Source organism: Citrobacter sp. MGH105 (assembly GCF_001037485.2).
In the GTDB taxonomy this organism is placed as follows: domain Bacteria; phylum Pseudomonadota; class Gammaproteobacteria; order Enterobacterales; family Enterobacteriaceae; genus Citrobacter; species Citrobacter portucalensis.
Map to the genome: position 1 here is coordinate 3,902,358 of NZ_CP073048.1, position 57,671 is coordinate 3,960,028.

Genomic DNA, 57,671 nt, shown 5'->3' on the forward strand with positions numbered 1-57,671 from the left:
CAAAAAGGGATCGCCGCCAGCGATCCCATCGTGCCTGGAACAATTGGGCTCAGCCCGCTGCCAAAACCGGTGGCTAACAGGTGCCACGGATTGCGCATACTCAGGCGGCTTTTGGCGACATCTTTTTTAAGGCGCGGCAAAATGGTCATATCCTTTCCAGTCAAACGTGACGGGTTTTCCATCGCGCGTAAAGTGAATGCCTTCCACGTCCGCGCTCATCTGCCCAATGCAGGTAAACGCTGCGCCGAGATTTCCCAGCGCCACTTCCAGCGCACCACGATTAATTTCCGGTACGGTAAAGCATAACTCATAATCTTCACCTCCCGAGAGCGCCCAGCGCAGGGCCTGTTCCGGCTCAACGTGCTGTGACAATGCCGTGGAGTATGGCAGCACATCAACGTTAACCCGTGCGCCACAGCCGCTAGCATTAACGATGTGTCCCAAATCGGAAATCAGGCCATCGGAGAGATCGATAGCCGCACTGGCCAGATCGCGCAGGGCTTGTCCCTGCAAAATACGCGGCGTGGGACGCAGATGGCGTTGCAGCAGATAGTCCGCGTCTGTTGCATCTGCAACCTGCAATCGGTTCTGCAAAATCGCCAGCCCGGCCGCACTGTCGCCCGGCGTGCCGGTAACATAAATCCAGTCACCCGGTTTCGCGCCGGAACGTTTTAAGGCCCGCCCAACGGGGACGTAGCCATGGATACCCAGCGTCATCGACAGCGGCCCACGCGTGGTGTCACCACCAATCAGCTGCATATCATAGTAATTGAGGAGTTCAAACAGGCCATCGCTGAAGGCTTCCAGCCAGGCTTCATCGACGTCAGGTAACGTGAGCGCCAGCGTCAGCCACGCAGGATCCGCCCCCATCGCCGCCAGATCGCTCAAATTCACCGCCAGCGCTTTCCAGGCGAGATCGGTCGGATCAATGTCGGGGAGGAAGTGGTTGCCTGCCACCAGCGTATCGGTACTGATCGCCAGCGTTTGTTTTTCAGGGATGTTCAGAAGTGCGCAGTCGTCACCAATACCGGTTTCGACATCAAGACGAGAAGTTCTTACGCGGTCAAAATAACGGGCAATCAGGGAAAACTCGCCACATGCCATACGTTATGCCTCAGCAGAAAAAAAAGAAAAAGCCGGGGACAGCGGAAACAGGTTCCACCATCCAGCCGGCCTCGGGATTACTTTTTGTTGGGGCGAATCACAGGTGCTGCTTTATCCAGTACGCCGTTCACGAATTTGTGGCTATCTTCAGCGCCGAAGGTTTTTGCCAGTTCAATCGCTTCGTTGATGGCCACTTTGTACGGCACATCACTACGTTTAGACAATTCAAACAGCGCAATACGCAGTACGGCTTTTTCTACCTGACCCAGCTCTTCCAACAGACGAGACAGGTAAGGCTTCATTAATCCATCCAGGTACGCGCTGTTAGTCGCCACCCCGGACAGCAGTTCACGGAAATACAGAACGTCGACATCTTTAACGTCCTGTTCCGCCAGGAACTGGTATTCAACATCAGCGATGTCGTTCTGGGACAACTGCCAGGAGTAGAGCGCCTGGACGGCACACTCACGGGCGCGGCGACGAGCAGCAGGTTTCACGGATTTCCCCTTACAAAAATCAGGCCTTGATGGCTTTCAATACATTAATCATTTCAAGCGCAGTCAGTGCAGCTTCTGCGCCTTTGTTACCGGCTTTAGTGCCAGCACGTTCGATGGCTTGTTCAATACTTTCGGTGGTCAGAACACCGAAGGCTACCGGAATGCCACTGTCCTGAGCGACATGCGCCAGGCCATTGCTTGCACCGCCAGCCACATATTCGAAGTGCGCGGTACCGCCACGGATCACCGTACCGAGCGCAATCACCGCGTCGTATTTACCGGTTTTTGCCAGTGCGTCAGCGGCCAGTGGCAGCTCATATGCACCTGGAACCCAAACAACGGTAATGTTTTCATCTTTAACCTGGCCAATACGTTTCAGGGCGTCGATAGCACCTTCCAGCAGGCTGTCATTGATAAAGTTGTTGAAACGCGCAATGGTGATGGCGACGCGAGCGTCCGGGGTAGCAACGTTAGCTTCAATAATGTTCATATTCTTCCTTCGGGTTCGATTTATGGCCCCGTAAGGGGGGCGGATTTTATCATAATATTCTGTGCGCTGCTTCCTCTAAATCAGAAAGCCTCACGCAGTCGTTAAATGCAGGCAAACGTCCGGGCCCACCTGGCGTATCTCATTGAATTTGAAATGGGGTGCGTCAGCCAGTTTCTCAAGGCCTGGAAGCACACATAATCCTCTCGCATCGCTGCCTAACAGTTTAGGCGCAACATACACGATTAGCTCATCGACCAAACCGGCCTGTAATAATGCCCCGGCGAGCGTTGGGCCAGCTTCAACCCAAATGCTGTTAATTTGCTGTTTGCCCAGTTGCATCATTAGCACCACCAGATCCAGATGTCCGTTATGTTCCGGCACCTTCAGGCTGCGCACCGTCTCCGGCCAGCTACGAGGGTCGTCTTCAGTCCGGACAATCCAGGTTTCTCCAGGCTGTTGCACAATTCGGTGCGCCGGTGTGACCTGATTCTGGCTATCAAGAACAATGCGGATTGGCTGACGCAGCTCTTCCTGCGGGTAACTCGCCTGAGTTGACTCCCCAAGCTCCGACCAACGCACGGTAAGCTGAGGGTCGTCTGCCAGCACCGTCGCACTGCTGGTTAAAATGGCATGACTTTGTGCGCGCAAGCGTTGCACATCGCGGCGCGCCTGTGGCGAGGTAATCCACTGGCTTTCACCGCTGGCCATCGCTGTACGGCCATCAAGCGACGCGCCAAGCTTAAGCTGAAGATATGGGAATCCCGTACGCATGCGCTTGAGGAAGCCTTTATTCAATTGCTCAACTTCGCTCATCATCAGCCCGTGGCTGACGTCGATACCCGCCTGCTGCAAACGGTAGAGCCCACGTCCTGCGACCTGCGGATTGGGATCCTGCATCGCCGCAACCACACGCGACACCCCCGCCGCAATCAGCGCATCGCAACACGGCGGCGTGCGACCATGATGACTACAGGGTTCAAGCGTCACGTAGGCAGTTGCCCCCTGCGCTTTTTCTCCAGCCATCCGCAGAGCATGAACTTCGGCATGCGGTTCGCCCGCGCGGTGATGATATCCTTCACCGACGATCTCCCCATCTTTCACAATCACGCAGCCCACGTTGGGGTTGGGGTGAGTGGTAAAACGTCCGCGCGCAGCAAGCTTTAGCGCGCGCGCCATGTACAATTCATCCTGCATGGCTTAGTCCTGTAGGCGAGCAATCTCTTCGCCAAATTCTTTGATATCTTCGAAACTCCGGTAGACAGAGGCAAAGCGGATGTAGGCGACTTTATCGAGCTTTTTCAACTGCTCCATCACCAGGTTGCCAATCATCTTGCTCGGCACCTCACGCTCACCCGTCGCACGCAGCTGTGATTTGATATGGTTTAACGCCATTTCGACGTCATCTGCGCTGACAGGCCGTTTCTCAAGCGCTCTGAGCATGCCGCTGCGCAGCTTTTCTTCATTAAAGGGTTCACGCACATCGTTGCTTTTCACAACGCGCGGCATGACAAGTTCAGCCACTTCAAAAGTGGTGAAACGTTCGTTACAGACCAGACACTGCCGACGGCGGCGTACCGAGGAGCCCTCGCCTACAAGACGAGAGTCAATTACCTTAGTGTCTACGGCGAAACAGAATGGGCAATGCATACGGCGTCCTGTACCTCAGTGGTTAACAGAATCTATTTTACCCTGAACTGCCGTGACAACAAAGGCGCTGCGCTTTTGAGACAAAGGATCGATGCCTTCGTGCTCAGTGCACACTACCATTATGCTATCGCGACAATGAAGGAAGTAATCACAATGACAAGACGTTACCTAAGAATTCTCCTGGTGGGAAGTCTCTTTAGTCTTAGTGCCTGCGCACAGCAAAGCGAAGTACGCCAGATGCATCAAAGCGTTAGCACGTTGAATAAAGAGATGACGCAGCTTAATCAGGAAACGGTAAAAATTACGCAACAAAATATGTTGAATGCAAAATCAACCAGCGGCGCCTATCTGCTGCCGGGCTCCAAAACCCCGGCACGACTGGACAGCCAGATTGGCACCTTACGCATGTCGCTGGTGAACATTGCGCCGAACGCCGATGGTACGCGCCTGACGCTACGAATTCAGGGTGAATCCAACACGCCTTTACCCGCCTTTAGCGCCACCGTCGAATACGGGCAAATTCAGGGCACCACGGACAACTATCAGGAAGTGAACGTTCATAACCAATTGGTCAACGCTCCGGCGAGTATTCTTGCTCCCAGCGACGTAGACATTCCGTTACAGATAAATGGCCTCACTCCAGATCAGTTAGGATTTGTGCGCATCCACGATGTCCAGCCTGTTAGCCAATAAACTTTTTTGCGGAACGTTTTGTGCGTTCCGCAACATCACTCTGCTTCTTTTTGTTACTCCCCTGACATAACCGATATTTCTGGTAAAACTTGGCAACATTCATGGGAGCCAGTACAATTCGCCGCCTAAAGTACGCAAACGTGAACGCAATCGATTACGTAAATGATAGAACTGTGAAACAAGACATATTTTTGTGAACAATGATTTTTATAATAGGCTCCGAAGAATTACGAAATATTTAGAAACGCAAATTGCGCATTTTTCACTCCCGAAAGGGATTTCAAACAGTGGCATACATATGAAAAAAACATTACTTGCAGCCGGTGCAGTGCTGGCGCTCTCCTCGTCTTTTACTGCCAACGCAGCAGAAAATGACAAACCGCAATATCTGTCCGACTGGTGGCACCAGAGTGTCAACGTGGTGGGTAGCTATCACACCCGTTTCTCCCCGAAACTGAACAACGACGTGTATCTGGAATACGAAGCGTTTGCCAAAAAAGACTGGTTTGACTTCTATGGCTACATCGATATTCCGAAAACCTTCGACTGGGGTAACGGCAACGATAAAGGTATCTGGTCTGACGGTTCCCCGCTGTTTATGGAAATCGAACCGCGTTTCTCCATCGACAAACTGACCGGTGCTGACCTGAGCTTTGGTCCGTTCAAAGAATGGTATTTCGCCAACAACTACATCTACGATATGGGTGATAACAAAGCCAGCCGCCAGAGCACCTGGTACATGGGTCTGGGTACCGATATCGATACCGGTCTGCCGATGGGTCTGTCCCTGAACGTGTATGCTAAATACCAGTGGCAGAACTATGGCGCATCCAACGAAAACGAGTGGGATGGCTACCGTTTCAAAGTTAAATACTTTGTGCCGATCACCCAGGTTTGGGGCGGCCAGTTGACCTACATCGGCTTCACCAACTTCGACTGGGGCTCAGATTTGGGTGATGATCCGAACCGCACCAGCAACTCTATCGCATCCAGCCACGTCCTGGCGCTGAACTACGATCACTGGCACTACTCCGTCGTAGCGCGTTACTTCCATAACGGCGGCCAGTGGAAAGGTGGAGATACCCTGAACTGGGGCGAAGGCGACTTCAGCGCGAAATCTACCGGTTGGGGTGGTTACCTGGTCGTAGGTTACAACTTCTAATCCAGACAATGTTTCGCAGACAAGCCAGCTTAACCGCTGGCTTTTTTATGGCTGGTCTTCACAGCGTACTTTACGCAAAAAGTCACTTAGCGAGCGATCTGCCGATTCGCGAAAATGCCTGTCGAGTGGCGTAATCTTCAGACATCGATCAACGCGAAAGCAACGATAATCGTCACGCTTCTCGCACCAGCCAACCAGCAGCCAGTGCTCGCCCCAGAAAAATAATCCCAGCGGCTGAACGTCGCGCCAGGAGAGATTCCCGGGCTCATCACGATAATGCAGCGCCAGCACCTGCTGTGCTGAAACCGCGCGATGTATGAGATCGAAGGCACTACGTGAATGCGGCTGATTACCAAAATCTGGCGCGAAAATCCGCGTTTGCTCGGCTCTGCGCCGACTCTCTGGCGGCAATATCGCCAACACTTTTTCCTGCGCGGATTCCAACGCCTGTGAGAGTGAATCCCCACCCCATGTTTTCAGCAATCGAATCGCTACCATCAATGCTTCTGATTCGTGATGCGTTAACATCAACGGCGGTAGATCAAACCCGGCCATTAAGCGGTATCCGCTGCCCACTTCGCCTTCAATAGGCACACCGGATAAAGAGAGATCGCGGATATCGCGATAAATCGTCCGTTCAGAAACCTCAAGACGCTCTGCCAGCAGCGCCGCCGTTGTCACTCGCCTGCCACGCAGGATTTGCACAATCTGAAACAAGCGGTCGGCGCGTCTGCTCATTTTAATCCTCAGTGCTGAAAATATTACGCGGGTTGATGTAAACCAACACGATTGCCTTCGCTGTCAGTAAATAGCGCAATCGTACCAATGTCCTGCCCCAGTTCGAGTGGGCCAAACACACACTGACCGCCAGCAGTGGCGACGCGTTCAAGCGTTGCAGCCAAATCGTCCGTATGCAGATAAATAATAGCGCCCTGCGCTGAAGGCGTAATACCGTCAAATTTAGCCAGCGCCCCGCCGGGAGCGGGATCCTGATGCGGAAATACGGCGAGCTCAGCGCAGTCCATGTTCTCCCGGCGCAAAGAAACCTGCATTACTGGCTCATAAAAAGCGATGGCGCGATCCATTTGTACCACGGGGATTTCAAACCAATTAATTACATTGCTCATACTTCCTCCTGCCTGTGTGGGTAATCTCAGGAGGACTATATGACAGGGCTACTGACAGCATACTGTCAGTAGTGTGGCGACAGGAAAAGATAATTACCTGTCGCTAATTCACAGGCAAAAAAAATCCCGACCTTGCGATCGGGATTCCACTATCTTCACTCTTAATGGGTTAAGGCAGAATTGACGGCTGATCCGCCCCTTCTTTCTCGACCTTCTGCTGCAGCATGTGCTCACGCTTCATACCCAGCTTCAGCGCCAGCGCCGATGCTACGTAGATAGAAGAAGCAGTACCGATGGAAACACCGATAAGCATGGTCAGCGAGAAGCCTTCCAGTACCGGACCACCGAACAAGAACAGCATCAGAATAACCATCAACGTCGTACCGGAGGTAATCAACGTACGGTGCAGCGTCTGAGTCAATGACACGTTAAAGATTTCGTAAGGCGTACCGCGACGAATTTTGCGGAAGTTTTCACGAATACGGTCAGAGACGACGATACTGTCGTTCAGCGAGTAACCGATTACCGACATCAGTGATGCGACGATAGTCAGGTCAATCTCGATATGGAACAACGACAGGATCCCAAGTGTGATAATCACGTCGTGCGCCAGCGCGATAACTACCCCTGCCGCCAGTCGCCATTCAAAGCGGAAACCGACGTACACCAGGATGGAGATCAACGCCGCCATCAGCGCCATCGCACCGGTTTGCGCCAGGTCTGCACCCACGCTCGGACCCACGAATTCAATTCGCTTCACCGCGGCGTTTTGGTTGGTGGATTCGTTAATCACACTCAACACTTTGCTACCCAGCACCTGACCGCCGTCTGCACCTTCAGTTGGCGGCATACGTACCATAATGTCGTGGCTGCTGCCGAAGTTCTGCAGAAGCGGATCAACGAAGCCCGCTTTCTCCAGCGCATCGCGCATCACGTCCATATCGGCCGGTTTTTCCAGCGTGATTTCAATAACCGTACCACCGGTGAAATCGAGACCCCAGTTAAACCCGCGTACGCCCATCACCACGATGGCCGCAATCAGCAGGAAACCTGAAATGCCGAAAGCCCAGTAGTCCCAGCGCATAAAGTCCCAGACTTTACGGCCGTGGTTCAATTGTTCAACAGTATATTCCTGTGCCACTTCGCACTCCTCAGATTGACAGCTTTTTGACGCGCTTGCCGCCATACAACAGGTTTACGATGGCACGTGTACCGACAATCGCGGTAAACATCGACGTCGCCACACCAATACCGGTAGTAATCGCGAACCCTTTAATTGCCCCGGTGCCAACTGCGTACAGGATGATGACCTTGATCAGCGTGGTAATGTTCGCATCAAAGATGGAGCTAAATGCGCCCGCATAACCTTCATTGATGGCCTGCTGCACCGAGCGCCCGTTACTCAACTCTTCTTTGATACGTTCGTTGATCAGTACGTTCGCATCGACCGCGACGGCAAGGGTCAAGACGATCCCCGCAATCCCCGGCATACTCAGCGTAGCCCCCGGCAGCAACGACATAATACCGACAATCAGCACCAGGTTAGCAATCAGTGCACTGGTCGCAATCAGACCGAACTTCTTATAGAAGAAGATCATGAACAGGATAGACACCACCAGACCGGCCAGACATGCTTCCAGACCCTGTTTGATGTTCTGCATACCCAGGGTTGGGCCGATGGTACGTTCTTCAACAATCTGAATCGGCGCAATCAACGCACCGGCACGTAACAGCAGGGAAAGCTGGCGTGCTTCGTTCGGGTTGTTGATACCGGTGATACGGAAGCTGTTACCCAGGCGAGACTGGATATTGGCGATGTTAATCACCTCTTCCTGTTTCACCAGTACTGCACGACCGTTGGCATCTTTCTTACCGCTGTCTTTGTACTCCACGAACAGGGTCGCCATCGGCTTACCGATGTTGTCCTTGGTGAAGTTGGACATGATGTTACCACCTGCGCTATCCAGCGAGATGTTAACCTGCGGCTGATTGTATTCGTCCTGGCTGGAAGTGGAGTCGGTGATATGGTCACCGGTCAGGATCACGCGCTTGTACAGCACAACCGGCTGACCTTCACGAGATTGTTTCACTTCCGAGTCACCCGGTACACGCCCGGATGCCGCAGCAGACTGGTCAACGTTGGTATTTACCAGACGGAATTCCAGCGTCGCGGTTGCGCCCAGAATTTCTTTCGCACGCGCGGTATCCTGAATACCCGGCAGTTCGACCACAATGCGGTCAGCACCCTGACGTTGTACCACGGGCTCAGCAACACCCAGTTGGTTAACACGATTACGCAGAATGTTGATGTTCTGCTGTACTGCGTATTCACGGGCTTCGCTCAGGCGCGCATCGGTCATTACCGCACGCAGAGCATTGCTGCCCTGGCTGGAAATAACCAGATCCTGGTGACGTTTGCTCAGGTAAGAGATAGCTTCATCACGGGCGCTGCTATCACGGAAAGTGATGCTCAGACCGTAGTTATCTTCTTTGCGAACGGTAGTATAAGGAATGCCTTTTTCACGCAGATCGCTGCGCAGGCTATCGATATTTTGTTCCTGCAACTTACTCAGCGCGGTGTCCATATCCACTTCCATCAGGAAGTGAACGCCGCCACGCAGGTCAAGACCGAGTTTCATCGGTTCTGCGTGAATGGCAGCCAGCCAGCGTGGGGTTGCCGGAGCAAGGTTAAGCGCCACGACGTACTGATCGCCCAGTACGCCCATTAATACTTCACGTGCGCGCAGTTGGGTATCAGTGGAGTCGAAGCGCGCGAGAATAGCACCCTCTTCCAGAGCCACAGACTTAGGTGTGATTTTATCTTCTTGTAACGTTTTCTGGACCTGGATCAGCGTTTGCTCACTGGCGGCGGCACCGCGCACGCCAGTGATTTGAACAGCCGGATCCTCACCATACAGGTTGGGAAGCGCATAGAGCAGACCGACGACAATAACGACGATCAGCATGACATACTTCCACAAAGGATAACGGTTTAACACGGCAGTTCCCTTTGGGAAAACAATAAATTACAGCGCCTTCATGGTGCCTTTCGGCAGAACGGCAGCTACGAAATCACGTTTGATAACCACTTCAGTGGTGTCGTTCAGCGCGATAGCGATGTAGCCAGATTCTGCTACTTTAGTCACGCGACCCACCAGACCACCGTTAGTCAGTACTTCATCGCCTTTCGCAATGGAGTTCATCAGGTTCTTGTGTTCTTTGGTACGCTTTTGCTGTGGGCGCAGGATCATGAAATAGAAAATCAGACCAAACACCACCAGCATCAGAATCAGAGACATCGGGCTGCCCTGCGCCGGAGCACCTGTTGCCGCTACCGCATCAGAAATAAAAAAGCTCATTCAAATTCCCTCATTATTAAAATTAATCAACGTTCACAGGTGGAACTGGTCTACCCTGACGTTGGTAAAAATCGGTCACGAAGCTCTCTAATTTACCCTCTTCAATAGCCTTGCGTAAACCCGCCATCAAACGCTGGTAGTAGCGAAGGTTATGAATCGTGTTGAGTCGCGCGCCCAATATTTCGTTGCAACGGTCGAGATGATGCAAGTAAGCGCGCGAATAATTGCGACAGGTGTAACAATCACACTCAGCATCGAGCGGACTGGTGTCGCTTTTATGTTTCGCGTTACGAATTTTTACCACGCCGTCAGTCACAAACAAATGACCATTACGGGCATTTCGCGTTGGCATCACGCAGTCAAACATATCGATACCGCGACGCACGCCTTCAACCAGATCTTCTGGTTTGCCGACGCCCATCAGGTAACGCGGTTTATCTGCCGGAATCTGCGGGCAAACATGTTCCAGAATGCGGTGCATATCTTCCTTCGGCTCACCGACAGCCAAACCGCCGACAGCGTAGCCATCAAAGCCGATATCTACCAGACCTTTGACGGAGATATCACGTAAATCTTCGTAAACACTGCCCTGAATGATGCCAAAAAGCGCATTTTTGTTGCCGAGGCTATCAAAACGGTCACGGCTGCGCTTCGCCCAACGCAAAGACATCTCCATTGAGCGTTTAGCATAGTCCCAGTCGGCCGGATACGGTGTACATTCGTCGAAGATCATCACGATATCGGAACCGAGATCGTATTGAATCTCCATCGACTTCTCGGGATCGAGGAAAATCGGATCGCCGTTGATCGGGTTACGGAAATGCACGCCCTGCTCGGTTATCTTACGGATATCGCCCAGGCTGAACACCTGGAAGCCGCCGGAGTCGGTGAGGATCGGCCCTTTCCACTGCATGAAATCGTGCAGATCGCCGTGCAGTTTCATGATTTCCTGACCCGGGCGCAGCCACAGGTGGAAAGTATTGCCGAGGATAATCTGTGCGCCGGTCGCTTCAACTTCTTCCGGCGTCATGCCTTTTACTGTGCCGTAAGTACCGACCGGCATAAAAGCAGGCGTTTCTACTACGCCACGATCAAAAACCAGGCGGCCGCGGCGCGCGCGACCGTCTGTGGTATCCAGTTCAAATTTCATTTTTTCTCCTGCATCAGAGAGACAGTCTGATGATTAAACTTTCCCCACGGAATCACTCCACGGAGTAAAAATATATTAACCCACTGGCGAAGGCGCAATCGGCGCAGCCAGTTTGGGGGCGACCAGCGCACAGCCACCGGAGCGTACACGCAGTACGTGAGGATGGCGAGCACTGCCCGACATCAAAATGGCAAGTGAGATAGCCTTCTCACGGTCGCTCAGAAATAGCCTGCGGATTGTACGTGATAAACATGGCATCCCCGTAACTAAAAAAGCGATATTCCGCTTTTACCGCTTCATGATAGGCGTGCATGGTGTTTTTATAACCAGCAAATGCGGAAACCAGCATAATCAGCGTCGATTCCGGCAGGTGGAAGTTGGTGACCAGAGCATCAATCACCTGATATTTATAGCCTGGATAAATAAAGATCTGTGTATCGCCGAAGAACGGCTCGATGAGATCGTTTTTGGCCGCCTGCGCCGCACTTTCCAGTGAGCGAACGGACGTTGTTCCCACGGCTATCACGCGATTACCGCGCGCTTTCGCCGCCAGCACCGCGTCCACCACATCCTGCGGCACTTCCGCATATTCAGAATGCATAATGTGGTCTTCGATGGTGTCTACGCGCACCGGCTGGAAAGTACCCGCTCCAACGTGCAGGGTGACGAACGCCATTTCAATGCCTTTATCGCGCAGTTTAGCCAGCAGCGGATCGTCAAAATGCAGACCCGCGGTCGGCGCAGCGACGGCACCCGGTTTTTCGCTGTATACGGTCTGGTACAGCTCGCGGTCGGCGTCTTCATCCGGACGGTCGATATACGGCGGCAACGGCATATGGCCGATGGCGTTGAGGATATCCAGCACGCTGCGTTCGTCGTTAAACTCAACTTCAAACAGCGCGTCATGGCGGGCGACCATCGTCGCTTTAATACTTTCGTCGTCGCCCAGCAGCAGCTCGGCACCCGGTTTCGGCGCTTTCGAGGCACGAATATGCGCCAGAATACGTTTGTCATCCAGCATACGCTCGACCAGCACTTCAATCTTGCCGCCGCTGGCTTTACGACCAAACAGACGCGCAGGAATGACGCGGGTGTTGTTAAAGACCAGCAAGTCTCCAGGGTTGAGCTTATCGAGCAAATCGGTGAAAGTACCGTGCGTCAGCGCGCCCGTCGGCCCGTCCAAAGACAGCAAGCGACAGCTACTGCGCTCAGCTTGCGGATAGTGGGCAATCAGGGATTCGGGTAGTTCAAAGGTGAAATCGGTAACGCGCATGACACTGACTCAGACTAAAATAAGAGGCGGGTAGTCTAGTGCCGGGGCGTTCTCCCTGCAACCTTTACCCCTCAAGTTAAGAGACATAATCTATACACAAAATCATTCAAGATGCATCGAGGCGGCAACTGAATGAGTCCCCGGGAGCTTACTCAAGTAAGTGACAGGGGTGAGTGAAGGCAGCCAACAAAGAGGCAGTTTGAAGGATGAAGTGGATATGAATTTTCTTGCGCACCTGCACTTAGCTCATCTTGCCGATAGCTCGCTTTCCGGCAATCTGCTGGCCGATTTTGTCCGGGGTAATCCGGAAACGCACTACTCGCCTGATGTGGTAGCAGGCATCTTCATGCATCGTCGTATCGACGTGATGACCGATAACTTACCGCAGGTGCGTGAAGCCAAAGAGTGGTTTCGTAGCGAAACACGCCGTGTCGCGCCGATTACGCTGGACGTTATGTGGGATCATTTTCTGTCGCGTCATTGGTCGGAAATCTCCCCTGACTTCCCGCTGACGGACTTTGTGCGCTATGCCCGTACCCAGGTAACCACTATTTTGCCGGAATCGCCGCCGCGCTTTATCAATCTGAACAACTATATATGGTCAGAGAAATGGCTTGAGCGTTATCGGGATATGGATTTTATCCAGAACGTCCTGAACGGCATGGCCAGCCGCCGTCCACGGCTCGATGCCCTACGCGACTCATGGTATGACCTCGATACGCATTACGATGCGTTAGAAGAACGATTCTGGCAGTTTTATCCGCAAATGATGGAACAGGCGCGATGTAAAACCCTTTGATCGCAGTCCGCATTCCCCGCCGGATAAGCTGTAGCCGCCGTCCGGCAAAAGATTGATAGACAAAACCTGTCTCATTGATTGCCAGCGCCTCTTTGTCTTATTCACGAACACTCTCTATACTGGCCCGCGTTGCGTTCCAAAAACCCCTTAACATTGCAGGAGAATTATATGGTACTGGTAACTCGTCAGGCTCCGGATTTCACAGCAGCTGCGGTACTGGGTAGCGGTGAGATCGTTGAAAACTTCAACTTCAAACAGCATACCAACGGTAAAACTACCGTTCTGTTCTTCTGGCCGATGGACTTCACCTTCGTTTGCCCGTCAGAATTGATCGCATTCGACAAACGTTACGAAGAATTCCAGAAGCGCGGCGTTGAAGTTGTTGGTGTTTCCTTCGACTCTGAATTTGTCCACAACGCATGGCGTAACACCCCTGTCGACAAAGGCGGCATCGGTGCAGTGAAATACGCAATGGTTGCTGACATCAAACGCGAAATCCAGAAAGCCTACGGCATCGAGCACCCGGAAGCGGGCGTTGCGCTGCGCGGTTCTTTCCTGATCGACGCTAACGGCGTTGTTCGCCACCAGGTGGTTAACGATCTGCCGCTGGGTCGTAACATCGACGAAATGCTGCGCATGGTTGACGCGCTGCAGTTCCACGAAGAGCACGGCGACGTTTGCCCGGCACAATGGGAAAAAGGTAAAGAAGGTATGAACGCGTCTCCGGACGGCGTGGCAAAATACCTGACCGAGAACGTTTCCAGCCTGTAATTGGCATGAATCGACAAAAGGCCCGCAAATGCGGGCCTTTTTTATTGTTAGCAGATCCGATAAGCGATTAAAACGCGAAGCAGGAACAGCCAAGCGCGCCCCAGAAAGCTCGGTCATCTGACACCGGGATCCCCGATTTCCGCGCAATATCATGCTGGTGACCGTGTACACCGCAGCTACCGCAGCACTGGTGCATCTGCACCATTGCGCCAATTTTCGCCGCAGCAGGTGGCGCTGAGCGATAGTGCCCCGGCACCTTCACCACTGGCGACCAGTCCGGCACAATCGGAATAGCAGGTGGTGCCAGCGGGGTGAAATGCCCGGCGGCGTAAACCACTTTGCCATCAACAACGGTCATCACCGACTCAATACCTTTGATCTCTTCTTCCGGCACGCTGAAGTAATCTTTAGACAGCACCACCAGGTCGGCCAGTTGATCTTTCTCGATGCGCCCTTTCTTACCCTGTTCGCTGGAAAACCAGGCGCTACCGGCCGTCCACAGTTCCAGCGCCACATCACGCGGCAGACGGTTGTTATCATCGTACATTGCCATCCCGCCAACGGTACGGCCCGAAACCAGCCAGTACAGCGCGGTCCACGGGTTGTAGCTGGCCACGCGGGTGGCGTCAGTCCCCAGCCCGACCGGAACGTCAGCCGCCAGCATTTTCGCCACCGGCGGCGTATGTTTAACCGCGTCTTTGCCGTAGCGATCGACAAAATACTCTCCCTGGAACGCCATACGGTGCTGGACCGCAATCCCGCAGCCCAGTGCTTTTACACGCTCGATGTTCCGTTCGGTAATTGTTTCGGCGTGATCGAAGAACCAGTGCAGGCCATTGAACGGGATATCACGATTAACTTTCTCAAATACGTCCAACATTCGGCTGATAGATTCATCGTAGGTGGCGTGCAGGCGGAACGGCCAGCGATGCTCCACCAGGTGACGAACCACGCGCTCCAGCTCATCTTCCATACCCTCCGGCAGATCCGGACGTGGCTGAAGGAAGTCTTCAAAATCCGCTGCAGAAAAGACCAGCATTTCCCCTGCCCCGTTGGCACGATAGAAGTCGGTTCCCTGCCCTGGCTTGAGCATATCGGTCCAGCGTTCAAAGTCTTCCAGTTCCTGCTTTGGACGCTGGGTAAACAGATTGTAGGCAATACGCACCGTCATCTGTTTGTTGGCGTGTAACTGCTCAATGATCTCGTAATCTTCCGGGTAGTTCTGGAAGCCGCCTCCCGCATCGATGGCGCTGGTCAGTCCCAGACGGTTCAGTTCACGCATAAACTGGCGGGTCGAATTAACCTGCATTTCCAGCGGCAGTTTTGGTCCCTTTGCCAGCGTCGAGTAAAGGATCATCGCGTTCGGTTTAGCGATCAGCATTCCGGTCGGGTTGCCGTTGCTATCACGCACAATCTCACCGCCCGCCGGATCCGGCGTCGCTTTGGTATAGCCAACCACTTTCAGCGCGGCGCGGTTGAGCAAAGCCCGGTCGTAGAGATGCAGAACAAAAACCGGAGTATCCGGAGCGGCTTCATTCAGTTCTTCGAGGGTTGGCATGCGACGTTCGGCAAACTGGAATTCACTCCAGCCGCCCACCACGCGTACCCATTGTGGCGACGGCGTTCTGTCAGCCTGGTCTTTGAGCATGCGTAGCGCGTCCGCCAGTGACGGCACGCCTTCCCAACGCAATTCCAGGTTGTAATTCAGTCCACCACGAATAAGGTGCAGGTGCGAATCGTTCAGGCCCGGAATCACCGTATGTCCTTGCAGATCGACAACCTGCGTCCCTTCGGCGGCAAAGCTCATTACCCGATCGTGGCTACCGGTCGCCAGGATCTTTCCGTTGGCGATCGCTACCGCCTCGACCTGCGGACTTTGCCTGTCGAGAGTATGAATTTTTCCGTGAGTCAGAATCAGTGTGGCAGTTTGAGACATAACAATCTCCTGAGATACCGGTCAGGCTTTTTTCAGCCATCCGGCAAACAGACGGGTTACGATGGGCATCCAGAACCAGACCACCAGCGCAACCACAAAGGCATCATTGATGAGATGCAGGAGTAACGAGCCCTTCATTGCAGGCAGCACAATGCCGGTCAACCACGGCACCAGATTGGTGCTGGGAAATATCACTAGCAGGGTTATCAGAAACTGTTTCCAGCGTTTGGGCTGGCGTACATGGGGCGCGGGCGGCGTAAACCAGAATGCTGCTTCGGTGCGAATTTCGGTTTTGTCACCTTCAGCCAGCAGTGGAGCAATCTCTTCGACCAACACGCGGCGCGTATCGGACTGGGTCCAGCTATACAGATGCTCAAGCGTGTCGAAGCGGATAATGATGTTCCACAGGTTGTTGCCATCTGCCGGGCGAATCACGTTCGCCCCGAGATGACCGGGAAATTCAGCCGCTACAGGCATGATTTTCCCCAGCCACTGCTCATACCTCTGCGCCTGCTCAGGTAGCAGAGTGTGAGTAATTACCAACGTCACATGTTTGTTCTGCGCCATGAAGGGTTCCTTGTTGAGAGGAAATAGGCCACTTAGGCCAAGAAAGCAATACACAAAATCATTCATGGTGCATCGAGGCGGCAAGGTTGTGGATCCCCGTGAGCTTACATAAGTAAGTGACCAGGGTACGCAAGCGAAGCCAACAAAGATGCAACATGAAGGATGACATGTATTTAAGCTTTACGTTCCGGCGCGCCATGCACCATGGTATAGGCATAATCCACGCCCATACCGTAGGCGCCGCTGTGCTCGCGTACCAGATCCATTACGGCGTCGTAGGTTTCTTTGCGGGACCAGTCGCGCTGGTACTCGAGAAGAACCTGTTGCCAGGTTACGGGTACGGCACCTGCCTGTACCATGCGGTCGATAGAACGCTCATGAGCATCTACGGACGTGCCGCCGGAGGTATCAGTTACCACATAAACTTCATAGCCTGCCTCCAGTGCCATTAGCGCCGGAAAAGTCAGGCATACTTCGGTCCACAGCGCGGAGATAATCAGTTTTTTACGCCCGGTCGCTTCCACCGCTTTCACAAACGCCGCATCTTCCCAGGAGTTCATTGAGGTGCGTTCAATGGGTTTGACATCAGGATGAACCGCTAACAATTCCGGCCAGATATATCCGCTAAAACTTTTGGTTTCTACAGAAGTATAAATCACCGGAACATTGAATATTTTCCCGGCTTTCGCTAATGCCACGGTATTATTTTTTAAAGTCTGGCGATCAATATTCGCCACACCGAATGACATTTGCGGCTGATGATCAATAAAAATAAGCGTAGAGTTTTGAGGGTCAATCAGTTCCCGAATAGACATAGCACACCTTCTTAATCAATAAGTTAAAAGGCAACGGTCTGTATCTGCCGTCAGCAGCAGGATCCTGAATCAGAAAGCTTGTTGAGTATAGCGGGAAATTTCTAACGAGTTATTAAAGAAAACTTACTATCCTGTGAAACTATTAATTTTGTGTTGCGATATATCCTAAACAACATCAAAAAAATGCGCATGACTCATCTAATTTATTCACTGGCATTGTTTTTCTTCATTCGGTACAACAGAAGGGTTTAAATTTCAGGATATTTTCTGCTTATGCGCATTAATCTGGATGTTTTGCTTATTCTCGACGCACTCGACAAACAGGGTTCATTTGCCGCAGCGGCCGAGTCGCTGTTTAAAACCCCTGCCGCACTCAGCTATATGATTCAGAAGCTGGAAAGCGATTTGAATATCGAGCTGCTTGACCGTTCCGGGCACCGGGCAAAATTTACCGATACCGGACAGATGATGCTGGAAAAAGGGCGTTTGCTGCTGAATGCGGCAAAAGATCTCGAAAAGCAGGCGGTACAGCTGAGTTCAGGCTGGGAAAAAGAGCTGGCAATTGCGCTGGACGACTCCTTCCCTTTCGCCGCGCTGTTGCCCATTATCGATGAATTTCATGCGCTGAATAAACAAACTCGCCTCAGTTTTACCCACCATACGCTGGCGGGCTCCTGGGAGGAGCTGACCCATAATGGAGCCGATATTATTCTGGGGGCAATTAATGAACCGCCAACGTCTGCAGCCTGGTCCTATAAAATGCTCGGCACGTTGGACAATGTGTTTGTCGTTGCGCCTGAGCATCCGCTGGCAGCAGCAGCAGACGGCCTGACCAACGAACAGTTATGCCTGCATCGGGCGATTGTTATCAGCGACAGCGCCCGCTTCTGCCATCCGTTACAAACCAATCTGATGGAGGAACAGGCGCAAATCCGCGTCGATGACTTCCACAGTAAGGTGATGCTACTACGAGCCGGTATGGGCTGCGGATTTCTCCCCCGCCATATTGCCAGCCCGTGGCTTACCACGGGCGAGCTGGTGGAAAAAACGGTTATCTCATTTCGCCAAAAAGACGTGGCTTATATGGCATGGCGCAATAACCGCGATGGGCTGGCACAGCGGTGGTGGCGGGAAACGCTGCTGGCAAGCCCGGAAATTGCGCGCTTATATCAATGACCTATCCATACTGAGGCGGAAATCGCCGGCAACGTCAGGATATCGTCGGCAAGCATGCCGTTGCCCTCTTTGTGCTGCCATTGACTCACGCTCAGTAATGGCGAGGCAGGCAGGACCACTTCACAAGCGTGGCCACGGTTAATCGCCACCAGTACGCGCTGTCGGTTTAGCACGCGAACAAACACTACCACGTTATCCTCGGCGTAAATCACCTGGCAACCACCGTGGCGCAGCGCCTGATTCTGGTGGCGTAATTTTGCCAACCGCTGATACAACGCCAGCAGAGCAGCGTCCTGTTTTTCAGGCTGCCACGGGAACGGTTTGCGACAAAACGGATCGTTGTTCCCGTCCAGCCCCACTTCGTCACCGTAGTAAATACAGGGCACGCCAGGCCAGGTAAACAGCCATACCACCGCTAGCGGTAACCGTGCGACGTCTTTACCGAGCAGAGATTTAAAGCGGGCGGTATCATGGCTGTCGAGCTGATTAAACATCCGCAGCTGTTGCTGATGCGACAACCCCGCGCGGTAGTTATCCATCCACGCCATACAGGTCTGGGCATCAATGGATTGCGGGTCGTATGAGATATCGGTATTGGCGAGGAATCCCCAGAGGGGGAAGGTAAAGCCGCGATAGTTCATGGCGGCATCTTCTGCATCAGCCTGCAACCACTGGCGCGCATCGCCAAAATGCTCACCCACCACATACGCCTCTGGCTGGGTTTCTTTTGCCGCCTGCGTAATTCCGGCCACATGTTGTAGGTTGTTACGTGCGCCTCCGGCCTCTCCCAGCATGTGCACCACATCAAGACGCCAGCCGTCCATACTCCACGGCGCTTTCAGCCAGTGGCGGACGATACTGTCTCCACCACGATAAATTTCATTCACCAGGCTTTCCGAGGAAAAGTCCAGCTTAGGTAAGCTGGAATATCCCAGCCAGTCGAGCGCAACGCCGTCGGCTGAAAAATGATACCAATCGCGCCAGGGGGATTCTGGGTTATGGCACGCCCCGTCTGTTCCCCGATTATGTCGGTCAAACCAGGCGTGCGAATCGCCGCTATGGTTAAAGACGCCGTCGAGAATCAGACGCATGCCCTGCTGTTGGGTGTTGTGCCGCAGACGCAGTAGTGCCCTGTCGCCGCCAAATTGCGGATCAACATGACGGTAATCTTCGGTATCGTATTTATGCACGCTCGGGGCGGTAAAAACAGGATTCAGGTACAGCGCCGTGACCCCTAACGTTTTCAGGTACGGTAGCTTTTCGCTGATGCCGTCCAAATCGCCGCCATAAAACGTAGAGCCACCGGCCTGAGCCGTAAGCGGTTCGTCCCATTCGCGCCGCACGATGTCGTGTCCGGCGGCGTGGTGGTAATAGACATTATCCTGTCCCGCTTCACGCGACTGGCTGCGGGCAAAACGGTCCGGGAAAATTTGATAGAAAATCTGATCGGCAACCCACTGCGGACCATTCTCCGGCACATCGACGGCAAACTGCTCCAGACGCGCAGGCGGAAAACGGCTGAATCCCTGTGGGGTGAACCACAGCTGACGATCGAGCCAAAGTAATTTAAAGCTATAGCGTCGACGAGGCTGCCCGCTGGAGAGATCAATCGCCGCTCGCCACGCAGTCACGCCCGGCTGCGGCTGGCTGCGCTGCTTGTGCATAGCCAGCGAAATCTCTTCGTTATCGTTTTCTGCGCGTAGCGTCACCCGCTGGGGTAGATTTTCCCCCGCCAACCATAATGTAATCGTCAGTTGATCTTTGTTTTGCTTAACAAATGGGGCAACCGGAAGGTGCCAGGCGTTCAACATCACGTATCCCCTTTGATGATAATGATGTCACCTTGCCATAGCGAAGTGCAGGATCACTCATCATCTTAACGTTTATTGGGGGAGGAGTTCGGGGGAGGAGAAAATTGCCGGGTAACGCAAAGCTACCCGGCAAAAATATTACTGTGCTTCAGCCAGTTGGCGCTCGCGACGGCGCTTGAATCCCCATCCGACCAGCAGCAGGACAATCCACGCAAAGCCGACGTACAGCGAAATACGGGTATCCGGATGATAGCCGATGAGCGCGATGATAAAGACCAGGAAAATCAGGCCAACAACGGTCGTCGTTACCCCACCCGGAACTTTAAATTTCAGCGCTTTGACCTCTTCCGGCGGCAGACGACGACGGAAAGCAATCTGCGACAACAGGATCATAATCCACACCCATACCGTGGCGAAGGTCGCCAAAGAGGCGATCACCAGGAAGACGTTTTCCGGCATGATGTAGTTAAGATACACCGCAAACAGCAGCGCGATAGTCATCACCATTACCGTCACCCACGGCACGCCACGACGCGACGTCTTGGCGAACATTTTCGGGGCACTGCCCTGCTCCGCCATGCCGTGCAGCATACGCCCCACACCGAAGACGTCAGAGTTAATAGCCGACAGCGACGCAGTCAGAACCACAAAGTTGAGGATCCCGGCAGCAAAGGTAATGCCCATATGCTGGAACGTCATAACGAACGGGCTACCGTCGGTACCCACCTGGTTCCATGGGTAGATAGACATAATGACGAACAGCGTCCCCACATAAAACACCAGGATACGCATTGGTACGGAATTGATGGCGCGCGGAATAGATTTTTCCGGGTCTTTGGCTTCGCCTGCGGTAATCCCGATAATCTCAATCCCGCCATAGGCAAACATCACCATTTGCAGCGACATCACCATGCCGAGCCAGCCGTTGCTGAAGAAGCCACCGTTGCTCCATAAGTTATGGATACCGGTAGGTTGCCCACCATTGCCAATCCCCCAAATGATGATACCGAAACCGGCGACAATCATGATGATAATGGTGGCGACTTTGAAGAACGAGAACCAGAACTCCAGCTCACCAAATACCTTCACGCTCATCAGGTTGATGGCGCAGATAATCAGCACCACGCTGAGTACCCAAATCCAGTGCGGTACCGCCGGGAACCAGACGCCCATGTATATGCCGAAGGCTGTCACGTCGGCAATGGCGACAATCAGGATTTCAAAACAGTAGGTCCAGCCGGTAATGTAGCCTGCCAGCGGTCCGAGGTTTTCCTGCGCGTAGCGCGAGAAGGAGCTGGCTGCCGGGTTATGAACAGACATTTCGCCCAGCGCACGCATAATAATGTACGCCGCGACACCGCCGATAATATAGGCCAGCAATACGCTTGGCCCCGCCATTTTGATAGCGTCGGCCGAGCCGTAAAACAACCCGGTACCAATTGCTGAACCTAATGCCATAAAGCGGATGTGCCGGGTGCTCAGCCCACGCTTTAGCTTGTTATTACTTTCCATCGATTCCTAACCTGTTAACACAATAAAAAAACCACGGGGCCATGTTAATAGCCCCGTGGTTAAAACTTATTGTCAGTGATATTAGTGTGCGCTGGAGGTCACTTGTCGACCCGCGGCGCGATCCCAGATAACTGCCAGGACCACCATCACGACTGTTGGCATCAACCACGCCAGCCCCTGCTCCGCCAGCGGTAAACGCTGGGTCCAGGCCGGTAACACGTCGCCAATTGCAGAAGCTTTAATGCCATCAAGGATACCAAAAATCAGGCTGATAAACATCGCAGGTGCAATGACGCGGGAAGAATTATGCCACCATGAGCGGGTAAAGCTTAATACAACCAGTGCGATACATGGCGGATAGATAGCCGTCAGCACCGGAATAGAGATCTGAATCAGATGGCTCAGACCCAGGTTGGAAACCACCATCGAGAAGCCGCCGAGGATAAATACCAGCGTACGATAAGACAGTGGAACGTACTGGGCAAAGAACTCTGCGCACGCACAGGTCAGGCCAACCGCGGTGACCAGACAGGCGATGAAAATCAGCGCCGCCAGCAGGAAGCTTCCTGCACCGCCAAAGGTGTGCTGAACATACGCATGCAGAATCGCCGCGCCGTTAGCAGACTGATCGACCAGAATCGCGCTATCTGAACCCAGACGGAACAGCGCGAGATACAGCAGCGTTAAGCCCACACCCGCCATTAAACCCGCCCAAACGGTGTAACGGGTCAGCAGACGCGCTTCAGTAACACCACGCGAGCGAGCGGCGTTAACGATAACAATACCAAACACCATCGCGCCCAGCGTATCCATGGTCAGATACCCGTTCACGAAGCCATTAGAAAACGCCGCAGTTTGATAGGCTTCCATCGCATTACTGATCGGGCCAGCTGGCCAGACGATTGCAGCGACAGACAGGACCACCAGTGCCAGAATTTTCAGCGGTGCCAGGAAATTGCCCACCGTATCCAGCAGTTTGCCCGGATAAAGCGAAACCAGAATGACAATCGCGAAATAGATAACGCTATAGATAAACAGCGGCAGCGCAGAGTCACCAGTCAGCGGTGCAATCCCGACTTCGAAAGAGACCGTCGCGGTACGCGGGGTAGCAAATAACGGCCCAACGGCCAGATAGCAAACGGTCGCCAGCAACAGACCGGCAACTTTACCGATAGGCGTGCTCAGTCGGTCCACACCACCGCCGACTTTCGCCAGCGCAACAACGGTAAGTACCGGCAGGCCAACGGCCGTAATCAAAAAGCCAAAAGCCGCAGTCCAGACGTGTTCACCTGCCTGCAAACCAACCATTGGGGGGAAGATGATGTTACCTGCACCAACGAACAGTGCAAATGTCATAAATCCCAAAGCGATAATATCGCGCGATTTTAACTGATGGGTCATAAAGTCTTACTGCCTGTGGATGTGGTGTTGAAAATAGTAAATTTTTGCCTTTCCCTGGGGGACAATACAGCGGCATTTTTGCTCAATTCCAGCGGGAAACACTCCCGACCTGGCGCGGCGAAGAATAGTTTTTCGATTTACCGCGTAAATGCAGTCGGTATGACAGCACCTGGAGCGCAATTTAAACGCTTATAACGTTTTAAAGCAAGGTGGGATCCAAAAACCAGAACAATATAGCGATATGAAAAATAGGGTTAGCACAAAACACCATTTCATGGAAAAAGGTATGGGTAATAGTTCGAACAAAAAACAATCAAACGTCGTGAAATTCAGGAGGCATCTATTGACCACATAAAAAAAACCAGCTTGCGCTGGCTTTTGGAAAGATTATCTTACGAATACGTCTTAGCCGTTACTTTTGGCAATGAAACGTTCCGGGATCATGAAACTAAATCGCGTCCCTTTGCCTGGTTCGCTTTCGATGTTCAAACGGCTGTCGTGATGATGCAGCGCATGTTTCACGATAGCCAGACCCAGCCCGCTACCGCCCGTTTGTCGCGATCTCGCCTTATCCACACGATAAAAACGTTCGGTCAAACGTGGAATATGCTCGGGGGCAATGCCCGGACCGTTGTCTTCCACGCAAAACTCCGCCCCCGACGCCACATGCTGCCAGCGTACGGTAATATGCGTTCCCGCTGGTGTGTGGTTCACCGCGTTGTACACGAGATTCGAGATAGCACTACGCAACTGCTCCTCGTTGCCTCGCACGTTCAGGCTGTTATCGACATCAAAGGTAAAGGTATGTTTATGCTGGCTCAGGGTTTGCGCTTCGTGCTCGATCACGCGCAGCATCATGGGCACATCGACTTTCTCATTCAGCTGCAACGTCGGCGCAGCTTCAATTTTTGACAGCGTCAGCAGCTGCTTCACCAGGCCTTCCATACGGTACGTTTGCTCACGCATGGTATGCAGTGCTTTTTCGCGCGTTGTCCCTTCCAGCGGGTGCTCCTGCATCATTTCCAGGTAGCCTTGCAACACCGTCAGCGGTGTGCGCAACTCATGGCTGGCGTTGGCGAAAAAGTTACGCCGTGAACCTTCCAGTTGGTGCATCTGGGTAACGTCGCGCGCCACCATCAACAATTGCTTATCGGTATAGGGCATCACGCGAATTTCCAGATGCCGTCCGGTATTGAGCACCAGATTGATTGGCCGGCTAAAATCGCGCGTTTTCAGATATTGTGTGAATTCCGGGTAGCGCAGCAGGTTAAGAATATTTTGCCCGCTATCGTCCGGCCAACGCAGTCCCAGAACCTGCTGAGCCAGTCCGTTACACCAGAAGATACCGCCTTCTTCGGTGGTCAACACCACCGCGTCGGGTAGTGATTCCGCCCCGCTGCGAAAACGTTTAATCAGGTTACCCAGTTCTCGACGGCGCTTTTTGTTGCGAAGCTGCATTTGATGCAGCCCATATAACAACGGCTCCCAACTGCCTCGCCCCGGTGGCGGCGTCATACTTCTGTCGACCCATAACCACCAGGATAAACGTAATAAATTCCAGAAATGCCAGATAAGCAGGCCCGTTACCGACGCCAGTAAAAACCAGGGCAGGTAACCGAAAAAAGCGCTAAGGATAAATGCCGGTATGCAGCACAGGATCAGCTCCAGTACCAACCTTTTCCATGACAATCGTTCTAGCAAACGTCTTACTCCATAAACGGCCTAATCCATCAGGCCCTGATTCTTGTCAGTCAAAAGCGGGTCGAAAAACGATATCCCGTCCCGCGAACTGTTTGCACCATACGATCGTGTCCGCTGTGCTCCAGCGCTTTACGTAAGCGGCGGATATGCACATCCACTGTCCGGTCTTCTACGTAGACATTGGTTCCCCAGACATGATTGAGGAGTTGTTCACGGCTGTAGACGCGCTCGGGGTGAGTCATAAAGAAGTGCAACAGTTTGAATTCGGTCGGCCCCATATCCAGCGGTTCTTCGCCGGTCATCACGCGATGCGAAGTGGGATCAAGACTCAGCCCCTGCATCTCAATAACCTCTTCCACCGCCATGGGGGAAATACGACGCAGCACAGCTTTAATACGCGCCACCAGCTCCTTGGGAGAAAACGGCTTGGTAATATAATCATCCGCACCGGTTTCCAGACCCCGGACGCGATCTTCCTCTTCTCCCCTCGCCGTCAGCATCATCACGGGGATGTCCCGCGTCATGGCTTCGCGCTTGAGATGCTTAATAAACTGTAGACCCGAGCCGCCGGGAAGCATCCAGTCAAGCAGGACGAGATCCGGCCAGGGTTCATTGAGTTGGTTCACAGCACTGTCATAGTCTTCGGCTTCTACGGGTTGAAAACCGTTTTGCTCGAGCACGAAGCAGACCATTTCACGAATTGGAGCTTCATCTTCTACGACCAGAATACGTCTCGCCATGATTTGCCCTGTTTATAATTAAATCGTTTGCCATCAATACGGTGCCATTATGCGTCAGTTTTATGACAGATTTATGAAAAGATAGTCCAGGTTTAACGCAGCCAGACGAATTATGACAGCCCGGAGACAAGATATTACCGTCCTTGAAAGGTTATAATCCCCGCCACTGTTTTATCGTCATGGAACTCTTATGCGCATCCTTCACACGTCTGACTGGCATCTGGGCCAAAATTTCTACAGCAAGAGCCGCGCCGCTGAACATCAGGCCTTTCTCGACTGGCTGCTGGAGACGGCACAATCCCAGCAGGTGGATGCCATTATTGTGGCGGGCGATATTTTCGATACCGGCTCACCGCCAAGCTACGCCCGTGAGCTGTATAACCGTTTTGTCGTCAATCTGCAGCAAACCGGTTGTCATCTGGTCGTGCTGGCAGGCAACCACGATTCCGTCGCCACGCTCAATGAATCCCGCGATATTCTGGCGTTTCTCAACACCACGGTCGTTGCCAGCGCCGGCCATGCACCGCAGGTGCTGCCGCAACGTGATGGCACGCCGGGAGCAATCCTGTGTCCGGTTCCTTTCTTACGACCACGTGACATCATTACCAGCCAGGCCGGGCTAACCGGACAAGAAAAACAGCAGCATCTGCTGGGGGCGATCACCAACTATTACCAGCAGCAGTATCAGGACGCCTGCACGCTGCGTGGCGATCGAAACCTGCCCATCATTGCTACCGGGCATTTGACCACCGTTGGCGCCAGTAAAAGTGACGCCGTACGTGACATTTATATCGGTACGCTGGACGCCTTTCCGGCGCAAAACTTTCCACCCGCAGACTACATCGCACTGGGGCATATTCACCGGGCGCAGGTTATTGGCGGGACGGACCATATTCGCTACTGCGGTTCACCGATTGCCCTCAGTTTTGACGAGTGCGGCAAAAGCAAATGTGTACATCTGGTGAGTTTCGAAGCGGGGAGACTCAGCGCCGTTGAAAATCTCACAGTACCGGTCACCCAGCCGCTTGCGGTACTGAAAGGCGATTTAGCCGCCATTACCGCCCAGCTTGAGCAGTGGCGTAACGTGCCACAAGAGCCGCCGATATGGCTGGATATTGAAATCACCACCGACGACTATCTGCATGACATGCAACGTAAGATCCAGGCCTTAACCGAAGATTTACCGGTCGAGGTGTTATTGGTGCGCCGCAGTCGAGAACAACGTGAACGTATTATGGCCAATGAACGACGCGAAACGTTAAGCGAGCTAAGCGTAACGGAAGTTTTTGACCGCCGCCTGGCGCTGGAAGAGCTCGAGGAGCCTCAGCGCAAGCGGTTGAATCAGCTGTTTAGCGCAACCTTACACACGCTTGCCGGGGAGAGTGAGGCATGAAAATTCTCAGCCTGCGCCTGAAGAACCTCAACTCCCTGAAGGGAGAATGGAAAGTCGATTTCACAGCAGAACCTTTTGCCAGCAACGGGTTGTTCGCCATCACCGGGCCAACGGGCGCGGGGAAAACCACCCTGCTGGACGCGATTTGCCTCGCCCTGTACCACGAAACGCCGCGCCTGAATACAGTGTCACAGTCGCAAAACGACCTGATGACCCGCGACACCGCGGAGTGTCTGGCCGAGGTCGAGTTTGAGGTGCGCGGCGAAGCCTACCGCGCATTCTGGAGCCAGAACCGGGCACGCAACCAACCTGAGGGCAATCTGCAGGTCCCACGCGTAGAGCTGGCCCGCTGCGCGGACGGTAAAATCCTCGCCGATAAAGTCAAAGACAAGCTGGAGATGACCGCCGAGCTTACCGGGCTGGATTACGGGCGTTTTACCCGTTCGATGCTGCTGTCTCAGGGCCAGTTTGCCGCCTTTCTTAATGCCAAACCGAAAGAGCGCGCCGAGCTTCTGGAAGAGTTAACTGGTACTGAGATCTACGGCCAAATCTCCGCCATGGTGTTTGAAAAGCACAAGTCAGCGCGTACGGAGCTGGAAAAACTGCAGGCCAAGGCCAGTGGCGTGGCGCTGTTAGCACCAGAGCAGGTGCAGTCCCTGACGGAAAGTTTGCAGGTACTTACTGACGAAGAAAAACAATACCTTACCAGCCAACAAACTCAGCAACAGCATCTCAACTGGCTTATTCGGCAAAATGAGCTTCAGACGGACATAAACCGCCACCAGCAGGCATTACAGGCAGCACTTCGGGCGCAAGAAGACGCGCAGCCACAGCTGGCAGCGCTGAGCCTGGCGCAACCGGCCAGAGCATTGCGCCCTCACTGGGAGCGAATCCAGGAACAAACGGCTACTATCGAGCGTACGCGCCAGAAGATTCAGGAAGTGAATGCTCGCTTACAAAGCAGCTTAGCGCTGCGCGGACGCATCCGTCAGCAGGCGCACACGCAGTCAGCCACTATGCTGGCCGAACAACAGACGTTAACCGACTGGCTGAACGAGCATGACCGCTTCCGCTTATGGAGTAGCGAACTGGCTGGCTGGAAAGCGCTGCTGGCGCAACAGTCCGACGCCAGCACCCAGCTACTCCAGTGGCAGCAGCTGCGGGAGAATGACACACGTAAGCTCGATGCACTGGCGCTTCCTGCACTGACCCTTTCGCCGCAGGAAGTGACAGAAGCGCTGGCGCAACATGTGCAGCTTCGTCCGCTACGCCAGCGGCTCAGTAATCTGCACGGGCAAATCGCCCCGAAGCAAAAGCAGCTGGCACAGTTACGCGCTACGCTTGTACAACGTCAGCAAGAACTGACCCAGCGCAACGCGGTACTCGCCGAGAAACGCCAGCGCTATAAAGATAAAAACCAGCAGCTTACCGATGTGAGACTCATTTGCGAGCAGGAAGCCCGCATCAAAGATCTGGAAAGCCATCGGGCATTACTGGAATCCGGCAAACCTTGTCCGCTTTGTGGCTCTACTACACATCCGGCTATCGAGCGTTACCAGACGCTTGAGCTGAGCGTAAATCAGGCACGACGTGAAGCGCTGGAAAAAGAGGTCAAAACGCTGGCCGATGAGGGCTCAACCCTGCGCGGGCAGCTTGAGGCGATAACGCAGCAACTTCAGCGCGATGAACATGAAGCACAGAGGCTTTCTCAGGAGGAGCAAGCACTTACTCAAGAGTGGCTGACCGTTACCGCCAGCCTCAACGTATCGCTACAACCGCAGGATGACATTGCCCCGTGGCTGGCCGCTCAGGAAGAGTACGAACAACAGCTTCACCAGTTAAGCTTGCGTCATACCCTGCAGGCGCAAATCGCCGCGCATACCGAACAGATTACTCAACTCCAACAGCATATTGACCAGCGCCAGGCGACGTTAACCTCAGAGCTGGACCGTCATGGCCTGGCCCTTCCGCCCGAGGATGAAGTCTCCTCATGGTTAAGCGAACGGGCGAACGAAGCGCAAATGTGGCAACAGCGCCAGAATGAACTGACTGAGTTACAGGCCCGGATTGCCCAGCTTGCGCCGCTGCTGGAAACGCTGCCAGAATCTGAGGTGCTTTCTGAAAACATTGAGGATCTGTCGCTGGAAAACTGGCGGCAGGTGCACGACGATTGCCTCTCTTTACAGGGACAGTGGCAAACCTTGCAGCAGCAAGAAGCACAGGACGTTCAGCACGCCGCAGAAATTCAGGCACAATTTGATGCCGCATTGCAGGCCAGCATCTTTGACAATCGTGACGCCTTTATCGCCGCCCTGCTGGATGAAGAGACCTTCAACCGTCTTGAGCAGTTGAAACAATCGCTGGAAGTCCAGCAACAACAGGCACAAACGCTGCTTAATCAGGCCCAGCAGGCGCTGGCGACTCATCAACAGCAGCAACCAACCGGGGTGGATCTCACGCTCACGGCACAACATCTTCGCGACACGCTGGCGCAGCTCACCCAACTGCTGCGGGATAACACCACTCGTCAGGGAGAAATTCGCCAGCAACTCAGGCAGGATGCTGAAAACCGCCAGCAACAGCAGGCGCTGATGCAGGAGATTGATAACGTCGCGCAACAGGTCGAAGACTGGGGCTATCTGAATGCGCTGATCGGCTCGAAAGAGGGAGATAAGTTCCGCAAATTTGCCCAGGGACTGACGCTGGATAACCTGGTCTGGCTTGCCAACAACCAGTTAACCCGTCTACACGGTCGCTATCTGTTGCAGCGCAAGGCCAGCGAAGCGCTGGAGCTGGAGGTGGTCGATACCTGGCAAGCCGATGCGGTGCGTGACACGCGTACGCTCTCCGGCGGCGAGAGCTTCCTGGTGAGTCTGGCGCTGGCGCTGGCATTGTCCGATCTGGTCAGCCACAAAACACGAATTGACTCCCTGTTCCTCGACGAAGGCTTCGGCACGCTGGACAGCGAAACGCTGGATACCGCTCTGGACGCGCTGGATGCGCTCAACGCTAGCGGTAAAACCATTGGCGTGATCAGCCACGTCGAAGCAATGAAAGAACGCATTCCGGTGCAGATCAAGGTGAAAAAAATCAACGGTCTGGGCTACAGCAAACTCGACAAAATGTTTGCGGTGGAGTAATCGGCCAGCGGATGTGGTGTCACAGGCCGGATAAGCGTCATCGCTATCCGGCACGCTATGTAGCACAATAATGCATACTCAGGGACGGATATGAAATGGCATTCCACTTCGCTTATCCGCAAGCTATCGCTATTGGCGGCGAACGTTCGCCGCTATGACGCACATCCTGCGTCTTTCTTGTTGGCAGGTGGTATGAAAAAAGTCATTTTCTCTTTAGCGCTGGGAACATTTGGGCTGGGCATGGCCGAGTTTGGCATCATGGGCGTTCTCACCGAATTGGCGCGGGACGTGGGAATTTCCATTCCTGCCGCTGGCCATATGATTTCGTTTTACGCCTTTGGCGTGGTGCTTGGCGCGCCCATTATTGCACTCTTTTCCAGCCGCTTTTCGCTCAAGCATATTCTGCTGTTTCTGGTCACACTGTGTGTGATTGGCAACGCCATTTTCACCCTCTCCTCCTCGTATTTTATGCTGGCGGTGGGCAGGCTGGTTTCAGGCTTCCCGCACGGCGCGTTTTTTGGCGTTGGCGCAATTATCCTGTCGAAGCTCGCCCGCCCGGGAAAAGTCACCGCCGCTGTCGCGGGCATGATTTCGGGGATGACCGTTGCCAATCTGGTTGGCATTCCCGTCGGCACCTGGCTGAGTCAGGAATTTAGCTGGCGCTATACGTTCCTGCTGATTGCCGTCTTTAATATCGCCGTGATGGTCTCGGTCGCTTTTTGGGTACCCAACATCAGCGATGAAGCAAAAGGAAACCTGCGCGAACAATTTCACTTTTTGAAAAGCCCCGCCCCGTGGCTCATTTTCTCCGCCACCATGTTTGGTAACGCCGGGGTTTTCGCCTGGTTCAGCTACGTCAAACCATACATGATGTTCATCTCCGGCTTTTCCGAAGCGCTGATGACCTTCATCATGATGCTGGTAGGATTAGGAATGGTGTTGGGAAATCTGCTGAGCGGTCGGCTGTCTGGTCGCTATACGCCGCTGCGCATTGCGGTGATAACCGACTTCGTGATTGTGCTGGCTCTGCTGTTGCTCTTTGCCTTTGGCGGGATCAAAGCCGCGTCGCTGACCTTCGCCTTTATTTGCTGCGCGGGCCTGTTTGCCCTGTCGGCACCGCTGCAAATTTTGCTGCTGCAAAATGCGAAAGGAGGGGAGCTGCTGGGTGCGGCTGGCGGGCAAATTGCCTTTAATCTCGGTAGCGCGATTGGCGCTTACTGCGGTGGCATGATGCTGACGCTGGGCTTTGCCTACAACTACGTGACGCTGCCGGCGGCACTGCTGTCGTTTTCTGCGATGTCGTCACTGCTGCTGTACGGTCGCCTGAAGCGCGCAGTCCCCCAGATGACACACGCTGCCGGATAGCATCTGCGCTACCCGGCTACGCGAACCTTACTCCTGCGGCCACAGCCAGGCCGCACCGCGTACACCGCTGGAATCCCCGTGTAGCGCCTTGCGTAGAGGTGTTTCGCACTCGCCACCAAAGACAAACTGCTTAATCAACGCCGGAACGTTTTGATACAGTCGGTCGACATTGCTCATTCCGCCACCCAGCACAATGACGTCCGGATCGAGAATATTCACCACATGTGCCAATGATTTCGCCAGACGACGCTCATAGCGGCTCAACGCTTGCTCCGCAAGAGCATCCTGCGCAGTAACAAGGCTGATAATTTCATTGCCTTTGAGCTGCTTACCGCTCAGACGCTGGTAGTCGGTGGCAAAGCCGGTCCCGGAAATGAAGGTTTCAATGCAGCCTTGTTTACCGCAATAACAGGGGACTTCCTGTCGGAACAGCAGCTCATCTTCGTCCATCCATGGCAGCGGATTATGCCCCCACTCGCCCGCGGTACCGTTACCACCCGTGTGCGCCCGACCATTCAGTGCCACGCCTGCGCCACATCCGGTGCCGATAATCACCGCAAACACGGTTTGCGCCCCGGCCGCCGCACCATCCACCGCTTCTGAAACCGCCAGACAGTTGGCATCATTTGCCAACCGCACTTCACGATTCAGACGCGAACTCAGGTCTTTGTCAAAAGGTTGTCCGTTAAGCCAGGTCGAGTTGGCATTCTTTACCACCCCGGTGTAAGGCGAGATTGAACCTGGAATGCCCATTCCCACGGTTCCCGTCTGCCCGGTGGCGTTTTCCGCCATCTCCACCAGCGTGGCGATGGTTTCTATCGTTTGCCGATAATCATCACGCGGCGTGGGCAGGCGATGGCGAAAAAGCTGTTCGCCCGCCTCGCCAAGCGCAATAACTTCCGTTTTCGTACCGCCCAAATCGATACCTATACGCACTGTTTGCTCCTCTTCCCGATTAACAATGCAAGCATAGCGACAATTCGCTATCATGCCCGCTGGATTTAACGACAAGGCCGTGGAAATTATCATGCTGTGGTTCAAAAATTTAATGGTTTACCGTCTTAGCCGCGATGTTTCTTTGCGTGCCGAAGAGATGGAAAAACAGCTGGCATCAATGACGTTCACCCCTTGCGGTAGCCAGGATATGGCAAAAATGGGCTGGGTTCCGCCGATGGGATCGCACAGCGATGCATTAACGCATACCGCCAATGGCCAAATTATTATCTGCGCCCGCAAAGAAGAAAAAATTCTGCCGTCGCCGGTTATCAAACAGGCGCTGGAAGCCAAAATATTCAAACTGGAAGCTGAGCAAGGTCGCAAACTTAAGAAGACCGAAAAAGACTCGCTGAAAGATGAAGTTCTGCACTCATTGCTGCCGCGCGCCTTTAGCCGCTTCAGCCAGACAATGATGTGGATCGATACCGTCAACGATCTGATCATGGTTGATTGTGCGAGCGCGAAAAAAGCCGAAGATACGCTGGCGCTGCTGCGTAAGAGTCTCGGTTCGCTGCCGGTCGTTCCGCTGACGATGGAAAACCCTATTGAGCTGACGCTGACCGAATGGGTTCGCTCCGGCACCACGGCGCAGGGCTTCCAACTGCTGGATGAAGCTGAACTGAAAGCGATCCTTGAAGACGGCGGTGTGATCCGCGCGAAAAAGCAGGATCTGGTCTGCGACGAAATCGCCGTGCATATCGAAGCGGGCAAACTGGTTACTAAGCTGGCCCTCGACTGGCAGCAGCGCATTCAGTTCGTTATGTGTGACGACGGCTCCATTAAGCGTCTGAAGTTTAGCGACGAGCTGCGCGATCAGAACGAAGATATCGACCGCGAAGATTATGCTCAGCGTTTTGATGCCGATTTCATCCTGATGACAGGTGAACTGGCGGCGCTGATTAAAAGTCTGGTGGAAGGATTAGGCGGCGAAGCGCAACGTTAAGCCGTGTTTAGCGAATGGCGACTCAATATCGCCATTCGTCATTTTTACGCTTACAGGTAACGGCAAAGATAGGATGTTGGCTCTGCTACCTGCAGATGAAACTCGCTGTTGCCCGGTACGTTAAACACGTCTCCTGCGGCATACACTTTCCACTCTGTTTCCCCTGGCAGCAGCACGTTCAGTGCGCCACTTACTACCGTCATCTCTTCAGGCGCCGCAGTACCAAAGGTATATTCACCTTCAGCCATCACACCTACACTGGCGCGGCCAGTACTGCTGCTGGTAAAACCGATCGATTTTACTTTGCCGGAAAAGTATTCATTACTTTGAAGCATACAACTGGCCCTATCTCGTGATTAAGTTAGGAACCAATATAGGGGGCTGATGTTCCACCTGTCACGCAAAATTACGCCAGCAATTCCGAAGCCAGTCGAGCAATCAACACATTGGACAGCAGAACCGGGACATCCAGCGACTTTTGCAGTAAATCACGATGACGTTGATGAAACCCCAGGCAGTCCAGCATAAGAACATCAGCACCTTGCTCAAGGAGATATTTCCCGGCATCAATCAGCTGTTGTTCAGAACCTTCTACTGGATTCGCCACGGCGTACACTGGCGGAGTTTGTAACACCTGCCACTTTTGTGTCTGGGCTTTGAGCAATTCAGCAACAGGTACAATGACCCCAACCTGATGCCCTTCGACAATTGAAGCCACTAACGGGGGAATAATGCGTATGGGTTCCAACAAGATACTATTGCGGGCGGTCAGACGGGTGATTGAGGCGGTACTCATCAGCAGGATCACATCAAATCCCTGATTATCGAGAACCTCCACAATGCTTTGCAGCGAGCGTTCCACTTTCTGGCGTGAGACATGAGCAAGTTGGTGGTCGCTAAGCAGCGTTAATAACAGCTCGTCACCGGGTGAAGCCCCGTACTCGGCCATCACATCTTCTCGCTGCATCTGCCCCAGCAGACTGTGGTGAGTAATGTGCTGTTCATCAATATATTCCGTCAGGAGCGGTAACATCTCACACATCGGCACAACGCCAATCGTGAGGATAGCCAACGACGTACTCATTTGTTGCTCCACCGTCTTCTTACTTTGCTGTGAAATCCCGGATAAGAGCCGGGCGCTGACCTGTGCTACAAATGCTCAAAAGCGTAGCAGTAGATCGGCGGTGTATTGTGTAAAGATTCCAGATCATTCCAGTACTGGATTGTTATTGTTTAATTTTCAATTTTTACTGTATACGGCGAAATTTAAAAAAATGTGATGCGCGCCCGGACTGGCACTTTTAAGACTCGTGCCAGAGCGGTCTTCATATCAGGTTTTATCGGGGTCTTCGTAGCGTTTTTTAGCATCCATCGCTTCCTGAGCTGAAGGATGCTCACTGATCAACGAATTCGGTTTAGGGTGATCGGCACGAAGTTGATACCAGGTTACCGTCTGGCCTGGCGTCCCTTTTTCAACCGTAACAATGGTCGCTTGACGTGGGTAAGGTGGTTGTGTCGGCATAATTCTTCCTTTTCACTGGATGAACATTAAGTATAGACACCGCCCTGCAACCGTGGCGCTGCCTGCGCCAGTATCCCAAGAATGTCTTCCACTACCTGCGAAGGCGGATTGGTGGCATCAACGATATAGTGCGCAGCCTCGCGATACAAAACATCGCGCTGGGCGAGCACTTCCTGAACCTCTTCGGTCAACGGTTTGCCGGTTAGAGTCGGTCGCAATCCTTCTTCAGGCGTGGCCTCCAGACGATCAACCAGTACCGATACCGGTGCGCTTAGATAGATAACCACGCCGTGGCTGCGCATGTAATGACGATTAAATTCGGTAAGAATGATACCGCCGCCGGTCGCAACAACCGTGGCAGGAGCTGTAACAGCCTGCAGAGCGGTCGTTTCCTGGGCACGAAACCCTTCCCATCCTTCTCTTTCGACGATTTCCGCCACGGTCATTTGCACGTGCGATTGCAACCAGCGATCGGTATCAACGAACTGGAAATCAATAGCCTTTGCCAGCGCCATACCGGTTGTCGTCTTACCACACCCCCGGGGGCCAACAAGAAAAAGAGGTTGCGTCATCACAGAATTTCCCCAGAGAGCCGCCAACAAGCGGGATCTGATGCGGTTAAAAATATAATCATATCATCAAACTAGTACATCGCCAAAACTGTAAAGAAAAGATTACAGAAAGAATGGCAAGATGAGTTAACCCCTACTATAACAAGAATTCACAATGAATAAAGTGTAAATAATAAATTACACATTCTATTTTCTACGCTGAACTTCCAGCCACCACTTATCCAGTTCAGCCGCAAAATGCTGTCTGTCGCGGGGCGAAAGGCTGTCCGGCCCCCCGGTCTGGATACCGCTGGCACGCAGTGTATCCATAAAATCACGCATCATCAGACGCTCACGGATCGTCGCTTCGGTATAACGTTCGCCGCGCGGGTTAAGCGCCGCCGCACCTTTTTCAATCACTTCAGCCGCCAGCGGAATATCTGCCGTTATCACTAAATCACCGGCGCTGCACTGACGCACAATCTCGTTATCAGCCACGTCAAAGCCCGCAGGCACACGTAATGTGCTGATGAAACGCGAAGGCGGGACGCGCAGGCTTTGGTTGGCCACCAAAACAAGCGGCATTTGCATGCGCTCAGCGGCGCGGTACAAAATGTCTTTAATCACATTCGGACACGCATCGGCATCCACCCATATTGTCATAGCTTCTCCCCACTGGTGTGCTGTCGCACATTGTCGCGTGCTTTTACTTTCAGGCAAAGTGCTGTTTCTCCTTCTGAACATATTCATTCCGCGCTAAGCTTAGCTTTCCCAGATTTACCCTAAATAATTCGGGTTGCAGCCAACGCACATGCAACTTGAAGTATGACGGGTATAAAACAATGAATATCATCCATAGGGAGTGACAAGATGGACAAGAAAATTGGTTTTATCGGCTGCGGTAATATGGGCAAAGCCATTCTTGGCGGCATGATCGCCAGCGGCCAGGTTCTCCCCGGACAAATCTGGGTCTACACCCCTTCCCCCGATAAGGTCGCCGCGCTACACGACCAGTACGGCATTAATGCGGCGCAGTCTGCACAAGAAGTCGCGCAAATCGCTGATATTGTTTTTGGGGCCGTAAAACCAGGCATCATGATTAAGGTGCTGAGTGAAATTACCTCCAGCCTGAACAAAGATTCCCTGGTCGTCTCGATTGCCGCAGGCGTCACTCTCGATCAGCTGGCCCGTGCCCTGGGTCACGACCGTAAAATCATTCGCGCGATGCCAAACACGCCGTCGCTGGTGAACGCCGGAATGACCTCCGTCACGCCGAACGCCTTAGTCACACCGGAAGAAACAGCCGACGTGCTGAATATCTTCCGCTGCTTTGGTGAAGCAGAAGTCATTGCGGAGGCAATGATTCATCCGGTCGTTGGCGTCAGCGGTTCAGCACCGGCCTATGTATTTATGTTTATCGAAGCGATGGCTGATGCCGCCGTTCAGGGGGGGATGCCCCGCGCACAGGCTTATAAATTTGCAGCACAAGCGGTAATGGGTTCGGCGAAGATGGTTCTGGAAACGGGTAAACATCCTGGCGAATTGAAGGATATGGTGTGCTCGCCGGGTGGAACCACCATTGAGGCGGTACGCGTCCTGGAAGAACGCGGTTTCCGTTCATCGGTGATTGAAGCGATGATTAAGTGCATGGAGCAGTCGGAAAAACTCAGCCGCTCCTGAGTTAACACCGCCGGACGTCAGGCCGCCGCTTCAGTGCGGTTACGTCCGGAATTCTTTGCTTTGTAGAGAGCCATATCTGCTGATTTTAACCATTCTCGATAGTGTTCAGTTTCAGACGTCAGCGGCGCAACGCCCACGCTAATGCGTAGGTCAACCTGCGGCGCGCAAGATAAACGCAGTTGGGTAAGCCGTTCGTGAACACGAGACATCGCTGCAATCGCGCTGCTCGCTGACGTGCCACACATGATTACCGCAAACTCATCACCGCCAAAGCGACCAATCACATCGCTACCGCGTAAGGTCATCTGTAACTGGCGGGTCAGTGCAACAATGGCCTGATCCCCGACGTCATGGCCCCAGGTATCATTGATACTCTTAAAATGGTCGATATCGATGATAAGGAGCGTGGCATCACGCTGATGGCGGCGGCAATTATCAAATTCATTCCGCAGCAACAGTTCCCAATGACGTCGGTTATAAACCCCGGTCATCCCATCTCGCGTACTCATAACCTGTAAGCGACGTTTATGTTCTGCCAGCCTGATGAGCGTCTGGTAACTCACCCAGGCAAATAGCAACGGGTAAACCACTAACACCGGCAGCGACAGCAGCACACTCAGTTGCGTACTGCTAAAAGCCACGGGAATATCCGTTAACTGTAACGTCACCAGGCAGGAAACCACCATCAACACGGCGCCTGCGATGAAGACACGCATACCCCCTGCGCCCATCAGGTTGATACAGATAATCATCAACAGCGCCGTGGATGGCAGCAAGTTTATCCCCATAATCCCCATCCACATCCCGGCGAGGATGGCATCGGCTTTTAAGTTGGTATATTCGCTATGCAGTGGATCGATAGCTTTACTTGCCAATTGCCATGCCAGATGCGGCCAGACAAACGCCCATCCCACCAGCAAAAGCCACCAGCCTCCGGTTATTGGCTGAGAAACTAATACCGACGCGATAGGGAAAAACATTCCCCCCAGTCCAACCGCTCGCGGCAGCCTGATTCGTCGGGCAAATCGCAGACCGGAACGTTGGTGGTCATTTTGATGAAGCAATATAAATGCTTCATTCGGGACGACCTTCTTTTGATAAAAGTTTTCATCATTCATCGTATTTGGGAATATTCTGAAACAAATTTCCCAAATTATAGGAAGGGGTCTGGTGGCGGAAGTATGATATTTCGGGTGAGCGATTTTACCTGCTCACCCGGAAGTGCTAAGCAGATTTTTTCAGGCAAGCGCTCATAAACTTATTACGATCATCGCCTTTCAGAGACTGCTCCGTCGCCTTGACGTTGCATTCACGCATTTTCTGCTGCTGCGGCGTCAGGCTCTTTTCCTCAGGCGCAGATTTACTGTTTTTCAGGCAATCACTTATATAGGTCTTACGCGCATCCCCTTTTAAGGTCTGCGCCGTGGCCTGCTGATTGCAGGTGGTCATACGCTGTTGTTGCGGGGTTAACGTCTTCTCGGCAGCACCGACGGTAGTTAAAAAAATCAGACCAAAAAGTAACGTCATTAATAATGTAATTTTCATAGCACCATCCTTTTCTGAACGACGACACACAGGTAAGTTTGGCTGCTAACGATAAAAAAACCACCCGACGGCAAAAGTATTGCCGCCGGGTATCAGCTTATTTCAGTCCTAACGCCGCTTTCATGGTGTAAAACAGATCGGTTTGATCGGTCAGGCCAACCACATTCGCCGCATGAGGGCCATAGGCTGCAATACGCAGTTGGCTGCCGGTGTGCTCCTGGGACTCTTCTTCAGAGTTGCCATAGCTAATGACCATCACCGCGCCATCTTTAGTGTTCAGCGCCTGCGTCAAACCTGGCGCTTTGGTATCCGGTGCGACGATCTGGCTGGCATGCGCGTGGTCAGCGGTTACCACAACCAGGGTGTTGCCATCTTTCTTCGCAAAGGCAAGTGCACGCTGCACTGCTTCATCCAGATCGACCGTTTCACCAATTTGTCCACACGGGTTAGCGGCATGATCTTGTTTGTCGATTGACGCGCCTTCTACTTGCAGGAAGAAACCTTTCTCATTTTTGCTTAACAGTTCAATCGCTTTATCCGTCATCTGCGCCAGCGTTGGCACGCTGTCGTTACGTTTTGGATTTGGCGTACAGGTCACTACCGGCTTATCCAGGTTGCCGTGATAAGACGCTTTCGGCCCTTCCCAACGCACTGGCATATTACCGTCTGAGAACAGACCCAACAGCGGTTTATCCTGATTCGCTTCGCTAACAGCCGCCAGCGTCGCGGCATCACTCACCATCTGGTAACCACGGGCCTGGGCTTGTTCTCGCAGCGTTTTACCCTGCCACTCACCTGCCGTAGCGGTTTCAGTAAAAGTCTTTGCCCCGCCGCCTAACGTAACATCCGCACGAGCATTCAATAATTGTTCGGTAATTGACCCTTTACCGCCTTTTTCCAGCGCGTTCGTCGGGCATTTTTCAGCCGTCACGCTCGGGCCATAGCATTTACGCGAAGTGACATGGGCAACCAGTGCGGCCGGCGTGGCATCCTGTAATTCAGCCGTGGAAACGTTGCCTGTCGCCAGACCTGCCGCTTTGGCCATTTCCAGAATCGTGGTGTGATCTTTTTCATGAATATCCACACCCAGCGCCCCGTTATAGGTCTTCACGCCGGTTGTCCATGCTGTCGCAGATGCTGCTGAATCTGTCACATAATCGGGCTTGCCCGTTTTCTTATCCAACGCATAATGTGTGTATTGTCCGGTCAACGGTAAAGCATCAATACCTTTAAAAAAGCCGCCCGCGCCTTCAGCATAATTTCGCGCTGCCGTTATTTCGGAATCGCCCATCCCATCGCCAATCAGTAAAATTATATTTTTGGCCGGTTTATCGTTCAGGGATTCGCGCAGAGCTGCCGTTTGATCGGCAGACAATCGGCGAGCGCCACCCGGCGTGGTGATATCTCCCTGAGCAGCACGATTATCCATAACCGCTACAGTAGATGTTTCTGCATTAATAACCGGGGTAAACAGCAAAGGTAACAGGGCAATAGCCAGAGCGCTTTGTTTCACTTTATATTCTCCATGTATAAATACGGTAAAATTAAAACAAAGCGACTATAAGTATTTGATGTGACACTTTTATGATAATTTGTGGTTACCCCAACACAGATGGATCACAACGCTTTTGGTACGCACTCGCCAGCATTATGTATGTTCGTCAGAAACGCGGGCATGCGGTTTCCGCCAGCCAGCGCCCCCTCAATTTGACGAATAAATATTTGCCGATCGTTCCACGCCATATTGCGCAGCATTTCGATGATTACCCGCTCTAACGTTTCGACCTGTGCCGCCAGATCTTGCGATTCTTCTTCTTTTTGCGCGAGCTTAATTAACAACTCAGTGACGAGGTTTTTCATTTGCCTATTCCCTTAACAAAATATGGGCCACGTTATCATTAAGGCTCACGACTGCCTAGAGGATGAAAGTTGTATTTTTATAAGGAATAAAAAGATTTGAGAAAACAATCACAACACAAAATAAGGGTAAATGCGTCTGGATGCAGAATGATTCAATATAAAAAGGTAAGAAAAGTAATAATCACACAAATATATAATACACACTTATGAATTAACAACGCTGACAGGCAGCGTTGTTAATCAGGAACTCAACGAACCTCGCGCCGACGTCGCAACGCGATAGCCAGTTGCCAGATATTGATAAGCACAATGCTTGCTGTAGCAATGAACACCCAACGAAATCCCGCCATTGCCGATACCGTTGCACCCATCAATGGCCCGGCGACGTTGCCAAGGTACATAAATGACTGGTTATAGCCAAAGATGCGTCCGGTTATCTGGTCGCTGGAGTATTTCACCAGCAGCGTCTGCACCGCCGGCAACATCGCACCATCAGCAAAGCCGAGCAGAAAACGTAAAATTCCCAACTGCAACGGCGTGGTGACCCACGACATGGCGAAAAACAGCACCACCGCGAAGATTAACGTCGCCATTAAAATCCGCTCAGTACCAATACGGTCGCCTAATTTACCAAGTCGAGGCGCGGAAATCAGAGCAGAAATGCCCGGTACTGAGGCAATCAGCCCACTGAGAAAAGCAATATTCGAACTGTCCGGGACCATTGATTTAATAAATAGCGCCAGAATAGGCCCAATTGAGCCGTTACACAGTTGAATCACCATGGTGGTAAAAAATAAGCTGATCACCAACGCCGGATGCGAAAGCGAGGCAAACACGGCCTTCCCACTCAGACGTTCGCTTTTTTTAATCGTCGGGCGAACGCCCTCTTTGATCAAGAACAGTGTGACCAGAAAACTCACCACCAGTAAGGCGGCGGTAATACAGAATACCGCCCGTAAGCCAACATGATCGGCGATAAAGCCTCCCATCAGCGGTCCGCCAATGACGCCGCTAATTTGCGCCGTAGAGAGCGTACTCAGCGCCCAGCCGCTGCGCTCGCGTGGAACCTGTGACGCAACCAGCGCCATCGCATTAGGAATATAGCCGGAGGTTAACCCCATCACCCCGCGCAGCAGAAAAAGCTGCCAGACGTTAGTGGCAAATGCCTGTAGCAAAATCGCAATGGCCATCCCCAGTGAGGCCCGCAGCAGCATCAGCTTGCGTCCTTTGCGATCGGCCAGACTGCCCCACATCGGAGAAACAATGGCTGAAATCAGGAAGGTGACGCTGAACGTTAATCCGGACCACATTGATAGCGCTTCATGCGAGGTCACGCCCAGTTGGGAGATATAGAGTGGTAAAAAAGGCAAGATTTGGCTAATCGCCAGTCCGGTAAAAAAGCATCCGAACCAAACGGAAATAAGGTTAACTCTCCAGGATTCCATAAGGACTCATAACGATAAGTAGCTGAAAACTGCGAGCAGCTTAACAAATTACTTAGCCGAATAAGGGTCTACAGGTGCGATAAATCACAGTTTAGGATTTTATCTTCCCGCTCATCATATTTGTGATATAGCTCACATCAAACCCATAATATAAACAGGGGATTGTGCTTCCCGCGCGATCTGCGTGTCTGTCCCCTTCTAATCCCCTGTCATTCGCCAAAACAATCTGCCAGAAGCCGAGGAAACCTGCGTTTTGTCGTGGTAATGTATGTGTTTTGCATTCATGGAATGGGTTTTTAAGATGGCAAAGTTGCGGGTAGGAATCGTATTTGGTGGTAAATCAGCGGAACATGAAGTGTCATTGCAATCGGCAAAAAATATTGTCGATGCCATCGACAAGACTCGCTTTGACGTTGTGCTGTTAGGTATTGATAAACAAGGGCAATGGCACGTCAGCGATGCCAGTAACTATCTGCTCAATTCAGACGATCCGGCGCATATTGCGTTGCGACCTTCTGAGACCAGCCTGGCGCAGGTACCGGGTAAACAAGAGCACCAGTTGATCGATGCACAAAACGGTCAACCGCTGCCGACGGTCGATGTTATTTTCCCGATCGTACACGGTACTCTGGGTGAAGATGGCTCTCTGCAGGGCATGCTGCGCGTGGCGAACCTGCCGTTTGTCGGTTCTGATGTGCTGGGTTCTGCCGCCTGTATGGATAAAGACGTGACCAAACGTCTGCTGCGTGATGCCGGGTTAAACATCGCGCCATTTATTACGCTCACTCGCGCGAATCGCAACAGCATCAGCTTTGCCGAAGTGGAATCCCGCCTGGGTCTGCCGCTGTTTGTAAAACCGGCCAACCAGGGATCGTCCGTTGGCGTCAGTAAAGTAACCAGCGAAGTCCAATACGATCAGGCCGTCGCGCTGGCATTTGAATTCGATCATAAAGTCGTTGTGGAGCAAGGGATCAAAGGCCGCGAGATCGAATGTGCGGTACTGGGCAACGATCATCCGCAGGCCAGTACCTGTGGTGAGATCGTGCTGAACAGCGATTTTTACGCTTACGACACTAAATACATTGACGATAACGGTGCCAAAGTTGTCGTTCCGGCAGCAATTGCACCAGAGATTAACGATAAGATCCGCGAAATCGCCATTCAGGCCTACCAGACTCTGGGCTGTGCCGGCATGGCGCGCGTGGACGTCTTCTTAACTGCTGAAAACGACGTTGTGATCAATGAGATCAACACGCTGCCAGGCTTTACCAACATCAGTATGTATCCGAAACTGTGGCAAGCGAGCGGTTTAGGCTATACCGATTTGATCACTCGCCTGATCGAACTGGCGCTGGAACGCCATGCTGCGGATAGCGCGCTGAAAACCAGTATGTAAACCCGTCAGGATGCCTGATAGAGCTATTGGGCATCCTTTGCTTCATCATCTTCAACGCGGCGGCGGATGATTAATCCGGCCAGCCAAAAGCTAATCACCCAGGTCACCAGCCCCACCGCATAAGTTTGCCATCCCTGCGCTTCAAAACCTAATAACCCCACCACGCCATTCAGAATAAAGATAAGCCCAATAGCGAAAGCATAGTAGTGCCAATCTCGGCGGATTTTTACAGGCAGGTTCATAACAGCTCCGGTGGAAATACAACACAGTAAGGCATCCTCGCACATTTCCCCGAGGGCGTCTGTGGCCTGTGCGGAATTTCTTAAATGTAACTCAGTTTAACTTAAGGTTACATAATTGTGACCGCCAACAAAAAACCGAAATCCAGGAATAATCTCTACCTGAAATTACCATCATTCTGATATTGACATTGCCGATCACCTGTCAGACTCACTCTCAGTTCCAGGCATTACGTCAAAAAAAGCAGGTTATTTCCGGAGGTCTTTATGGCTGATTTTACGCTCTCAAAATCCCTGTTTAAGGGCAAGCATCGGGATCCCTCCTCCCTGCCCGGCAACATTGCGTATGCCGTATTTGTGCTGTTTTGCTTCTGGGCGGGTGCACAGATTTTAAATCTGTTGGCCCACGCGCCCGGCATCTATGAAGAACTGATGCAGCTGCAAATGCAGGAGACAGGACGCCCGCGGGTTGAAATCGGTTTAGGCGTCGGTACCCTCTTTGGACTGATCCCCTTCCTGGCCGGAAGCCTGATTCTTGGCGTCATAGCGGCGGTCATGCGCTGGCGTCACCGTCATCATAAAGATGACTGATTCATACACTTCGCCCGACGATCGTCCACCCGTTTAGCAAACCACGCAGTAGTCAGATTACGCGTGATCTTCGGGCTTTCCAGTTGAATGCCCGGCAGCATTTCACGGGGTAACGTTTTCCCGGTCTTCGCTTCCGCCAGCTTATAAACCTTTTCGTACAATGCGGTTTTTTCAAAGGCCAGGCTGTCACCTTTTTGCAGTTGACGGCGGATCTCACTCTCGCTCATCCCTAGCTTCCCGGCCAGTTTACGTACCGCCAGCTCCGTTTTGCCCGGCTCACTGCTGCCATAGAGAATCAGATCCCCGTCCATCGCCAGCTTCACTCCGCTGGCTTTACTGACCGCATTCTGGAAAGCTGCATTGCGGCTCGCATACCATCCGGCATTAAAATCGGCGAAGCGGAAGATTGGCGCACTGTAATTCGCCGGGTAGTTGAGCAGATGATACGTACCGAACCACAACCCACCACGGCGGCTAAACACTTCCTGACGTACCGTCCCCGCCATTTTCCACGGATACCCGCTGGTGTGCTGCTCAGCAAACGCGATACTGACCTGCATTGGACCACCGGTATGTACCGGATTAAGCGATCCAAACAATGTCTGCCCCATCGGCACCATGTTGATGAAATCATCAAAGATGGCGCTAAGCTGTTTTTCCGTCTTCACCGTATCCAGACGCTCGCTGTAGCTTTTCCCCGTTGGCGAGTTAATCTTTAGCGCGGTATGCACGACAAACAGCGGGATATGCATGCGTTCTGCGCGACGGTCAATCTCTTTCCAGGCGATTTTGCTTAAACCAGGAACAGCCGGATCGGCCTGGAAGTTTGACTCCTGCTGCGCTACCGCCAGCACCGAACAGATGTTTTCAACCGTCGGTGCCAGCTTCTGGCTTTCAAAGGTCTTTGCCAAATCCTGCGCCCACGCGTCCCGGTCTTTCACGCTGGCGGGCATTTTCTGGCGCACCACGCTCGCCACATCGACGGCTTTCTCCCCCTTTTTTAGCGGCTGCGCAGGTTGGCTACTACATCCCACCAGCACCAGTGCTGCCAGACCAGACAAGGGGTAAAGACGGGAAACCGTCGACATAACATCTCCTTATTATTAACTCAGCGTATGGGTAACTTCCTGAATATCCTGACCATCAAGCTCTCGTTCAAAGCTGCGCAGACGCTTATAAATAGACATCAGTTCTACTAACGTTGTCCAGGAGTTAATCAGATACTGGAACGAGCCGCGCACCTGGCCAAACACGTTAGTGATTTGCGTCATCAGGCCGAGCGTAATCGTACCGGCAACAATCGACGGAAACAGCAGGAACAAGCCGAAAACGTTATCAACCTGCAGGTAAAGAATACGGGCAATATTGAAGTACATATAGTGAAAATAGAGACGGAAGTAGTTTTGCCGTACCGCATGGAACAGTTCACGCACCGTCGGTGGCGTCGCACGGTTGCCATCATCTTCGCCATAGACCAATTCTTTACGATAGGCCGCTTCCACGCGCTGGTTTTTAAACTCCAGCCCGGGAAGTTTTATCCCGACCACGGCCAGTAAACCGGTTCCCATCAGCGACCAGACAATCGCGGCAATCACCAGGCCATAAGGCACATGTCCAACAATCGGCAGGTCAGGAACATGGGCAGAGAGCGTTACCAGTACAGGCAGGAAGGCAATCAGCGTCATAATCGCGTTGATAAAGCTGACGCCCATATCTTCCAGCGTAGAAGCAAAACGCATGGTGTCTTCCTGTACACGCTGTGCTGCACCTTCGATGTGACGCAAATGCTGCCAATGCGCCATATAGTGTTCGTTCATCGCGGTACGCCAGCGGAACACATAGTGGCTGACGAAGAAGTTGTTCATCACGCCAATGACTACGGCTATCAGCGCAATACCGAGAAAAATGCCCACTTCATGATAGAACTGCTCAATCTTCACCTTGTGTGGTGCGCTGAGCGCAGTTTGAATCAGGTCATAAAATGGCGCATACCAGGCGTTGACGGCGACGCCGACTTCAACCAGAAACCAGGTCACAAAAATAATCAGCGATGTGCCCAGAATAGACCAGTACTGCCAGCGGTGTGGACTGTAGAGAAACCAGAACAGCGCGAACACCCCGACACAAAGAATGTAGTACGCATAAAAAATCAGGTAATCCAACGACCAAAAACGCGCTGCGCTAATAGGTACGTCTCCCGACGCGCCGGTAATATGTGCAACCCAGGCTCCCCCACCTGCTTGCCAGAATACAACGGCGACCAGTGCCCAAATAAATGCCGAAATAAAGAACGGCCCCGGCTTTGGGAAAAAAGACTTAAACATAGTGCTCTCCTGCTAACTTCTTATCGTTATGACGACTGCTGTGCATTTGCCACCGTAGAGTGCGGCCAGACGGCTTACGCCCAAAAACACAAGCTGAAACCGACAATTGTGACCAAAACCGAGGCACTTAGTTCGCACCTCGGTTATGAAGAATTGTTTCTGTGGTTTTCACACTCGACAACGTTCCAGTATGTGCAGATTATCACAGCGTGAGATCACAAAAGCGAACATCCGCAATCCAGGAAACTCCTGTGTTTACTCATCGTTACGTTTTTCCCACTATCATTGGTTGATAAGCGCTTTGCAATACGCCGATGAGTAGTATAAATACGCATACGCACGACATCCTTTTTCACTTTCTCTAACTCATGGACACCACCGTTGAAACGTAGTCTGCTTTTTTCTGCCGCGCTGTGTGCGGCGTCATTGACATCTGTCCAGGCGGCACAGCCTATAACCGATCCGGTCTTCGCCTCTGATATCGTTGATCGTTATGCCGACCATATATTTTACGGCAGTGGTGCTACGGGGATGGCGCTCGTGGTGATTGATGGTAATCAGCGTGTATTTCGCAGTTTTGGTGAAACACGCCCCGGCAATAATGTTCACCCGCAACTGGATTCCGTAATCCGCATTGCCTCAATTACCAAATTAATGACCAGCGAAATGCTGGTGAAATTACTCGATCAGGGCACGGTCAAACTCAACGATCCATTGAGTAAATATGCACCTCCTGGCGCACGCGTACCCACTTATCAAGGAACACCAATTACGCTGGTGAATCTGGCGACACATACCAGCGCACTGCCGCGCGAACAGCCAGGCGGCGCGGCCAAGCGCCCGGTGTTTGTCTGGCCAACCCGCGAGCAGCGCTGGAGCTATCTCTCAACGGCTACGCTTAAAGCCGCACCAGGATCGCAGGCTTCTTATTCCAACCTGGCGTTTGATCTGCTGGCCGATGCGCTGGGTACCGCGTCAGGTAAGCCTTATCCGCAGCTGTTTGAAGAAAAAATCACCCGTCCGCTGGGGATGAAAGACACCACCTTTACGCCATCTCCCGATCAGTGCCGACGCCTGATGGTCGCGGAAAAAGGTGCCAGTCCTTGTAACAATACGCTGGCAGCGATGGGCAGCGGCGGCGTCTATTCAACGCCTGGCGATATGATGCGCTGGATGCAGCAGTATCTTTCTTCTGACTTTTATCATCGTAGCCAGCAGGCCGACCGGATGCAGACGCTGATTTACCAGCGTACGCAGTTAACTAAAGTGGTGGGAATGGACGTTCCAGGCAGAGCCGATGCGCTTGGTTTGGGCTGGGTCTACATGGCGCCGAAGAATGGCAGACCGGGAATTATTCAAAAAACCGGTGGCGGCGGTGGCTTCATTACCTATATGGCGATGATCCCACAGCAAAACGTTGGGGCATTTGTCGTAGTGACGCGCTCTCCGCTGACCCGTTTTACCAATATGAGCGACGGTATCAACGAACTGGTTGCAGAGTTGAGCGGGTACAAGCCACAGGTCATTCCTGCATCCTGATTCAATACTCAAAAGGCAAACGGTTAATGCACACCAGTTTGCCTTTATTCATTTCAATGTAACCGCCTTTACGCAATGCTGCGAGAACCTCAGCGACAACAGAGCGTGAAATTCGTGTGCGTTGGTGAATATAGTTCATAACGCCGATGCGTGAGCGAAGGGCTTCATCCCATTTCGTCATAGAGATCAATGTCGCGCGGATCTGATCGTAGGAGTTATTGCCGATCAACTGCAGATCGCGTAATTCAAGCATGGAGTTTTGCCATGCCAACCAACAAAAAGCTTCACGCCAAAGCTGGCACTCTTCAATTATATTAATTGTTTGCGAGGCAGGTAGATGGTATCCCGTACAATCGCTTTCCGTGATTAATCTGTATTGTATATCTGTTTTTATCACACCATCTGAAAGCCCCATTATAAACGGTGCCTGCGCAATACCGACCAGCACATTCTCCCCTCGCCTCAGAGAAATTACACCATTTAAAATGATAAAGGTATCGTCACTGTTTATATCACTGGAATAAATTATTTCTTTATCGTTATCACACTCAAAGTGTTTGCCATATTTTGACAAACATTTATCAAGCTTACCAAATTCCACAAGCGGTTTATTTGCAGACAACATTTGGGCATTCCTTGCAATAAATGCCCGTCAAATCCGTGACGGGCATTTTTCTGAGTTAGATTATCTTTTCTTTAACAACAAGAGATGTCTTACCAGGTATATTTAACACCAACATTTGCAGACCAGTCTTGATCAACATCGCCACCACCGAGGTAGTTAGCATCGGTGTATGCGCTGAAGTTTTTGGTAAAGCTGAACTGAGTACCCAGTCCAACACGTACCGCAGAACCTTCTACACCGTTGTCGATAGAGTCGCCGTTTACGTCAGAATCGTTGTTAGAGTCGTCGTAAACGTAGGCCAGTTTGAAGTACGGAGTCAGCGCCTGGTCGTCGCTATAAGCGAAGGTATAACCTGCATCGACACCGAGTTCATAACGCATGCTGTCATAAGACTGGCTATCAACTTTCATGTCGTTGCTCAGCTTATAGTCATCACCAGACTGGAACAGACCGGATACGCTGCCGTATGGCGTTACGTAACCTGCGTCACCCAGCTTCAGGTCATAACCCAGTTTCAAGCCAAAGCCCCAGGCGTCAGATGAGGTGCTGCCATCAACATACTCACCGTTGCTCATGTTGGCAGACAGATCGTTGTTGAAGTGAGAGTAGCTTAAGTTACCGTCAACAAAGATGTTGTTGGCAAAGTGAGCAGAAGAGTAGATATAGGCAGTCTGGCTATCCTGATCCACCTGACCGGTACGGTCGCTCATATCACCTTTCGCGAAGCCTGCTGCAGCACCGACAATCCACTTAGCGTTGTTACCATCAATTTTGGAATCAACACCGACCATGATGCCGTTAACATCCTGATCGTAGTTAATGGTGCCGTTATCTGCATCGAAGCTACCACCGAAGTAGCTTACCCATGCGCCACCGTTATCAACCAGGCCATGACGCGCGTTAGTCAGACGAGTACCAACGGTATCTTGTTCCAGGTTCCAGATATTGGTGTTAGCAGACGGAATGCTCAGCGCCATGTTCGCGTAGTCTGTCAGTTCCATCTGCTGCAGAACAACGGTGTTGCCCTGCTGCTGTGCCTGATAGGTGTAAGCACCCAGGTCAGCTTTGTTAGCTGCAGAGAAGGTCGCAGTGCTGTTCGCGTCGTTAACGTAGACCAGCTCGTTACCCTTGTAATCCGCAACAGAACCTGCGCCAGTCGCGTTGTCGATACGGACTTTATAGTTACCAGTTGCCGCCGCTACGTGGTCACCATAGTTATCAACTTCAGACTGATCGCCTGAGGTGTCGGAATCGCCGTTACCGTTGATAGTCAGATGACCATCAGAGTTCATCGCGATCACGCCATAACCGTAGTTAGACTGAGATTTATCGTTAGTGCGATCGTTGGTCAGATCAGCATTCAGCACATAGTCAGTGCTGTTGATGTCGAAAACACCCGCGTTAACATGGTTATAAGCGTCGGTGTAGCTAGTCAGGTTCAGGGTATCAACCTGCAGTGCATTACCGGTACTGTTACCCACATCCAGAACGCCGTTGTTAGTGACGTTAATGGTGTTTGCATACAGCGCAGCTTCAAGCACATTCCAGCCAGCAGAAACATCATCGGCGATTGTGACAGTACTGTTGTCGATAGACAGCGTATCCGTCGCAACGTGACCATCTTCGTTGATGTTCAGTGCAGAAGCACCGGTCAGAGAGATAGAATCAGCAACCAGCTCAGAATCACCCACGTTGACGACAGAACCGCTGTTGATGCTCAGGGTATCAATCAGGGAAGTTTTGGTGGTATCCCACTGTGAAGCACCGTTCAGCGTGACGTTGAACAGGCCGCTCTGGTAGACAGCGTTGCCAACTACATGACCATTTTCGTCATAAGAAGTTGTGTCGCTATCAATACCGTAGGTTGAATCCGGCCACAGGCTGTTAGCGGTGATGTCGATCAGCGTAGCGGTGGCTTCAGTGCCTGCAGCGTAGCTGTCATAAACGCCGTCACCATCGGTGTCAACCTGGTACACGGACATTGCCGCGCCGACCCACTTACTGCCGTTGTTCAGGGTCAGATCCAGACGGTCAGTACCGTCCCAACCATTGGTATCCAGGTCAGTATCGGTATCACGATAAGTGTCAGCACCGTTCGGGAAGAAGTTCTCATCGAAGTTGCTGGAGAACAGCACATCACCCATCAGTGTGGAATTGTTAAACGTTGCGGTGGTCTGCATCGCGTTATCTGCATTTGGATTAGCAATAACCGCTAACGCAATATCGTCTGCAGTATAAGACCCGCTGTAGTCGCTTGCATTGCTGGTGTTACCAAACCAACCGGTGGTGCCTTCGTCAGTCCATGAACCAGAGGTCAGGGTAGAATCGCTGACAGCGATAGTGTTGTTAAATACTTCACTGCTGTTTACGCCAGTGCTGACGGTATTATCGTCAATGTCTGCCCACTCGTAACCCTGAGTCAGGGTTATGCCAGCGACATGAGAGTTGGCGGAGATAGACAGATCAACTTCTTGATCCAGCGTGATAGCCGTACCCAGGTTATAAACGTCGACAACGTGTGTGTCAGCTGCGTCATTATACGTACCGTTGTAAGTATAATGTTCGTAGTTGTCATCGATAGTTGAATTGATGACGTTCATCGCCAGGCGATCGTAGTAATAGTCAGTACCCGTACGGTTAGTACAATCCGTGGTCATACATTCGGATGTCACCATACCGTGAATGGTGCTGTTTTTAATCGTCAGGCTGTTGTTATTGGTGTTAGTAGACAGCCCATCATCCAGATAATAAGTCGAAATAACGCCGTTGACATTGGCGTTATTGATTACCGGATAAATATCACCGTTATAAATACTATCGGTGTCGTAATTGTTCCAACCAACATATCCATCATAATAGACGCCATCCGCGTAGGATGCGTCATTATAATGAGCAAACGTTGTGTAGGTGGTCCCAGAGATATCAGTTGAAGCATTCGCCTGAGAAGTGATTGCCAAAGTGCAGGCTAATGCTAATTGTGATACTACAAGTTTCTTTTTCCAAGTGTGCATTTGTCATCCCTCCTCAGGGACGTAATATAGTTGATCCATCAATTATCAATGCAAAGAAAACATTTTATGTTTCGCGGGGAAGATTATGCGGTTTCACAAAGGAAAGGTTCAATTATTCTTTGGGTTAAGTCCGATTACGGACAATAGATATGCAAATTATTCGAAACGGAAAATAAACGTAAAAATCATTTTTATTTTAGACAGTTACATGTAAAACCATTGGCAAAACAATATATTGAACTTATGATTAACTTAAAAATCAAACGTCAGCAAATAAATACCGTTAAATCCCGCCACTTAATTAAAAATTAAATTAAACTAAATTCACCATAAAACTAATCACTATTTAAAATAGTCATAATTGCAAAAATAGAGATAACACATAATACCAAGCATTGGTAACATCACCATAACCTCGGCATAACGCCAACTTTCGTAAACCTCTCGCCCTCAGGTTCGGGTATACTACGGCCTTCGATTCCACAAACATCAGGCATACCATGACAGACCTAATCCAACGCCCTCGTCGCCTGCGCAAATCCCCTGCGCTGCGCGCTATGTTTGAAGAGACAACACTCAGCTTAAATGACCTGGTGTTGCCGATCTTTGTTGAAGAAGAACTCGACGATTACAAAGCTATCGACGCCATGCCCGGCGTGATGCGCATTCCAGAGAAACACCTGGCGCGCGAAATCGAACGTATTGCTAATGCAGGCATCCGCTCGGTCATGACCTTCGGGATTTCTCATCACACCGATGAGACCGGCAGCGATGCCTGGAAAGAAGACGGTCTGGTGGCGCGCATGTCGCGTATCTGTAAGCAGACCGTACCGGAAATGGTCGTCATGTCCGACACCTGTTTCTGTGAATACACCTCGCATGGTCACTGCGGCGTGTTATGCGATCACGGCGTTGATAACGATTTAACCCTTGCCAACCTCGGCAAACAGGCAGTTGTTGCCGCCGCAGCGGGCGCAGATTTCATCGCCCCTTCCGCCGCAATGGACGGCCAGGTACAGGCGATTCGCCAGGCGCTGGACGCCGCGGGATTCACCGATACTGCGATCATGTCCTACTCCACCAAGTTTGCCTCTTCTTTCTACGGCCCGTTCCGTGAAGCCGCAGGCACGGCGCTGAAAGGCGATCGTAAAACGTATCAAATGAACCCGATGAATCGCCGTGAAGCGATTCGCGAATCGCTGCTGGATGAAGCCCAGGGCGCAGACTGCCTGATGGTCAAACCGGCTGGCGCGTATCTCGATATTCTGCGTGATATCCGCGAGCGCACCGAGCTGCCGATTGGCGCTTATCAGGTCAGCGGTGAATACGCGATGATCAAATTCGCGGCGATGGCAGGTGCAATAGATGAAGAGAAAGTGGTTCTGGAAAGCTTAGGCTCGATCAAACGCGCTGGCGCGGATCTGATCTTCAGCTACTTCGCACTGGATCTGGCTGAGAAAAAAATCCTGCGCTAACCACTTTGTTGCCGAATGGCGACTTCACCTTATCGGGCCGACAGTTCCAGGCCCGATAAGTAAAACCCCACCAACAATCACCCCGCCCGATAAAAAGGCTGATCCCCAAGGATCGTCGCCCGGTGCATAATACGCCGCTGCGGCAGATAATCCGCATTGGCATAATGTTGCGTGACGCGATTATCCCAAATCGCCACATCGTTGGGCTGCCAGCGCCAGCGCACCTGAAACTCCGGTTTGGTGATATGCGCGAATAAAAAGCTTAGTAACGCCTCGCTCTCTTTTTCCGTCACATCGACAATTCGCGTAGTAAATCCCTCATTCACAAACAGTGCCTGTTTACCGCTTACCGGATGGGTCCGCACCACCGGATGTAGCAACGGTGGATGTTTAGCGACGGCCTCCAGCCAGCGCTGATGCTCTTCTGGTGTCTTGCGGTATTTATATTCCTGGAATGATTTACGGAAATCATGCTCTGCCCGCAGGCCACTCAACAGCTGACGAAACGGCTCAGACAATGCCTCATAAGCGGCAATTCCGCTGGTCCATAGAGTGTCTCCCCCGGCCGATGGCAGCTCTTTTGCTGCCAGAATCGCCCCGGCAGGCGGCGTGTCGATAAAGGTGACATCGGTGTGCCAGTTGTCGTTATCCGGCGGATTATCGTTATGGGTATCCAGTACGATAATTTCCTCTACCCCTTCGGCGTGTGGGTAGACCGGATGAATATGCAGGTCGCCGAAACGCAGCGCCAGTGCCCGCTGCTGTTGTGGCGTAATCACCTGCTGTCGCAGAAACACCACCTGGTGGCGCAATACCGCATGATAAAGCTGTTCAAACTGATTATCGCTCAGCGGACGCGTCAAATCCGCACCAGTGATTTGTGCGCCAATGTACGGCCCCAGCGGGGTAATGCTCAGACGTTCACTCATTGTACTTCTCCATGCCAGGGCGTCAGGCGACGCTGAAGCGCGCGCAGACCCAGCTCTAAAATAAATGCGATAACGGCAATGACCGCAATCCCTGCCAGCACCACATCCGTTGCCAGAAACTCACCGGCTGACTGCACCATAAATCCTAACCCTCGCGTGGCAGCGATCAGTTCAGCTGCCACCAGCGTCGACCACCCCACGCCCAGTCCAATACGCAACCCGGTAAGAATTTCCGGCAAGGCACCCGGTAAAATCACAAACCACAGCACCTGCGCACGGCTGGCCCCCAGCGACTGCGCGGCCCGGATTCTCACCTGCTGCGCACTTTTTACCCCCGCCAGCGCCGACATCGCCACAGGGGCGAAAATCGCCAGATAGATCAGCAGAATCTTGGAGGTTTCACCGATGCCAAACCAAATGACCATCAGCGGTAAATAGGCCAGGGGAGGAACCGGACGATACAGTTCAATGATCGGATCGAGAATGCCGCGCATCGTAGGACTCAGCCCCATCGCGATCCCAACCGGAACGCCCAGCAGCACTGCCGCCAGCAGCGCGATAACAATACGCGTCAGACTCGCCGCCAGATGCTGCCACAGCGTGGCATCCATAAACCCTTGCGGCCCGGCAATGACGATCAGCTTTTGTAAAACCTGTCCCGGCGGCGGTAAAAACAGCGGACTGATTAACTGCAGCGCCGCCACCGTCCACCACACCGCCAGAATGACGGCCAACGTACCAAGGCTTAAGGTAATCTGCCGCGAGAACGGCCAGCGCCAGTTCAGCACCCGCTGGCGACGGGGTTTATCATTAATCACCACGCTCATGAGAATGCCTCCCGTTGTTCAAAGACCCGACCTAACACATACTCGCGCATGGCGATAAACTGCGGATCGGACTTAATGCTGCGGCTCGACTCTCCGGCCACAAAACGACGGGCAAAATTAAGCGGCAGTCGTTCCAGCACCCGACCAGGACCTGGGGACAGCAATACCAGCTCTGTCGCCATAAACACCGCTTCTTCGATATCATGGGTAATCAACAACACCTGTTTCCCGGTCTCATACCACAGCTTCAGCAGCAGGGTTTGCATCTGCTCGCGGGTAAAGGCGTCGAGCGCGCCAAAAGGTTCATCCAGCAGCAACAGCTGCGGGTTGGCCGCCAGTGCCCGCGCAATGCCGACACGCTGACGTTGTCCACCGGAAAGCTGCCAGATAAAGCGTTTGCCCGCGCCCTCCAGTCCGACTTTCTGCAACATTTCCAGTGCAATACGCTGGCGCAGCTGCTTGTCCACGCCCGCCAGTTGCAGACCAAAAGCCACGTTGTCCTGCACGTTACGCCAGGGCAGCAGACCTTCGTTCTGGAACACGACCCCGCGATCTGCCCCCGGACCGTCAACCCTGTTACCCGCCAGCGTGATGCTGCCATGCTGATACGGCACAAACCCGGCAATCAGATTTAACAACGTGGTTTTCCCACAACCGGAAGGCCCGAGTACCACCAGCAGTTCACCGCTATCGAGCGTCAGGTTGATATCCTCCAGCGCCGGTTTTCCACCGTAGCTGGCGGCAAGATGAGAGATTTGCAGCATCATCGCCTCCATATTTATTGCACGAAGCGATCGGTCACGTACTGGCTGTAATCTGTCGCGACAGCGGGGACTTTGCCCTGCTCTTTAAGGAACTGCGCGGTGTCGATAATCGCTTTGTTCACCGGGCCGGTTAGCTCAGCGGTTTGCTGTTGCGGTGTCAGGTAAGTGTTACCTTTCACCAGCCCCGGTACATCCGCCTCCGGTACGCCGCTCAAACGCGACAGTTTGCTGATATTCTCCGGCTGCTTCAGCCATTCATCAGGATTAGCGATATAAGGCTGCTGGGCATCGATAGCGCTTTTGGCAAAGGCTTTCACCACCTCAGGATGCTTCTCGGCAAAATCTTTGCGCACCACCCACACGTCCAGCGTCGGTGCCCCCCACTCGCCAACCTGCGAGGAGTCGGTTAACACCTTTCCGTCTTTTTCCAACGCGTTGACCGCAGGTGCCCAGACATACGCACCATCAATATCTCCGCGCTGCCATGCGGCAATAATCGCCGGTGGTTGCAGGTTCACAATCTCCACCTGGCCGGGTTTAATCCCCCAATGTTTCAACGCCGCCAGCAGGCTGTAATGGGTGGTGGAAATAAACGGCACGGCAATGCGTTTGCCAATCAAATCTTCCGGTTTACTGATGTTTTTCTTCACCACCAGCGCCTCAGAATTGCCGAGCTTTGATGCCAACAGGAAAACCTCAATAGGCACCTGCTGACTGGCAGCGACCGCCAGCGGGCTGGAGCCAAGATTACCGATCTGCACATCACCGGATGCCAGCGCACGAACGATGCTCGCCCCGCTGTCGAATTTGCGCCAGTCAACGGTCGCCCCGCTCTCTTTGGCAAACGTGTTGTCCGCCTGCGCCACTTTGGCAGGTTCGGCGGAGGTCTGATAAGCAACGGTGACGTTCACCGCCTGCGCCTGAAATGCGATGAATGCCAGTGCGGCAAGAAGTGCGTTACGCGATGAAATAGCCATGATTGTCTGCTCCCCTGTCTTGTTATGAGGGCAGTATTTCGTTGCGGCACATTTTGATAAAGGAATTAAAAATTCTGGCTAAGAACAAAGCGTTTTTAGAAAAAAAGCGGCAATAGTTAGCTATTTCGCTCATTACGGAACGTAGGCCGGATAAGGCGCTTGCGCCGCCATCCGGCAATCAATGCCTGATGCGCTGCGCTTATCAGGCCTACACTCGCTACAACACCCGGCAAATTATTGCGATTTTGTTACATTCGTTACATATCCGCGCCACGATGATTGCCAGCGCGGCGCTGGCAGGCATCATAGAGGCCATTGTCAGCAAGAGAGCAATATCATGATTCATGTTGTGCTGGTGGATGACCATGTGGTGGTGCGTTCCGGCTTTGCGCAATTACTCAGTCTCGAAGACGATCTTAACGTTACCGGTCAGTACAGCAGCGCGGCGGAGGCCTGGCCTGCACTTCTGCATGATGACGTCAGCGTCGCGGTAATGGATATCGCCATGCCGGATGAAAATGGCCTGAGTCTGTTAAAACGACTGCGGACACAAAAGCCCGGTTTTCGCGCCATTATTCTCAGCATTTATGACTCGCCCACGTTTGTGCAAAGCGCGCTGGACGCTGGCGCCAGTGGTTACCTGACCAAACGCTGCGGCCCGGAAGAACTGGTGCAGGCGGTACGCTCGGTGGGCTTGGGCGGACATTACCTGTGTGCCGATGCGCTGCGTGCGCTACGCGGCGGCGAGCAGCCCGCGCAGGTTCTGGAAGTTCTGACCCCGCGCGAGCGTGAAGTGTTTGATC

Annotated in this window: 56 protein-coding genes (2 of these 56 cut by a window edge); 15 read left to right on the plus strand and 41 right to left on the minus strand. The window is 52.6% G+C overall.

What is annotated here, in order from left to right; translation table 11 throughout:
• From pgpA to nrdR, 6 genes are all read right to left on the minus strand, one after another.
• A protein-coding gene (gene pgpA, locus SK35_RS18875) for a phosphatidylglycerophosphatase A (protein WP_003021578.1) crosses the window boundary here: on the minus strand, nt 1-149 show its start. It extends 370 nt beyond the left edge of the window; only the first 149 of its 519 coding nucleotides appear in the window; it begins with the start codon at nt 147-149; the stop codon falls past the left edge of the window.
• A complete protein-coding gene (gene thiL, locus SK35_RS18880) occupies nt 127-1,104 on the minus strand; it encodes a thiamine-phosphate kinase (RefSeq protein ID WP_008783930.1) in 978 nt (325 codons plus the stop codon). The genes pgpA and thiL overlap by 23 nt, the downstream gene beginning before the upstream one ends.
• 77 nt (nt 1,105-1,181) lie before the next feature.
• Nucleotides 1,182-1,601 carry a transcription antitermination factor NusB gene (gene nusB / locus SK35_RS18885; RefSeq protein WP_000801129.1) on the minus strand — a complete coding sequence of 140 codons (420 nt, stop codon included), beginning with the start codon at nt 1,599-1,601 and terminating at the stop codon, nt 1,182-1,184.
• Between the two features lie 19 nt (nt 1,602-1,620).
• Complete coding sequence (gene ribH / locus SK35_RS18890) at nt 1,621-2,091, minus strand: 6,7-dimethyl-8-ribityllumazine synthase (protein WP_003021575.1); 471 nt, start codon at nt 2,089-2,091, stop codon at nt 1,621-1,623.
• 90 nt (nt 2,092-2,181) lie between these two features.
• Nucleotides 2,182-3,285, minus strand: a complete 1,104-nt coding sequence (gene ribD, locus SK35_RS18895) for a bifunctional diaminohydroxyphosphoribosylaminopyrimidine deaminase/5-amino-6-(5-phosphoribosylamino)uracil reductase RibD (RefSeq protein ID WP_008783929.1) — start codon at nt 3,283-3,285, stop codon at nt 2,182-2,184.
• Between the two features lie 3 nt (nt 3,286-3,288).
• Nucleotides 3,289-3,738, minus strand: coding sequence for a transcriptional regulator NrdR (gene nrdR / locus SK35_RS18900; protein ID WP_003021571.1), 450 nt, complete (start codon nt 3,736-3,738; stop codon nt 3,289-3,291).
• A gap of 153 nt (nt 3,739-3,891) precedes the next feature.
• Here nrdR and SK35_RS18905 point away from each other — a divergent pair, with 153 nt between their 5' ends.
• Nucleotides 3,892-4,431: a DUF3251 domain-containing protein gene (locus tag SK35_RS18905; protein ID WP_020996578.1), complete on the plus strand. Its 540-nt coding sequence runs from the start codon at nt 3,892-3,894 to the stop codon at nt 4,429-4,431.
• Between the two features lie 298 nt (nt 4,432-4,729).
• Nucleotides 4,730-5,593: a nucleoside-specific channel-forming protein Tsx gene (locus tag SK35_RS18910; RefSeq protein ID WP_003021561.1), complete on the plus strand. Its 864-nt coding sequence runs from the start codon at nt 4,730-4,732 to the stop codon at nt 5,591-5,593.
• Nucleotides 5,594-5,638: 45 nt separating this feature from the next.
• On the opposite strand, the gene SK35_RS18915 is transcribed toward SK35_RS18910, so the two are convergent.
• From SK35_RS18915 to queA, 7 genes are all read right to left on the minus strand, one after another.
• On the minus strand, nt 5,639-6,331 hold the full coding sequence (locus SK35_RS18915) for a helix-turn-helix transcriptional regulator (RefSeq protein WP_048214800.1): 693 nt from the start codon (nt 6,329-6,331) through the stop codon (nt 5,639-5,641).
• A 23-nt stretch (nt 6,332-6,354) separates the two neighbouring features.
• Complete coding sequence (locus SK35_RS18920; protein ID WP_032942527.1) at nt 6,355-6,720, minus strand: VOC family protein; 366 nt, start codon at nt 6,718-6,720, stop codon at nt 6,355-6,357.
• Between the two features lie 169 nt (nt 6,721-6,889).
• Entirely contained in the window at nt 6,890-7,861 is a 972-nt protein-coding gene (secF, locus tag SK35_RS18925; protein WP_003021550.1) for a protein translocase subunit SecF, read from the minus strand.
• 10 nt (nt 7,862-7,871) lie between these two features.
• The gene (gene secD / locus SK35_RS18930; RefSeq protein ID WP_003021547.1) at nt 7,872-9,719 is read right to left on the minus strand and encodes a protein translocase subunit SecD; all 1,848 of its coding nucleotides are present in this window, start codon (nt 9,717-9,719) and stop codon (nt 7,872-7,874) included.
• Nucleotides 9,720-9,746: 27 nt separating this feature from the next.
• Nucleotides 9,747-10,079 (minus strand): preprotein translocase subunit YajC, encoded by a 333-nt coding sequence (yajC, locus tag SK35_RS18935; RefSeq protein WP_003021544.1) that lies wholly within the window; start codon nt 10,077-10,079, stop codon nt 9,747-9,749.
• A 22-nt stretch (nt 10,080-10,101) separates the two neighbouring features.
• On the minus strand, nt 10,102-11,229 hold the full coding sequence (gene tgt / locus SK35_RS18940) for a tRNA guanosine(34) transglycosylase Tgt (protein ID WP_003021535.1): 1,128 nt from the start codon (nt 11,227-11,229) through the stop codon (nt 10,102-10,104).
• Nucleotides 11,230-11,437: 208 nt separating this feature from the next.
• Nucleotides 11,438-12,502 (minus strand): tRNA preQ1(34) S-adenosylmethionine ribosyltransferase-isomerase QueA, encoded by a 1,065-nt coding sequence (gene queA, locus SK35_RS18945; protein WP_032942525.1) that lies wholly within the window; start codon nt 12,500-12,502, stop codon nt 11,438-11,440.
• 217 nt (nt 12,503-12,719) lie between these two features.
• Between queA and acpH the strand changes: the two genes are divergently transcribed.
• Nucleotides 12,720-13,301 carry an ACP phosphodiesterase gene (gene acpH / locus SK35_RS18950; RefSeq protein ID WP_003830978.1) on the plus strand — a complete coding sequence of 194 codons (582 nt, stop codon included), beginning with the start codon at nt 12,720-12,722 and terminating at the stop codon, nt 13,299-13,301.
• Nucleotides 13,302-13,469: 168 nt separating this feature from the next.
• Nucleotides 13,470-14,072, plus strand: coding sequence for a peroxiredoxin (locus tag SK35_RS18955; RefSeq protein WP_003021524.1), 603 nt, complete (start codon nt 13,470-13,472; stop codon nt 14,070-14,072).
• Between the two features lie 67 nt (nt 14,073-14,139).
• On the opposite strand, the gene SK35_RS18960 is transcribed toward SK35_RS18955, so the two are convergent.
• The 3 genes from SK35_RS18960 to SK35_RS18970 all read right to left on the minus strand — a co-directional run bounded on the left by SK35_RS18960 (nt 14,140) and on the right by SK35_RS18970 (nt 17,390).
• Complete coding sequence (locus SK35_RS18960) at nt 14,140-16,008, minus strand: amidohydrolase (RefSeq protein ID WP_048214801.1); 1,869 nt, start codon at nt 16,006-16,008, stop codon at nt 14,140-14,142.
• A gap of 21 nt (nt 16,009-16,029) precedes the next feature.
• Complete coding sequence (locus SK35_RS18965) at nt 16,030-16,575, minus strand: antibiotic biosynthesis monooxygenase (protein ID WP_003830975.1); 546 nt, start codon at nt 16,573-16,575, stop codon at nt 16,030-16,032.
• Between the two features lie 173 nt (nt 16,576-16,748).
• Nucleotides 16,749-17,390 (minus strand): hydrolase, encoded by a 642-nt coding sequence (locus tag SK35_RS18970; protein ID WP_003021513.1) that lies wholly within the window; start codon nt 17,388-17,390, stop codon nt 16,749-16,751.
• Nucleotides 17,391-17,663: 273 nt separating this feature from the next.
• Here SK35_RS18970 and SK35_RS18975 point away from each other — a divergent pair, with 273 nt between their 5' ends.
• Nucleotides 17,664-18,566: a LysR family transcriptional regulator gene (locus SK35_RS18975; RefSeq protein ID WP_003830973.1), complete on the plus strand. Its 903-nt coding sequence runs from the start codon at nt 17,664-17,666 to the stop codon at nt 18,564-18,566.
• Here SK35_RS18975 and malZ read toward each other — a convergent pair.
• The 5 genes from malZ to phoB all read right to left on the minus strand — a co-directional run bounded on the left by malZ (nt 18,560) and on the right by phoB (nt 25,731).
• Complete coding sequence (malZ, locus tag SK35_RS18980) at nt 18,560-20,377, minus strand: maltodextrin glucosidase (RefSeq protein WP_048214802.1); 1,818 nt, start codon at nt 20,375-20,377, stop codon at nt 18,560-18,562. The two genes, SK35_RS18975 and malZ, sit on opposite strands and share 7 nt — an antisense overlap.
• Before the next feature lie 138 nt (nt 20,378-20,515).
• Complete coding sequence (gene proY / locus SK35_RS18985) at nt 20,516-21,889, minus strand: proline-specific permease ProY (protein WP_003021504.1); 1,374 nt, start codon at nt 21,887-21,889, stop codon at nt 20,516-20,518.
• A gap of 81 nt (nt 21,890-21,970) precedes the next feature.
• The gene (gene brnQ / locus SK35_RS18990; protein WP_003021501.1) at nt 21,971-23,290 is read right to left on the minus strand and encodes a branched-chain amino acid transporter carrier protein BrnQ; all 1,320 of its coding nucleotides are present in this window, start codon (nt 23,288-23,290) and stop codon (nt 21,971-21,973) included.
• 405 nt (nt 23,291-23,695) lie between these two features.
• A complete protein-coding gene (gene phoR, locus SK35_RS18995) occupies nt 23,696-24,991 on the minus strand; it encodes a phosphate regulon sensor histidine kinase PhoR (RefSeq protein WP_003830971.1) in 1,296 nt (431 codons plus the stop codon).
• A gap of 50 nt (nt 24,992-25,041) precedes the next feature.
• Entirely contained in the window at nt 25,042-25,731 is a 690-nt protein-coding gene (gene phoB, locus SK35_RS19000) for a phosphate response regulator transcription factor PhoB (RefSeq protein WP_003830970.1), read from the minus strand.
• Between the two features lie 190 nt (nt 25,732-25,921).
• On the opposite strand from phoB, the gene sbcD reads away from it, so the two are divergent.
• The 3 genes from sbcD (at nt 25,922) to araJ (ending at nt 31,629) form a co-directional block, all read left to right on the plus strand.
• On the plus strand, nt 25,922-27,124 hold the full coding sequence (sbcD, locus tag SK35_RS19005; protein WP_048214803.1) for an exonuclease subunit SbcD: 1,203 nt from the start codon (nt 25,922-25,924) through the stop codon (nt 27,122-27,124).
• Nucleotides 27,121-30,264: an exonuclease subunit SbcC gene (gene sbcC, locus SK35_RS19010; protein WP_048214804.1), complete on the plus strand. Its 3,144-nt coding sequence runs from the start codon at nt 27,121-27,123 to the stop codon at nt 30,262-30,264. The genes sbcD and sbcC overlap by 4 nt, the downstream gene beginning before the upstream one ends.
• A gap of 192 nt (nt 30,265-30,456) precedes the next feature.
• Nucleotides 30,457-31,629 (plus strand): MFS transporter AraJ, encoded by a 1,173-nt coding sequence (gene araJ / locus SK35_RS19015; RefSeq protein WP_048216350.1) that lies wholly within the window; start codon nt 30,457-30,459, stop codon nt 31,627-31,629.
• A 27-nt stretch (nt 31,630-31,656) separates the two neighbouring features.
• Here araJ and mak read toward each other — a convergent pair whose 3' ends face one another.
• Entirely contained in the window at nt 31,657-32,565 is a 909-nt protein-coding gene (gene mak / locus SK35_RS19020) for a fructokinase (protein WP_048214805.1), read from the minus strand.
• 91 nt (nt 32,566-32,656) lie between these two features.
• On the opposite strand from mak, the gene rdgC reads away from it, so the two are divergent.
• Nucleotides 32,657-33,568 (plus strand): recombination-associated protein RdgC, encoded by a 912-nt coding sequence (gene rdgC, locus SK35_RS19025; protein ID WP_003021479.1) that lies wholly within the window; start codon nt 32,657-32,659, stop codon nt 33,566-33,568.
• 50 nt (nt 33,569-33,618) lie between these two features.
• Here rdgC and ppnP read toward each other — a convergent pair whose 3' ends face one another.
• From ppnP to SK35_RS19050, 5 genes are all read right to left on the minus strand, one after another.
• The gene (ppnP, locus tag SK35_RS19030) at nt 33,619-33,903 is read right to left on the minus strand and encodes a pyrimidine/purine nucleoside phosphorylase (protein ID WP_003021477.1); all 285 of its coding nucleotides are present in this window, start codon (nt 33,901-33,903) and stop codon (nt 33,619-33,621) included.
• A gap of 71 nt (nt 33,904-33,974) precedes the next feature.
• Nucleotides 33,975-34,652: an AroM family protein gene (locus tag SK35_RS19035; RefSeq protein WP_003830963.1), complete on the minus strand. Its 678-nt coding sequence runs from the start codon at nt 34,650-34,652 to the stop codon at nt 33,975-33,977.
• Nucleotides 34,653-34,898: 246 nt separating this feature from the next.
• Nucleotides 34,899-35,090: a protein YaiA gene (gene yaiA / locus SK35_RS19040; protein ID WP_003021472.1), complete on the minus strand. Its 192-nt coding sequence runs from the start codon at nt 35,088-35,090 to the stop codon at nt 34,899-34,901.
• A 26-nt stretch (nt 35,091-35,116) separates the two neighbouring features.
• Nucleotides 35,117-35,662, minus strand: a complete 546-nt coding sequence (gene aroL, locus SK35_RS19045) for a shikimate kinase AroL (protein ID WP_008783910.1) — start codon at nt 35,660-35,662, stop codon at nt 35,117-35,119.
• A gap of 186 nt (nt 35,663-35,848) precedes the next feature.
• Nucleotides 35,849-36,304 (minus strand): YaiI/YqxD family protein, encoded by a 456-nt coding sequence (locus SK35_RS19050; protein WP_048214806.1) that lies wholly within the window; start codon nt 36,302-36,304, stop codon nt 35,849-35,851.
• A gap of 207 nt (nt 36,305-36,511) precedes the next feature.
• Between SK35_RS19050 and proC the strand changes: the two genes are divergently transcribed.
• Entirely contained in the window at nt 36,512-37,321 is an 810-nt protein-coding gene (gene proC / locus SK35_RS19055) for a pyrroline-5-carboxylate reductase (protein ID WP_008783907.1), read from the plus strand.
• 17 nt (nt 37,322-37,338) lie between these two features.
• Here proC and adrA read toward each other — a convergent pair whose 3' ends face one another.
• The 5 genes from adrA to SK35_RS19080 form a co-directional block, all read right to left on the minus strand.
• The gene (gene adrA, locus SK35_RS19060) at nt 37,339-38,454 is read right to left on the minus strand and encodes a diguanylate cyclase AdrA (protein WP_095533161.1); all 1,116 of its coding nucleotides are present in this window, start codon (nt 38,452-38,454) and stop codon (nt 37,339-37,341) included.
• Nucleotides 38,455-38,545: 91 nt separating this feature from the next.
• Nucleotides 38,546-38,866 (minus strand): phosphate starvation-inducible protein PsiF, encoded by a 321-nt coding sequence (gene psiF, locus SK35_RS19065; RefSeq protein WP_048214807.1) that lies wholly within the window; start codon nt 38,864-38,866, stop codon nt 38,546-38,548.
• Nucleotides 38,867-38,963: 97 nt separating this feature from the next.
• Nucleotides 38,964-40,379 (minus strand): alkaline phosphatase, encoded by a 1,416-nt coding sequence (phoA, locus tag SK35_RS19070; RefSeq protein WP_008783904.1) that lies wholly within the window; start codon nt 40,377-40,379, stop codon nt 38,964-38,966.
• A gap of 104 nt (nt 40,380-40,483) precedes the next feature.
• A complete protein-coding gene (locus SK35_RS19075; RefSeq protein WP_048214808.1) occupies nt 40,484-40,726 on the minus strand; it encodes a sigma-S stabilization anti-adapter protein IraP in 243 nt (80 codons plus the stop codon).
• Between the two features lie 248 nt (nt 40,727-40,974).
• Nucleotides 40,975-42,171 (minus strand): multidrug efflux MFS transporter, encoded by a 1,197-nt coding sequence (locus SK35_RS19080; protein WP_008783902.1) that lies wholly within the window; start codon nt 42,169-42,171, stop codon nt 40,975-40,977.
• A 301-nt stretch (nt 42,172-42,472) separates the two neighbouring features.
• On the opposite strand from SK35_RS19080, the gene ddlA reads away from it, so the two are divergent.
• Complete coding sequence (gene ddlA, locus SK35_RS19085) at nt 42,473-43,567, plus strand: D-alanine--D-alanine ligase (RefSeq protein WP_048216351.1); 1,095 nt, start codon at nt 42,473-42,475, stop codon at nt 43,565-43,567.
• A gap of 23 nt (nt 43,568-43,590) precedes the next feature.
• Here the strand turns inward: ddlA and SK35_RS19090 are convergent, their stop codons facing one another.
• Nucleotides 43,591-43,809 carry a DUF2754 domain-containing protein gene (locus tag SK35_RS19090; RefSeq protein WP_003830949.1) on the minus strand — a complete coding sequence of 73 codons (219 nt, stop codon included), beginning with the start codon at nt 43,807-43,809 and terminating at the stop codon, nt 43,591-43,593.
• A 264-nt stretch (nt 43,810-44,073) separates the two neighbouring features.
• Here SK35_RS19090 and SK35_RS19095 point away from each other — a divergent pair, with 264 nt between their 5' ends.
• Complete coding sequence (locus SK35_RS19095) at nt 44,074-44,397, plus strand: DUF2755 family protein (protein ID WP_032942507.1); 324 nt, start codon at nt 44,074-44,076, stop codon at nt 44,395-44,397.
• On the opposite strand, the gene SK35_RS19100 is transcribed toward SK35_RS19095, so the two are convergent.
• A complete protein-coding gene (locus SK35_RS19100; protein ID WP_048214809.1) occupies nt 44,382-45,485 on the minus strand; it encodes a DUF1615 domain-containing protein in 1,104 nt (367 codons plus the stop codon). The genes SK35_RS19095 and SK35_RS19100 overlap by 16 nt on opposite strands.
• A 15-nt stretch (nt 45,486-45,500) precedes the next feature.
• Nucleotides 45,501-46,721: a peptide antibiotic transporter SbmA gene (gene sbmA / locus SK35_RS19105; RefSeq protein WP_003021430.1), complete on the minus strand. Its 1,221-nt coding sequence runs from the start codon at nt 46,719-46,721 to the stop codon at nt 45,501-45,503.
• A 381-nt stretch (nt 46,722-47,102) separates the two neighbouring features.
• Between sbmA and ampH the strand changes: the two genes are divergently transcribed.
• The gene (ampH, locus tag SK35_RS19110) at nt 47,103-48,260 is read left to right on the plus strand and encodes a D-alanyl-D-alanine-carboxypeptidase/endopeptidase AmpH (RefSeq protein ID WP_003830945.1); all 1,158 of its coding nucleotides are present in this window, start codon (nt 47,103-47,105) and stop codon (nt 48,258-48,260) included.
• 1 nt (nt 48,261) lies between these two features.
• On the opposite strand, the gene iprA is transcribed toward ampH, so the two are convergent.
• Complete coding sequence (gene iprA, locus SK35_RS19115; RefSeq protein ID WP_003830944.1) at nt 48,262-48,885, minus strand: hydrogen peroxide resistance inhibitor IprA; 624 nt, start codon at nt 48,883-48,885, stop codon at nt 48,262-48,264.
• 89 nt (nt 48,886-48,974) lie between these two features.
• Nucleotides 48,975-51,896: an autotransporter adhesin EhaB gene (ehaB, locus tag SK35_RS19120; RefSeq protein ID WP_048214810.1), complete on the minus strand. Its 2,922-nt coding sequence runs from the start codon at nt 51,894-51,896 to the stop codon at nt 48,975-48,977.
• Between the two features lie 500 nt (nt 51,897-52,396).
• Between ehaB and hemB the strand changes: the two genes are divergently transcribed.
• Nucleotides 52,397-53,371 (plus strand): porphobilinogen synthase, encoded by a 975-nt coding sequence (hemB, locus tag SK35_RS19125; RefSeq protein WP_048214811.1) that lies wholly within the window; start codon nt 52,397-52,399, stop codon nt 53,369-53,371.
• Nucleotides 53,372-53,448: 77 nt separating this feature from the next.
• Here the strand turns inward: hemB and tauD are convergent, their stop codons facing one another.
• From tauD to tauA, 4 genes are read right to left on the minus strand one after another with little or no spacing between them, the layout of a single operon-like run.
• Complete coding sequence (gene tauD, locus SK35_RS19130) at nt 53,449-54,300, minus strand: taurine dioxygenase (protein ID WP_048214812.1); 852 nt, start codon at nt 54,298-54,300, stop codon at nt 53,449-53,451.
• Nucleotides 54,297-55,127 carry a taurine ABC transporter permease TauC gene (gene tauC / locus SK35_RS19135; protein WP_048214813.1) on the minus strand — a complete coding sequence of 277 codons (831 nt, stop codon included), beginning with the start codon at nt 55,125-55,127 and terminating at the stop codon, nt 54,297-54,299. The genes tauD and tauC overlap by 4 nt, the downstream gene beginning before the upstream one ends.
• Nucleotides 55,124-55,891 (minus strand): taurine ABC transporter ATP-binding subunit, encoded by a 768-nt coding sequence (gene tauB / locus SK35_RS19140; RefSeq protein ID WP_048214814.1) that lies wholly within the window; start codon nt 55,889-55,891, stop codon nt 55,124-55,126. The genes tauC and tauB overlap by 4 nt, the downstream gene beginning before the upstream one ends.
• Before the next feature lie 14 nt (nt 55,892-55,905).
• The gene (gene tauA, locus SK35_RS19145) at nt 55,906-56,868 is read right to left on the minus strand and encodes a taurine ABC transporter substrate-binding protein (RefSeq protein ID WP_003830936.1); all 963 of its coding nucleotides are present in this window, start codon (nt 56,866-56,868) and stop codon (nt 55,906-55,908) included.
• Between the two features lie 337 nt (nt 56,869-57,205).
• Here tauA and SK35_RS19150 point away from each other — a divergent pair, with 337 nt between their 5' ends.
• A protein-coding gene (locus SK35_RS19150; protein ID WP_048214815.1) for a response regulator transcription factor crosses the window boundary here: on the plus strand, nt 57,206-57,671 show its 5' portion. 164 nt of this gene lie beyond the right edge of the window; the window shows 466 of its 630 coding nt (coding positions 1-466); the start codon lies at nt 57,206-57,208; its stop codon lies beyond the right edge, outside the window.

Excerpts from the sequence above, each read along its gene's own strand:
- thiL (WP_008783930.1), bottom strand. The coding sequence starts at position 1,104 with ATGGCATGTGGCGAGTTTTCCCTGATTGCCCGTTATTTTGACCGCGTA.
- ribH (WP_003021575.1), bottom strand. The coding sequence starts at position 2,091 with ATGAACATTATTGAAGCTAACGTTGCTACCCCGGACGCTCGCGTCGCC.
- ribD (WP_008783929.1), bottom strand. The coding sequence starts at position 3,285 with ATGCAGGATGAATTGTACATGGCGCGCGCGCTAAAGCTTGCTGCGCGC.
- nrdR (WP_003021571.1), bottom strand. The coding sequence starts at position 3,738 with ATGCATTGCCCATTCTGTTTCGCCGTAGACACTAAGGTAATTGACTCT.
- SK35_RS18905 (WP_020996578.1), top strand. The coding sequence starts at position 3,892 with ATGACAAGACGTTACCTAAGAATTCTCCTGGTGGGAAGTCTCTTTAGT.
- SK35_RS18910 (WP_003021561.1), top strand. The coding sequence starts at position 4,730 with ATGAAAAAAACATTACTTGCAGCCGGTGCAGTGCTGGCGCTCTCCTCG.
- SK35_RS18915 (WP_048214800.1), bottom strand. The coding sequence starts at position 6,331 with ATGAGCAGACGCGCCGACCGCTTGTTTCAGATTGTGCAAATCCTGCGT.
- SK35_RS18920 (WP_032942527.1), bottom strand. The coding sequence starts at position 6,720 with ATGAGCAATGTAATTAATTGGTTTGAAATCCCCGTGGTACAAATGGAT.
- yajC (WP_003021544.1), bottom strand. The coding sequence starts at position 10,079 with ATGAGCTTTTTTATTTCTGATGCGGTAGCGGCAACAGGTGCTCCGGCG.
- tgt (WP_003021535.1), bottom strand. The coding sequence starts at position 11,229 with ATGAAATTTGAACTGGATACCACAGACGGTCGCGCGCGCCGCGGCCGC.
- queA (WP_032942525.1), bottom strand. The coding sequence starts at position 12,502 with ATGCGCGTTACCGATTTCACCTTTGAACTACCCGAATCCCTGATTGCC.
- acpH (WP_003830978.1), top strand. The coding sequence starts at position 12,720 with ATGAATTTTCTTGCGCACCTGCACTTAGCTCATCTTGCCGATAGCTCG.
- SK35_RS18955 (WP_003021524.1), top strand. The coding sequence starts at position 13,470 with ATGGTACTGGTAACTCGTCAGGCTCCGGATTTCACAGCAGCTGCGGTA.
- SK35_RS18960 (WP_048214801.1), bottom strand. The coding sequence starts at position 16,008 with ATGTCTCAAACTGCCACACTGATTCTGACTCACGGAAAAATTCATACT.
- SK35_RS18965 (WP_003830975.1), bottom strand. The coding sequence starts at position 16,575 with ATGGCGCAGAACAAACATGTGACGTTGGTAATTACTCACACTCTGCTA.
- SK35_RS18970 (WP_003021513.1), bottom strand. The coding sequence starts at position 17,390 with ATGTCTATTCGGGAACTGATTGACCCTCAAAACTCTACGCTTATTTTT.
- SK35_RS18975 (WP_003830973.1), top strand. The coding sequence starts at position 17,664 with ATGCGCATTAATCTGGATGTTTTGCTTATTCTCGACGCACTCGACAAA.
- malZ (WP_048214802.1), bottom strand. The coding sequence starts at position 20,377 with ATGTTGAACGCCTGGCACCTTCCGGTTGCCCCATTTGTTAAGCAAAAC.
- proY (WP_003021504.1), bottom strand. The coding sequence starts at position 21,889 with ATGGAAAGTAATAACAAGCTAAAGCGTGGGCTGAGCACCCGGCACATC.
- brnQ (WP_003021501.1), bottom strand. The coding sequence starts at position 23,290 with ATGACCCATCAGTTAAAATCGCGCGATATTATCGCTTTGGGATTTATG.
- phoB (WP_003830970.1), bottom strand. The coding sequence starts at position 25,731 with ATGGCGAGACGTATTCTGGTCGTAGAAGATGAAGCTCCAATTCGTGAA.
- sbcD (WP_048214803.1), top strand. The coding sequence starts at position 25,922 with ATGCGCATCCTTCACACGTCTGACTGGCATCTGGGCCAAAATTTCTAC.
- sbcC (WP_048214804.1), top strand. The coding sequence starts at position 27,121 with ATGAAAATTCTCAGCCTGCGCCTGAAGAACCTCAACTCCCTGAAGGGA.
- araJ (WP_048216350.1), top strand. The coding sequence starts at position 30,457 with ATGAAAAAAGTCATTTTCTCTTTAGCGCTGGGAACATTTGGGCTGGGC.
- rdgC (WP_003021479.1), top strand. The coding sequence starts at position 32,657 with ATGCTGTGGTTCAAAAATTTAATGGTTTACCGTCTTAGCCGCGATGTT.
- ppnP (WP_003021477.1), bottom strand. The coding sequence starts at position 33,903 with ATGCTTCAAAGTAATGAATACTTTTCCGGCAAAGTAAAATCGATCGGT.
- SK35_RS19035 (WP_003830963.1), bottom strand. The coding sequence starts at position 34,652 with ATGAGTACGTCGTTGGCTATCCTCACGATTGGCGTTGTGCCGATGTGT.
- yaiA (WP_003021472.1), bottom strand. The coding sequence starts at position 35,090 with ATGCCGACACAACCACCTTACCCACGTCAAGCGACCATTGTTACGGTT.
- aroL (WP_008783910.1), bottom strand. The coding sequence starts at position 35,662 with ATGACGCAACCTCTTTTTCTTGTTGGCCCCCGGGGGTGTGGTAAGACG.
- SK35_RS19050 (WP_048214806.1), bottom strand. The coding sequence starts at position 36,304 with ATGACAATATGGGTGGATGCCGATGCGTGTCCGAATGTGATTAAAGAC.
- proC (WP_008783907.1), top strand. The coding sequence starts at position 36,512 with ATGGACAAGAAAATTGGTTTTATCGGCTGCGGTAATATGGGCAAAGCC.
- psiF (WP_048214807.1), bottom strand. The coding sequence starts at position 38,866 with ATGAAAATTACATTATTAATGACGTTACTTTTTGGTCTGATTTTTTTA.
- SK35_RS19075 (WP_048214808.1), bottom strand. The coding sequence starts at position 40,726 with ATGAAAAACCTCGTCACTGAGTTGTTAATTAAGCTCGCGCAAAAAGAA.
- SK35_RS19080 (WP_008783902.1), bottom strand. The coding sequence starts at position 42,171 with ATGGAATCCTGGAGAGTTAACCTTATTTCCGTTTGGTTCGGATGCTTT.
- ddlA (WP_048216351.1), top strand. The coding sequence starts at position 42,473 with ATGGCAAAGTTGCGGGTAGGAATCGTATTTGGTGGTAAATCAGCGGAA.
- SK35_RS19090 (WP_003830949.1), bottom strand. The coding sequence starts at position 43,809 with ATGAACCTGCCTGTAAAAATCCGCCGAGATTGGCACTACTATGCTTTC.
- SK35_RS19095 (WP_032942507.1), top strand. The coding sequence starts at position 44,074 with ATGGCTGATTTTACGCTCTCAAAATCCCTGTTTAAGGGCAAGCATCGG.
- SK35_RS19100 (WP_048214809.1), bottom strand. The coding sequence starts at position 45,485 with ATGTCGACGGTTTCCCGTCTTTACCCCTTGTCTGGTCTGGCAGCACTG.
- sbmA (WP_003021430.1), bottom strand. The coding sequence starts at position 46,721 with ATGTTTAAGTCTTTTTTCCCAAAGCCGGGGCCGTTCTTTATTTCGGCA.
- iprA (WP_003830944.1), bottom strand. The coding sequence starts at position 48,885 with ATGTTGTCTGCAAATAAACCGCTTGTGGAATTTGGTAAGCTTGATAAA.
- ehaB (WP_048214810.1), bottom strand. The coding sequence starts at position 51,896 with ATGCACACTTGGAAAAAGAAACTTGTAGTATCACAATTAGCATTAGCC.
- hemB (WP_048214811.1), top strand. The coding sequence starts at position 52,397 with ATGACAGACCTAATCCAACGCCCTCGTCGCCTGCGCAAATCCCCTGCG.
- tauD (WP_048214812.1), bottom strand. The coding sequence starts at position 54,300 with ATGAGTGAACGTCTGAGCATTACCCCGCTGGGGCCGTACATTGGCGCA.
- tauC (WP_048214813.1), bottom strand. The coding sequence starts at position 55,127 with ATGAGCGTGGTGATTAATGATAAACCCCGTCGCCAGCGGGTGCTGAAC.
- tauB (WP_048214814.1), bottom strand. The coding sequence starts at position 55,891 with ATGCTGCAAATCTCTCATCTTGCCGCCAGCTACGGTGGAAAACCGGCG.
- tauA (WP_003830936.1), bottom strand. The coding sequence starts at position 56,868 with ATGGCTATTTCATCGCGTAACGCACTTCTTGCCGCACTGGCATTCATC.